The following is a 57671-nucleotide window of genomic DNA, read 5'->3' as shown; positions in this document are numbered from 1 at the left end:
GTGCTGCGTGTGCTGCGGGCCGCCGAGGAGCGGGCCGACGAACCGCTGTGGCCCACGGCCCCGCTGCGCTGACCGTCCGGTCCGCGTCCGCGGGCGTTCCGGCGGGTGTGGGCCGCGTCGCAGGTCCTTGACGGCCTCGGGGGCGGGCGACGTACGGTGAACCGATCGGTTTCTGACGGGTGGAGGCCCTTGATGCGCGTATCCGGCGCGGCACCGCAGGGTGTGTGCTCCGGCGTGCGGCTGTTCGCCCGGCGGCATGTCGACTACTGCCGCACCTGCTCCGCCGTCTGTCCTTCCGCAGGCCTCTGACACCGGCCGGGCCGCTCCAGCCCGGTCCCTCCTGCCGTGGAAGGAACGTCCCTTGTCCGCTCCCGCCCTGCACCTCGCCGTCGAGATCGACGGCGACGGCGCCCATCCCGCGGCCTGGCGCCGCGCCGCCCACTCGCCCGACCGGCTGCTCACCCCGCGCAGGCTGGCCGGGGTCGCCGCCGTGGCCGAGAACGCCGGGTTCACCCTGATCACCCTGGACGACGGCGTGCTGCCGCCCGGGGCCGCGCCGGATGCCGTCGGCCGTATCGGCGCGGTGGAGCGGGCGGCGTTCGCCGCGGCGTCCACGAGCACCATCGGGATCGCGCCCGTCGTCCCGGTCACCTACGCCGAACCCTTCCATGTCTCCAGCCAGTTGGCGTCCCTGGACCACATCTCCGCCGGACGCGCCGGGTGGGTGGTGGCCGAGGAGGACCGTCCCGAGGCGGCCCGGGTCTGGGGACGCCCCCCGGTCGACGACGCGGACGCGCGGGCCCGGGAGTCCGGGGACGGTGTGCAGGTGGCCCGCGCCCTGTGGGACTCGTGGGAGGACGACGCGGTCATCAGGTCGGTCGCCACCAGCCGCTACCTCGACCGCGACCGGCTCCACTACATCGACTTCACCGGGGAGACGTACGCCGTCAAGGGCCCGGCGATCGTGCCGCGTCCGCCGCAGGGGCACCTCGTCGTCCTGGGCCGGCCGGACCGGGTGGCCGCCGCGGGGCTGGACGTCGCCCTGGTCGGGGGCCGCGATCCGGCGGCGGTCGCCGCGGCGGCGGCCGGCGCCGGGACGCCCCGTGTCCTCGCCGAGGTCGAGGTGGCGCTGGACACCCCGGAGTCGACCGGCGCCGAGCGCGTCGCCGACCTGGAGCGGCACGCGCCGTGGACCGACCGCGGGCGGCTGCGGCACATCGGCTCCGCGGACGGACTGGTCGCGCTGCTCACCGAGTTGAGCCGGCACGTCGACGGGGTCCGGCTGCATCCGCTGGTCCTGGACGAGGACCTGCCCGTCCTCTCCCGGCTCGTCCTGCCCGCCCTGTCCGGGCGCCGGCTCACCGCCCGCCCGCTGCCCGGTACGTCACTGCGCTCGACCCTGGGTCTGGAGCGCCCCGCCAACCGTTTCGCGGCCGCGGCCGTCCCGGAGGAAGCCCGATGACCCGCACCGACCCCCTCGACGTCCCCCGGCCGGACGCCCGGCTGCACCTCGGCGTGTTCTTCCAGGGCGTCAACCACTGGACCGTCTGGTCCGCCCCCGACAGCGGCTCGCAGATCGACCCCGCCTCCTTCCGGCGGGTCGCCCAGACCGCCGAACGGGGCCTGTTCGACGCGTTCTTCCTCGGTGAGGGGCTCCGGCTGCGCGAGGTCGACGGCAGGATCCACGACCTCGACGTGGCCGGACGGCCCGACGCCATCACCCAGCTCGCCGCGCTCGCCGCCGTCACCCGCCGGATCGGCCTGGTCTCCACCTCCAACTCCACCTTCAACGAGCCCGCCGATCTCGCCCGCCGGCTCTCCGGCCTCGACCTGCTCTCCGAGGGCCGCGCCGGGTGGAACGTGGTGACCACCGACAACGCCTGGACCGGCGCCAACTTCCGGCGCGGCGGCTACCTGGACCACGCCGACCGCTACCGGCGCGCGGAGGAGTTCCTCACCGTGGCCCGCGCGCTGTGGGACGGCTGGGCGGACGGTGCCGTCGCCACCGCCGCGGACGCGCCCGCCTGGTCGGTGCCCGGGGCCGTGCGCCGGGTGAGCCATCGGGGGCCGCAGTTCGACGTCGATCTCGCCCCCACCCTGCCGCGCAGCGCCCAGGGCCACCCGGTGATCTTCCAGGCCGGTGACTCCGGCGAGGGGCGCGACTTCGCCGCCCGCAACGCCGACGTCATCTTCTCCGCGCACGGCAACGACTTCGACGACGCGCTGGCCTTCGCCGAGGACATCCGGCGCCGGCTGCGGGCGGCCGGACGGCCCGAGGACGACCTGCGGATCCTGCCCGGCACCGAGATCATCATCGGCGCCACCGAGGAGGAGGCCCAGGAGAAGAAGCGCTGGATCCGGCTTCAGCAGGTCACCCCGGCCACGGCGCTGGGCATCGCCGGACTGCTGTGGGGCATCGACCTGTCGGACCGCGACGCCGACGGACCGCTGCCCGCGGAGGACCCGGTCGTCGCCGAGAACGACGGCTCCTTCGGGGCCCGGCGGGTCGGCGACCCGCGCACGGTGGTGGCCGAGTGGCGGGCGAAGGCGGAGGCGCACGGCTGGTCGCTGCGCGAGGCCGTGATCGCGCTCGGGCCGCAGCGCGGGCACGTCGGCACCCCCTCCGGGCTGGCCGACAAGTTCGCCCGCTTCGTGCGGCACGGCGCGATCGACGGCTTCAACGTCACGCCCTACCTGATCCCCGACGGCCTGGACGACATCGTCGACCTGCTCGTCCCCGAACTTCAGGAACGCGGTGTCTACCGCACCGCGTACAGCGGCACCACGCTGCGCGAGCACCTCGGCCTGCGCGCGCCGCTCACCCACCGCCCGGCGGCCGGCGCCCGGTTGTCGGCTCAGTCGGCGGCGGGGGCCGAGAGCGCCAGCACGGTCTTGCCCCGGGTCCGCCCGGCCTCGTGACGCCGGTGGACCTCGACGACGTCCGACGCCGGGACGACGGCGGGCGGGACGTGGGCCAGGGCTCCGGAGGCGAGCGCGGACAGCGCCCTGGCCAGGTGCCCGCCGATCGTGGCGGGTGACCGGCTGTTGTACCCGGCGACGGTCCTGCTGTTCTTCCACAGGTCCCGGACGTCCGCCGTCCAGTCGGCGTGCCGTCCGAGGTCCCCGTAGGCGACCACCCGGCCGAGGGGCGCCAGCGCCTCCAGGCCGGCGGCCCGTACCGGGCCGCGACCACCGTGCCGGAGACCTCCAGACCGGGCACGTGGTAGCCGCCGGGGCCGCCCGGTTCGTCGAACTCGCCCCGGCGGTGCTGTACTTCGGCGAAGTTGACGCCGGCGTACGCGACCTCGATCAGCACCTGCCCGGGGCCCGGCCGCGGGGTGGGCACCCGGATCTCCTCCAGGACCTCCGGTCCGCCGTTCGACCTGAATCCGTATGCGCGCACGTGGGGTCCTTGTCCGTTCGTTCGCCGGCACACCGGCCGGGCACCTCGGTCGTCCTGCCGCTCGGGCGCTCCTCTCGCGCAACAGCCCCCGGGTGCCCGGTCATTCCGTCCGGCGCCGCCCGCGGCGCGGTCCGCTCCGGTCAGCGCCCGGCCCGGCGGTGTGCGGACGCCTCGCGGTCGCGATGGCGGTCGAGCACGTCGTCCGCGGGGCAGCGGCCGCGCCGGACGTAGCGGTCGGCGTGGGCGGCGACGGCGTCGACGACCCGGGTGCCGGCCCCCAGCCGGGGCAGGGCGTCCAGTGCCGCGTCGAAGCAGGTCACCGCAGCGTGTCGCAGCTCGGGGTCGGCGAGCCCGTGGCGCGCCGCGTCGCGCCACAGCGGATTGTGCGGCGCCGGGGCCCCGGCGGCCCGCTCGGCCAGGGGGCGCACCGCCCGGTGCGCGAGGGTGGCGGCGCCCGGGTCGTCGAAGAGGGCCGTGACCACCGCGAGCGGCACGATCCATCCGTCGTCGCCGGGCTGCGCGTCGATCATGCGCAGTTCCAGGTGGCCGCGCGGCCTGACGGGCGGGAACAGGGTGCCGATGTGGTAGTCGAGGTCGGCGCGGGTCGGCGGGCGCGTGCCGCGCGAGCGGGTCCACTGGCGGAAGGTCGTCCCGTCCGGCACCTCCCAGGGGCCGCCTTCCCGACGTATGCACATGACCGGTGCGTCGAGGACCCGCCGGACCCAGGCGCGGCGCGGATCGCGGAACGGAGGCGGGCCGCCGGAGCGCCCCGGGTCCAGCTCCGTCCACATCAGCTGCCGCGTCGACCGCCAGCCCGTGGGCCGGCCCTCGGCCATGGGCGAGTTGGCGAACGCCGCCACCAGGACCGCGCCCAGGTGGTGGGCCAGCCACCAGCGGCCGGCGAATCCCATGACGCCGGGTTCCTCCCGTCCGGCGTCGAGGCACACCTGGACGGAGGCCGAGGTGCTCATCAGGGCCCGCCCCGCCGGACCCGTGCGGTCGAGGCAGGCCTCCATGGCGTCGTAGCGGGGTTCCCGCAGGAACCGGCGGGGCGGGTTCCAGGGGTCCACGCCCAGGCCGGCCAGGGTCAGGCCCCGCGTGCGCAGCGCGGTGCGCACGGTGTCGAGGTCGGCGGCGACCTCGAAGACGCACCGGCTCAGCGACGGGGCCGGCCGGGAGCTCAGCTCCACCTGCCCGCCGGGCTCCGCGCTCAGCCCCGACAGCAGCGGCAGGGTGCGCAGTTCGGCGTGGGCGGCCGCCAGTTCGGCCCGGTCCACGGGGTCGTGGGGCGCACCCTCCCGGTGGACCAGCCACTCCACCTCGACGCCGACGCTGCGCGGCGGTCCCGTCTTGAAACAGATCCCCTCGACCAGTGCCTCTGCCTGATGTTCGGTGACGGCAGCACCGTCAACGCCGCACTCCGGTGGAACCGACATCCGGGAGCCTCCTGAACGCCTCGGGGACGCCGGGGTCGCGACGTCCGCCTCGTGTTACCGCCGAGCCTGCTGCAAGCGTCCGCCGTCCCGCCCTGTCATGACAAGAGCGCGTATGCCGGACGCCAGGGCGTTCGGCAGGCTGCGGACGGCGGAACGGCCGGTACCCGAGGCGCCGTCAGCCCCCCGGTGACTCGCCACCGGTGTCCCGGCGCACCTTCTGCCGGATACGGGTGTCCCGGTCGTGTTCGTGGTGCTCCAGCATGCCCAGCCGGGCCGTCTCGGGGTCGCCCGCGCGGATGGCCTCGGTGATCGCCCGGTGTTCGGCGAGGGTCGCCTCGAAGGTGTCGTCGACCGAGCGGGTCTGCCACGGCGCGCTGGTCTTCACCTGGGCGTCGACGGTGTGCAGCAGGGCGGAGACGGTGGTGTTGTGGGCGGCGGCGCGTACCGTGTCGTGCCACGCGTTGAGGCTGCGGCGGACCTCCCCGGGGGCGTCGAGGGTCCCGCCCTGTTCGAGCAGGGCGTCGAGACGGGCCAGGTCGACCGGGCTGCGCCGCAGGGCGGCCGAGGAGGCGAGCAGGGCGTCCAGCACGGCGCGCAGTTCGAACAGTTCTAGCATCTCCTCGTCGGAGCGCTGCCGTACGGCGAAACCGCGCCGGGTGCCCACCAGGAGTCCGTCGCGCTCCAGCAGCGCCAGGGCCTCGCGGACCGGGGTGCGCGACACCGCGAACTCCTCGCTCAGCGCCAGCGGGACCAGGGCGGCGTCGTGCGGGTAGCGGCCGGAGGTGAGGCGGTGCCGCAGCTCGTCGTAGATCGTGTCCCTTGTGCTCTTCATCCGTTTCCTCGTCGCGGGGCCGCCCGCGAAACGGTTCGCGGGCTGCCCCGGATCATGCCCGATGCCCGGGCCGCGGTCAGCCCCGGCCCTCGGCGACGGGTTCCTCCTCCGGCCCCACGACCAGCGGCAGCGCCGGGTCGGCGCGCCACTCCGACAGCGAGCCGTCGTAGAGGAGCACGTCGTCGATGCCGGTCTCGTGCAGCGCCAGGGCGAGCCCCGCCGCGTTGACCGCGCCTCCGCAGTAGAGGACGGTGCCGTCGCCCGCGCGTATGCCGTGGGCCCCGGCCAGACGTGCGGTCCGCTCGGCCGAGAGGGTGTTGTCGGGGCCCAGGAGGTCGGCGTACGGCAGGCTGGTGGTGCGCGGTATGTGCCCGGAGCGGGGGCGTTCGGGCGTGCCGAGGTACTCGGTGCGGCGCAGGGCGCACACCGCGGGAGTGGGGTCGCTCCCGTCGGCGATGCGCTTCATGCGGTCCAGGTCCACGAAGCCGTCCCGGGCCGGGCGCGCGACGACGTTCCCGGGTGCGGGGGCCGGTTCGCGGCCGTCGGTGACGGGCAGTCCGGCCGCCTCCCAGGCGGTGAGACCGCCGTTGAGGACACGGACGTCGGGGAGGCCCGCGGTGCGCAGCACCCACCACAGACGGGCGGCCCAGGCGCCGGTGAGCCGGTCGTAGACGACGACGGTGGAGTCCTCGCGGATGCCGAGTTCGCGGGCGTGGGCCTCGGTCCGGGACGGGGCGGGGCGGGTGAACGGGAAGGGGGCGGCGGGGTCGGAGAAGGCCGCGACCAGGTCGGCGAAGTGGGCGCCGGGGATGCGGCGTTCGGTATGCAGGCCGAGTCCGCTGACGAAGGCGGTGCCGCCGTCGGGGCCGGTGCGCCGGTCCACGGTGGCGTCGAGGAGGACCACCTCGCCGAGCCGGCCGCGCAGCCAGTCGGCGTCGACGAGGGCGCTCGTGGCGGCGGTCACGGCCGCTCCCCCGCGGTCGCCGTGGACGCGGCGCGGTTGCGCCACTCGCCGCGTTCGGGCCGGGCGAGGCCCAGGTTCTCGCGCAGGGTGGCGCCCGCGTAGCCGTCGCGCACCAGACCGCGGCGGCGCAGTTCGGGTACCACGTGGGCGGCGAACTCCTCGAAGGCGGTGGGGACATGGGTGGCCTGGATCATGAAGCCGTCGGCCGCGCCGCTGTCCAGCCACAGTTCCATGGTGTCGGCGATGTCGGACGCGGAGCCGATCATGTTGCCCTCGGTGCGGGCGCCGTACCAGCGGCCGATCTCGCGCACGCTGAGCTTCTCCCGCTCGGCGAACTCGACGACCTCCCGGTAGTGGCCCTCGACGCCGACCTCGTCGAGGGAGGGCAGCGGGCCGTCGAGGTCGTACCGGCCGAGGTCCACGTTGACGTGGTAGGCGAGCCGGGACAATCCGGCCTCGGGGTCGACGAGTTCGGTGAACGCCTGGTGCTTGGCGAGGGCGTCGCGCAGGTCGGTGCCCACCACCGTGGTCGCGGCCGGCAGGATCTTGAGCTGTTCCGGGTCCCGGCCCCGGGCGGCGGCCCGGGCCTTGACGTCGGCGTAGAAGGCGACGGCGGACTCCAGCGACTCGTGGCTGCAGAACACGACGTCCGCCCAGCGGGCGGCGAAGTCCCGGCCCGCCGGGGAGGCGCCGGCCTGGATGATCACCGGATAGCCCTGGGGCGGCCGCGGCACGCTCAACGGGCCGCGCACGGCGAAGTGTTCGCCGCGGTGGTCCAGCGAGCGCACGGTCTCGGGGCGGCCGAACACCCCGCTCGCCTTGTCGGCGACGACGGTGTCGTCGGCCCAGCTGTCCCAGAGCCGGGCGGTGACCTCCAGGAACTCCTCGGCGCGGGCGTAGCGCGTGTGCCGGTCGGGCAGCCGGTCCTGGCCGAAGTTCTGTGCCTCGGCGTCCTGGAAGCTGGTGACCACGTTCCAGCCGGCGCGGCCGTCGAGGAGGTGGTCGAGCGTGGCCATCTCACGGGCGACGTGGAAGGGTTCCTGGTAGCCGGTCGAGACGGTGGCGGCGACGCCGAGGTGCCGGGTGGCGGCGGCCATCAGGGTGACGACGGGGACCGGGTCCAGGCGCGGGGTGCCGGTGCCCCAGGTGACCGCCGGGTCGAAGGACTCACCGAGGCTCCTGGGCACCGCGAGGGAGTCCGGCACGAAGGCGAGGTCGAATCCGGCGTCCTCCAGAACCCGGGCGATGTGCGTGTAGTGGGCGGCGGTGAGGAAGCCGTCGCCGGCTTCGGGGTGGCGCCAGCCGACGGTGCCCTGCGGTCCCGCGTTGAGGAAGGCGGCCAGGTGCATGCGCGGGGCGGCGGTCCCCGGGGTGGTGCTCAAGGGGTGCTCCAGGTGTCGTGCGGTGGGGGTGTGCCGGTGGTCGCCGTCACGCGCCCAGCAGGGACAGTTCGTCCAGGAACGCGATCGCGAAGGACCCGGTGCCGGTGGTGCGGGCGCCCGCGCGTTCGGCCGCGGTGGCGAAGGCGACATGGGCGACGGCGGCCGCGGTGAGCGGGTCGGGGACGACGGCCAGGACCCCGGCGATCAGGGCACCGAGGCTGCATCCGGCGCCGGTGACCTGGGTGAGCCGGACGTCGCCGCCGGGGACGGCGACCGTGCGGGTGCCGTCGGTCAGGTAGTCCGTGGGGCCGCTGACCGCGACCACGGCACCGGTCCGACGGGCGAGTTCCTCGACGGCGCCTATCGCGTCCGTGGAGGAGAGGGTGGTCTCGACGCCCTTGCCGGTGCTGTCGCCGCCGCCGAGCGCGACGAGTTCGCTGGCGTTGCCGCGGATCACCGTGGGCCGGTGCTCCAGCAGGGCGGTCACGAACGCGTCGTAGCGGGTGGCGCCCGCGCCGGCCGCGACCGGGTCCAGTACCCAGGGGGTGCCGGCCGTGTGCGCGGTGCGTGCCGCGTCGACGAGGGGCTCGGCGGGGTTGCTGATCAGCGCGGCGGTGTTGATCCACACCCCGCCGGCGCCGGCCGGGAAGACGGTGGGGAAGTCGGCCGCGGCGCCGATCGCCGGTCCGGCGCCGACGGCCAGGAGCACGTTCGCGCTCAGGTTGGCGGCGACGTAGTTGGTCAGTCCGTAGACGAACGGCGAGGCGGACCGGACGGCGGCGATGCCGTCGGCGATCGCGGGGCTCTCCCAGGTGAGTTCTTCCATGGCGCGCTGTCTCCGTGGCTCTTGGATTGGGTCGGCGGAGGCCGACTGCATGCAACTGTATGCAGCGGAGGGAGCGACTCGGCCACCCGCGGGCCGTCATTTCACGGAGCCGCAATGTTCGCGGTCGCGGGCAGTGGGGCGGGCGTTCCGCGGGCCCGTGCGTCACGTGTGGGCGGCGGGCCCGGCGGCTGGCGGCTGGCGGCTGGCGGCTGGCGGCTGGCGGCTGGCGGCTGGCGGCTGGCGGCTGGCGGCTGGCGGCTGGCGGCTGGCGGCACGACAACACCGCGGGCGCGCCTCGGGGCCGGCTCGCGGACCGGATCGCGGACCGGGCGGTCCGGTGGGCCCGGCTGTCAGGGTGTGCCGGTCAGTCCTGGGAGGCTGTGGAGGGTCCCCCGGTGGACGGTTCGCCCGACGGCATGCGGTCGAGGGACGGCGCCCGGACCGTCGCCGTACCGGGCGCGGGGAGCCCGGAACGGCACGGTGCGGACGGGGCCGGGGACGGCGCGGAGCGTGTCGTGCGCGCCAGCCATGCCGCGACGCCGAGCGCGGCCAGCACCGCGACCGCGGCGCCCGCGGCCAGGCCCCAGCGCACCCCCGCGTGCTGGGAGACCCAGCCGATGACGGGTGCGCCGACCGGGCTGCCGCCCATGGAGATCACCGTGTAGACGGCCATCACCCGGCCCCGCATGGCGTCGCTCACCTCCGACTGGACGAAGGCGCTCACCGCCGTGTTCAACGTCATCAGCGTGAAGCCGACGGGCAGCAGCAGCGCGAGGAAGGCGGGGTAGGTGGGCATGACCGCCGCAAGGGCCTGGAAGCCGCCGAAGAGCAGCGCCCCGGCGACGACCGTGCGTACCCGGGGCGAGACACCGCGCGTCGCGGCGACCGTACCGGCGACGGTGCCGACGGCCAGTGCCGTGTTCATCAGCCCGAGTCCCCGGGACCCGACGTCGAAGACGCGCCCGGCGAACAGGGTCAGGGTGGTGGGGAAGTTGACCGCGAAGGTGGCGGCCAGGCCGAAGACGGTGAGCACGCCGACGAGTTCGGGCCGGGCCGCCACATAGCGCAGCCCCTCCGCGCCCGCGCCCGTCCACGGCGGCCGGGTGGCAGGGCGCGGCTCCCGCGTCCCTGGCCGGATCGACAGCAGACCCGCGAGGACGACGGTGAAGGAGACCGCGTTGAGGGCGAAGACCCAGCCGGTTCCGATCGCCCCGATCAGCACACCGGCGACCGCCGGACCGATCAGGCGGGCGGCGTTGAGGGACAGGATGTTGAGGCCCGCGGCCTTCGGGATCAGGGGCCGGCCGACCAGCTCGGTGACGAAGGACAGCCGTGCCGGGTTCTCCACCGTGAACACGCAGCCCAGCGCGAAGGACAGCACGTACAGCAGCCAGAGCGCGGCATGGCCGGAGAACACGATGACCGTCAGGAGCAGTGCCTGCGCCGCGTACAGCGCCTGGGTCCACAGCAGCAGGGTCCGGCGGTCGTGGCGGTCGGCGACGACACCGCCCCACAGGCCGAACAGCAGCACGGGGGCGAACTGGAGCCCGGCGACCCAGCCGAGCGCGGTCCCGCTGTGCGTGAGTGTCAGGACGAACCAGTCCAGGGCGACACCCTGCATGGCGCTGCCGATGTTGGACACCAGGCCTGTGCTCCAGTAGACGCGGTAGTCACGGACCCGCAGCGAGGCGAACACCCCGCTCGGAGCAGTGCTGTTGACGGCCATGCCTCTCATTTCGACGGGGTGCGGGAGGGACGGCTCACGGGGCGCGCGGCAGGGCGCGCCGACACGGAGAGCAGGCCTGCGCGGAGGGCGGGGCCGACGCCGGTGGCGGGCCGTGAAGGGGGCGGGCCGGTGCGCGGGCACGGCGGGATCCGGGCCGGGAGAGCGCCGAGGGGAGCGAGTGGTCAGCGACAGGTCTCGTCGAACTGATCGGCGCGGCGACCCGCCCAGAACGGGTCGAGCGGCACGCCGCGTGCCTGACCTGGGGTCTCCATGGCCGGATCAAAGCACACGGCACCAGGCGCGTCCACCATGTGTCCCGGCACGTGAGACGGCTCCGGCTTCCCGGACAGGGGCCTGCGGTCACGGCATTGACGTACGACAAATCCGATCCGTACGATCGCCGACGGCATTGAGCGTCAGCGTCAAGCCCTGGCTCGCTGACCGGCAACCCTCCCACGCGGTGGGGTGCTCCAGGTGAAAGCCCGGCGGGATCACCGACGACTCCCGCAAGCGCGTGGCCCCGTGACCGGGGCCGGAGACAGGGAGGACCGGCATGCGGCACAGCGACGACCCGGCCTCCTCCCCCGCCGACGCCACGGCGTACTCCCGGCTGTCGCGCCGGCGCCACATCGATCTCAAGCGCTCGACCAGCTGCCTCTGTCAGGTCTGACCGGCCCGCCCGCCGCCGCCTGACCTCCGTCACCGGCCGCGGCACCTTTCGCGCCGCCGTCCCCCTCGTCACCGGTCCCCGGTGACGTCCGCCTGACCCCGTCTGCACAGCGCCCTCCCCGGCCGGTGTCATCCCGGCCGGGGCCGCACGCCCCTGCACCGCACGGCCGTGCCCCGCGCCCCGAAGCCCGGCATCCGCTGCCGGGTGCCACGAGTAGGAGAAACCCCTCCGTGACAGCACTCCCGGTTCTCAGAACCCCCCGTTGGGCGCCCCTGGCCGCGCTCCTGACCACCAGTGTCCTGCTGACCGCGTGCGGGTCCGGCGGCGACGGCTCCGGCGGCACGGACGGCCGGGCGAAGTCCGGCGGCACCCTGACCTTCGCGGTGAGCTCCGACTCCGGCTGCGTGGATCCGCAGCAGGTCGGCAGCAACGACACGATCTACTCGGTACGGCAGACCGTGGACTCGCTGACCGACCAGGACCCGAAGACCGGCAAGATCGTGCCGTGGCTCGCCAAGAGCTGGACGGTCAGCGCCGACGCGACGGCGTTCACCTTCCGGCTGCGGTCGGGCGTCACCTTCAGCGACGGCTCGAAGCTGACGGCGCAGGTGGTCAAGGACAACTTCGACGCGGTGCCGGACCTCGGCGCCCTCGGGACCCTCGCCCAGGGCTATCTCAGCGGGGTGAAGAGCACCACCGTGGTCGACCCGCTCACCGTCAAGGTCACTTTCAAGGAGCCCAACGCCCAGTTCCTGCAAGCCACTTCGACGCACTCGCTGGGCATCGAGTCGTCGGCGAGCGTGAAGCGGTCCCCGCAGCAGAAGTGCAGCGACGGCGTGGTCGGGTCCGGGCCGTTCGTGCTGAAGGGCTATGTGCAGAACCAGTCGATCACCCTGACCAGGCGGACCGGGTACGACTGGGGCTCCTCGCGCTGGTCCAAGAAGGGCGAGGCCTATCTGGACAAGCTGGTGTTCAAGGTCGTGCCGGAGGCGGGAGTGCGGGCCGGCAGCCTGCAGTCCGGGCAGGTGGACGCGATCAGCAGCGTCGGCAGGGCCAACGAGGCGGCGCTCAAGGGCGGCCAGGTGGCCCTCCGGAGCCGGGCCAACCCCGGTGTGGTGTTCGGGCTCGGCCTCAACAACGCCTCCACCCTGCTGAAGGACACGAAGGTGCGGCAGGCGATCCGGGTCGCGGTCGACCGCAAGCAGATCGCCGACACCGTCTTCCCGACCGGCACCCGGCCCGCGACCAGCGTCCTGGCGCACACCACGCCGGACTACACGGACCTCTCCACCGATCTGTCCACCGACACGGCCAAGGCCAAGTCGCTTCTGGACGAGGCCGGTTGGAAGACAGGTGGCGACGGCATCCGTGCGAAGAACGGTAAGAAGCTGAGCCTGACCATCACCTGGTTCCCCAACTCGGCCACCAACCAGCCCGCGCTGGAGCTGGTCCAGCAGCAGCTGAAGGCCGTCGGTGTCGGCGTGGTGCTCAAGCAGCTCCCGGTCACCCAGTTCGCCACGACGCTCCAGTCCGGTGACTTCGACGTGGTGTGGGGCAACGTGACCCGCGCCGACCCGGACATCCTGCGCAGCTCGTTCTCCAGCCGGCTGAGCAACTTCTACCACCTGCCCGCCAGTTCGCTGGACACGGCGCTGACCGAGCAGGCCGCGACCGCCGACACCGGCAAGCGTGCCCGGCTGGTGGCCGAGGCGCAGCGGCTCCTGGTGAGCAACGCGTACTACGTGCCCGTGGTGGAGCTTCAGACCCAGCTGGGCGTGTCCGGCAAGGTGCACGACCTCGACTTCGACTCGGGCAGCCGCATCCAGCTGCACGACACCTGGATCGGCTAGCGCGTGCGCCGCTATGTGATCAAACGGCTGGCGCAGGCGGTCGGGGTGCTGTGGGCTGCGTACACGGTGTCGTTCCTGGTGCTCGACCTCCTGCCCGGTGACCCGGTCTCCGCGATGGCGGGGGCCGGGATGGACTCGGGGCAGGTCGATCCGGCCCAGCTCGCCAGACTGCGCCACGAGTACGGCTTCGACAAGTCCGTACCGGCGCAGTACGCCGACTACCTGGGCCGGGCGCTGCGCGGGGACTTCGGCGACGCGGTCTCCACGGGCCGCCCGGTGACCTCCACGCTCGCCGACGCACTGCCGCAGACCCTCCAGCTGACCGGGGCCGCGCTGCTGCTGGCGGTGGTCCTCGGCGGCGGCCTCGCGGTGGCGGCGACGTACACCTCGTGGCGGTGGCTGCGGCAGTTGCTGCTGTCGCTGCCGCCGCTGGGGGTGTCGGTGCCGACGTTCTGGGTGGGGCTGCTGCTCGTCGAGGCGTTCTCGTTCCGGCTGCGCTGGTTCCCGGCGTTCGGCAACGACGGGCTGCGCGGCCTGGTGCTGCCGGCCCTGACACTGGCGGTGCCGACCGGCGCGCAGATCGCGCAGGTGCTGGCCAAGAGCCTGCTCACCGCGCTGGACCAGGCGTATGTGGAGACCGCGCGTGCCAAGGGCGCGGGGCGGTGGCGGGTGCATCTGCGGCACGCGCTGCGCAACGCGTCGCTGCCCGCGCTGACGGTCGTCGGCCTGCTGGTGGGGCAGCTGATCGCCGGTTCGGTGGTGGTCGAGACGGTGTTCTCCCGTGACGGCCTGGGCCGGGTGACCGCGGCGGCGGTCACGGTCCAGGACATCCCGCTGGTCCAGGGGGTGGTGGTGTTCGGGGCGCTGATCTTCGTGGCGACGAATCTGCTCGTCGACCTCGTCTACCCGCTGCTGGACCCGCGGATCGTGGTGGCCACGGACCGAAGGGCGAGCTTCGCATGAGTCAGAGTCTCGTCGACGGAACCGACGGCACCGACGGCACCGACGGCACGCACGGCCTAGCCGACGGGAACGGTGTGAACGGCGCGAACAGCATGAACAGCACGAACGGCGCGAACGGTGTCGAGGACGCGGCCGGGGCCGCCTTGGGCCTCGCCCGGCCGGTGGCGGCGGGATCCCCCGGCGCGTCCGGCGGCCCCCGCGGGCGCCGCCGGCTGGTGGGGTTCCTGGTGCGCCGCCCCGGTCTGGTGCTGTCGGCCGTCGTGGTCGTGCTGGTGGTACTGGCCTCCTTCCGGCCGGAGCTGTTCACCTCGCAGGACCCGCTGAAGGGGGTGCCGTCCCAGAACTTCCGCGGCCCGGGCGCCGGTCACTGGTTCGGCACGGACGAGCTGGGCCGCGATGTCTTCTCCCGCGTGGTGCACGGCGCGCAGCTCTCCCTCAAGGCCACCCTGATCGCGGTGCTGGTGGCGTTCGTGGTCGGCGGTCTGCTCGGTGTGGTCGCCGGTTTCGTGGGGCGCTGGGTGGACGACGTGCTGATGCGCCTCGTGGACGTCCTCCTCGCGATCCCCGCGCTGTTCCTGTCGCTGGCCCTGGTCACCGCGCTCGGCTACGGGACGGTGAAGGTGGCCGTCGCGGTCGGCATCGCCGGCGTCGCCTCGTTCGCCCGGGTGGCCCGCGCCGAGGTCCTGCGGGTGCGGCAGGCGGTCTTCGTCGAGGCCTCCCGGTCCTGCGGGGCCCGCTGGTACTCGGTGCTCGGCCGGCACGTCCTGCCCAACGCCGCCGGTCCGGTGATCGTGCTGGCCACGCTGGACTTCGGCGCCTCGATCCTGGCCGTGTCCGCGCTGAGCTTCCTCGGCTACGGCGCGCCGCCGCCGGCCCCGGAGTGGGGGACGTTGATCTCCGACGGCCGCAACTACCTGGCCAACGCCTGGTGGCTGACCGCGCTGCCCGGGCTGGCGATCGCCGCGACGGTGCTGGCCACCAACCGCGTCGCGCGGGCGCTGGACGGCGAATGGGCGCGGCAGCGATGACCGACACCGACGAGGCACAGAACAACGGCGACGGCGCACGGGAGAACGGTGAGGACGTGAACGCACCCCTGCTGGAGATCCGCGGCCTGTCCGTGTCGTACCGCACCCGCGGCGGAGCGGTGCGGGCCGTGCGGGGCGTCGACCTGGACGTGTGGCCCGGGCAGGTGACCGCCGTGGTCGGCGAGTCCGGCTCCGGGAAGAGCACCACCGCGCACGCCGTCACCCGGCTGCTGGCGGCGAACGGGACCATCGACGCGGGCACGGTCCGCTTCGGCCGGCACGACCTGGCCACCCTCTCGGAGGCGGAGCTGCGCACCGTGCGTGGCGCGCGGATCGGGCTGGTCCCGCAGGATCCGACGGTCTCGCTCAACCCGGTCAAGCGGATCGGGGAGCAGGTCGCCGAGGTGCTGCGGATCCACGGCCTGGCGACCCGCCGGGCGGCGGCGGCCGAGGCGGTCGCCGTGCTGGAACGGGCCGGGCTGCCCGAGGCGGCCGTCCGGGCCCGGCAGTACCCGCACGAGCTGTCCGGCGGTATGCGGCAGCGGGCCCTGATCGCCGTCGCGATCGCCGCCAAACCCAGGCTGATCATCGCCGACGAGCCGACCAGCGCGCTGGACGTCACCGTGCAGCGGGTCATCCTCGACCATCTCCAGCACCTCACCGAGGAGTCGGGCACCGCGATCCTGCTGGTCACCCACGACCTCGGGGTGGCGGCGGACCGGGCGCAGCGGCTGGTGGTCATGGAGCGCGGCCGAGTGGTCGAGGCGGGTGAGACCCGTGCGGTCCTGGCCGATCCGCGGCACGAGTACACCCGGCGGCTGCTGGCCAGCGCCCCGAGCCCGACCACGGCCGGGCCGCGCACCCCGGTCCCCGCCACGGCGGCCGCGGCCGACACGGCGCCTCCCCTGGTGGAGGCGCGCCACCTGGTCAAGGAGTTCAGGCTGCCGCGGGCCGGCGGCGGGGCCCGGACCCTGCGCGCGGTCGACGACGTCAGCCTCACCCTGCGGCGCGGGCGGACCCTCGCCCTGGTCGGGGAGTCGGGTTCGGGCAAGTCCACCACGGCCCGCCTCGTGCTGCGCCTGGCCGAGGCGACCTCGGGACAGGTGCTGTTCGACGGCACGGACGTGACCGGCGCCAAGGGCGCCGACGTCCGGCGGCTGCGGCGGCGCGCCCAGCTGGTCTACCAGAACCCGTACGCCTCGCTGGACCCGCGCTTCTCCATCGGCGAGGTGATCACCGAGCCGCTGCGGGCGTTCGGGGTCGGCGACCGCGGCTCCCGGCTCGACCGCGCCCGCGAACTGCTCGACCGGGTCGCGCTGCCCGCCTCGACCCTGGAGCGCCGCCCGGCGGAACTGTCCGGCGGACAGCGCCAGCGGGTGGCCATCGCGCGCGCCCTGGCCCTCTCCCCCGACCTGGTGGTGTGCGACGAGCCGGTCTCCGCTCTCGACGTGTCCGTCCAGGCCCAGGTCCTGGACCTGCTGACCGAGTTGCAGGCGGACACGGGGGTGGCCTACCTGTTCATCTCACACGACCTGGCCGTCGTACGCCAGATCGCGCACGAGGTCGCCGTGATGCGGGCCGGGCGGGTCGTGGAGACGGGACCGCCCGGCGAGCTGTTCTCCCGGCCGGGCCACCCGTACACCCGCGAGCTGCTCGCGGCGATCCCCGGCGGCCGTCATGCCACGGCATCGACCGGACCACTTCAGACCAAGGAGCACACATGACGGTCCAGGACACCTCCGCGGGAACGGCCGCGTTCACCCGCGACTGGCAGGAGTGGCACGCCGGGCAGGAGGAGGTGCTCGCCGCCCCGCACGGATTCCTCGCGGTCACCGGCCTGCACTGGCTCGCCGGGGAGCCGCAGCGCTTCCCGGACGCGCCGGGCGCCTGGTCGACCGGCCCGGAGGGGGTCGTGGTGACCCTCGACGAGAGCGACGAGGGCGCGGAACTGCTCGTGGACGGAGCCCCGGTCCGCGGCGAGCACCGCTTCGGGGTGCTCCCGGAGCGCGGCGGAGTCGACGTGGCCTGGGGCGACGCCGTGATCGAGGTGGCCAGGCGCGGCGGCCAGGACATCGTCCGCCCCCGGCACCCGGACGCCCCGCTGCGCACCGCGTTCACCGGCACGCCCGCCTACGCCCCGCATTCCCGGTGGGCGGTGACCGGCCGTTACACGGCCTTCGCCGAGCCGCGGCCGACGACCGTGGGAGCGGCGGTCGAGGGACTTGAGCACGTGTACGACGCGCCGGGCCGGATCGACTTCGAGCTGGACGGACAGGCGCTGTCGCTGACCGCTTTCCCCGGACGCGTCCCGGGCTCGCTGCTGGTGCTGTTCACGGACGAGACCTCGGGGGTCACCACCTACGCGGCCAACCGCTCCCTCGCCCTCGGCGCGCCCGCCGCGGACGGCACCGTCGCCCTGGACTTCAACCGGGCCGCGAACCTGCCGTGCGCCTACACCGACCTGGCCACCTGCCCGCTGCCGCCGGCCGAGAACCGGCTGCCCGTGGCGATCGAGGCCGGGCAGCGGATCCCGCGCGAGCGGGGCGGTTCCTGAGCGCCGGCCGCCCCCGCGACGACCACGACCAGAGAGACGACCACCGCATGAGCACCCCCGTGATCAGCACGTTGTCCTTCCTCACCCCGGGCAACTTCGCCGACGACGACCCGTACACCGGGCTGGAGGAGACCCTCCGGTTGTTCGAGTACGGCGAGCGGCTCGGCTACGACGGCGCCTGGATCCGGCAGCGCCATCTCGAACACGGCGTCGGCTCGGCCGCCGTGTTCCTCGCCGCGGCCGGCCAGCGCACCGAGCGGATCGAGCTCGGCACCGCGGTCATCCCGATCGGGTACGAGAGCCCCTTCCGGCTCGCCGAGGACCTGGCGCTGGCCGACGTGCTGTCCCGGGGGCGGCTCCAGGTCGGCTTCAGCACCGGGATGCCGCACGCCGACCTGCTCGGCGACCTGGTGTACGACGGCGACTGGCGCGGCTTCGACCTGTCGTACGGCAGGATCGCGCGGCTCGTGGAGAACCTGCGCGGCGACTACCTCGGCGGCCCCGACACCGTCATCCACTCGCCGGGCAACGTCCAGCGCCCCCGGCTCCAGCCGCACGACCCCGGGCTGGCACGGCGGATCTGGTACGGCGGCGGGAGCCTGCGCTCGGTCCGCTGGGCCGCCGGACAGGGCCTCGGTCTGCTGTCCGGCAACATCGTCACCGGCGAGGGCACCGACGACTTCACCACGGCCCAGCTGAACCTGCTCTCCGAGTACCGGCGGACCCTGCCCGAGGGCCGGACGACGCGCGTGGCCGTGGGCCGGGTGGTCGTGCCCCTGGACAGCGCCGACGCGAGCACCCGCGCCCGGTACCGGGCCTACGCGGCCAGCCGCCACGAGCGCACCCTCGCACCGCAGGGCGAGCGGCGCGTCCTGTTCGCGCCGGACCTGGTGGGGACCTCCGAGGAGATCCTGGAGCGGCTCGCCGCCGACCCGGTGCTCGCCGGGGTGGACGAACTGCGCCTGGAGCTGCCGTACGAGTTCCACCGCGAGGAGTACGAGCAGATCCTGCACGACGTGCGCCACCTCGTCGCGCCCGAGCTGGGCCGGCGGCCGGTCGCGCCGGGGGTTCGGGAGGCGGCCCGTTGAGCTCCCTCCCGGAACCCGCGGTGCGCCTGGAGGTGCACTCCCGCGGGCGGTGGACCGTTGCAGGTGCCGCCGGTCGCGGACCGCTCCCGCCGCTGCGCGGTCCTGGTCCCGGCCGTCGACCCGGACGGCAACGAGACGGCGGGCGTCCGCGCGCCCATGGTGGCCGTCCCGCTCGCCACCCACACCGGATGGAACAGCCGCGCTCCCGGTCAGGGCCACGGCGCGCTGCACGAGTTCAGCGGCTCCACCCTGCCCTTCGCCGCGACGGAGGACGAGCGTGCGATCACCGGCGACCCGCGCCCGAGCGTCCGCGAACGCCATCCGGACGCGGCCGCCTGCACCGCCGCGGTCAGGGCCGCCGCCGAGGACCGCGTGGCGCGCCGGCTCCTGCTCGCCGAGGACGTGGAGCGGGCGGTGGCGACGGCGGCCGGCTGGTCGTCCCCCAGGCACCGGTTCGAGCTGCCGTGATCGAAACTCGGAACATGTCCACACTGTGGAACGGCGGACACCGGTCCGGGCGCGCCCGGACGGCGGTGCGCGAGGGGTTCGCGGCGCGTGTACCGGGACAGGGGCGCGATCGGCCAACACCCTTGCCACTCAAGGCATTTCGCCGTGAATCCGCAGTTCACGAGCCCTTCGCCGGGCAGGCGGCACCTCGCCGGGACCCGCACGGGGAGGCCACGCGCACCTCTCCGTGCGGCCTTCCCGGCGCGCCGACGGGGTGTCCCGCCGACCGATCGGCGGACGCGATCGACCTTGATCGCGAATCGGCATTGGACGCAGCGTGGTCCTTTCCTGCATTCTCGGTGACATGTTCGGGCCTGTGACTGCGAGGAAGTTCGGTCGGTGTCCGGCCGACGGTTTCCGCCGTGGGTGCAGCGATCATCTGACGCCCCGTCTGACGCAGTGCCGTGTCGTGGACTTCGGCAGGGTCAAGTCGACCGGCTGTCGTTGACACCACCTCTCCGTCCCGCCGTAACTCTCCGGTGAGTCCCGGCGCACAGGCCGGATCGCGGGCGTCCGCCCGCTCCTTCTGACACGTCCTCCGCCACTCCCCACCTCGGCACCCGGCAGGGCCCACCGCGGCCTGTCGGCTTCCGCGTGCCGGGGGCCGTGCCGTCCGCCCCGCTCCGCTCACCCCACGTGGCCGGACCGTCACCCGACCGCAAGGACACGCGCATGCCCCTGGCCGCTGCCCTGTCCCCTTCCGTACCGGAGAACGCCTCATGAGCTTCGCCACCGAGAGCCGCCCCTTAACCGTCCGTCTCGACCGTCTCGACGAGGTGAGCGCCTCGCTCGCGGCGACGGCCGCCGAGCACGACCGCACCGGCGCCTTCCCGCACGGACCGATCCGACTGATCCATGAGGCAGGGCTGTTGACCGCCGGAGTGGACCCCCGGTACGGCGGGCCCGGAGCGAGCTTCACCGATGTCACCAGAATCCTGCTGGCCCTCGGCCGCGGTGACCCGTCGACGGCGCTGATCTCCGGGATGACCATCGTCCCGCACCTGCTCCAGTCCAGCAGCCCCTGGCCGCAGGAGCTGTACGCACGCGTGCTGGCCGAGTCGGCCGTACGGCCCACCCTGCTCAACCACGCCCGCGCGGAACCCGAGTTGGGCTCGTCGACCCGGGGCCCGCTGCCGGCGACCACGGCCCGGCGCACCGCGGACGGCTGGTCGATCACCGGACGCAAGCGGTACGTCACCGGCGCGGAGGGCCTGAGCTACTTCCTGGTGTGGGCGGCGACGGACGAACCGGAGCCGCGCGTCGGCAACTTCATCGTCCCGGCCGGCACCCCGGGCATCGAGATCGTGCCCACCTGGCGCCAGCTGGGCATGCGGGCGACCGGCAGCCACGAGGTGGCGTTCACGGACGTCGGGATCCCTGCGGAGTACGTGCACGAACTGACCGCGCCGGGCGCCCCGCCGGCTCCGGGCACACTGCCCGGCAGCGTGATGCTGCTGCTGTCGTCCTCGATCTACCTGGGCGTGGCGCGCGCCGCGCAGAGCTTCGTGCACACCTTCGCCCATCGGCGGGTGCCCTCGCAGCTGGGCCGCCCGCTGGCCACCACCGGCCGGTTCAAGCGGGCGACGGGCGAGATCGAGACCCTGCTCACCACCGCCGAACAGCTGATCTTCGCCACGGCCGAACGGGTCGACCGGGGCGACCCGGTGCGCGGTGTCGACGCGCTGGCCGCGAAGGTCGTGGTCGTACGGCATGTCACCGCCGCCGTCCAGGAAGGTCTGCGGCTGCTCGGCAACTCGGGCCTGGCCCAGGAGAACCCGCTGGAACGGCACTTCCGTGACATCCAGTCGGTGGGCGTCCACGCACCCGGTGAGGACGCCGTCCTGCCGCTCGTCGGCGCCACGGCCCTCGCGGCGGAGGTGCCCGATGCCTGAACTCACCCCGACGACACCCCCCTTCCCTAGACCCACTCACACCTGGGGTTCCCGCATGCGCACATCCCTGTCCCGGCCCGGCCGCCTCCTCGCGTCGGCGGTGGCCGGCCTGCTGCTGCTCACCGCCTGCTCGACCGGCGGCACCGGCACCGGCGGGACCGCCGCCGGCAAGCCGGTCAAGGGCGGCACGCTCACCACCGCCGTCGACACCGAGCCGGTCTCCTGGGACATCCACGCCAGCACCCAGGACATCACCGCCGAGATCCAGCGCCAGGTGTTCGACTCGCTGGTCTCCCAGGACTCCGCCGGGAAGTTCCACCCCTGGCTGGCCACCGAGTGGGAGGTGTCCGACGACTACCGGAGCTACACCTTCCATCTGCGCAAGGACGTGACGTTCAGCGACGGCACCCGGTTCGACGCGTCCGCGGTGAAGGCCAACTTCGACCACATCGTGGCCAAGTCGACCAAGTCGCTGTACGCGATCAGCCTCCTCGGCCCCTACACGGGCACCCAGGTGGTGGACACCTACACGGCGAAGGTCACCTTCTCCAAGGCGTTCGCGCCGTTCCTCCAGGCCGCGAGCACGACCTACCTGGGCTTCTACTCCCCCAAGGCGCTCAAGGCGAACGCCGGGAAGCTCGCCGCGGGCGGCACCGCGGACGTGGGCACCGGCCCGTTCGTCTTCAGCGGTTACACCAAGGGCCAGTCCGCGGTGCTGACCCGCAACCCGAAGTACGACTGGGCCCCGTCGACGGCGGCGCACACCGGGGCCGCCCATCTGGACAAGCTCGTCTTCCGGTTCCTGACCACGGCCTCGGTCCGGGCCGGCGCGCTGACCAGCGGCCAGGTCCAGGTGGCGAAGGCCATACCCACGCAGAACGTCGGCACGATCAGGGCCACGAACGGGATCTCGCTGATCTCCCGCCGCAACCCCGGCGGCAACTACAACCTCTGGCTCAACGGTTCACTGGCCCCGCTCGACGACCAGCGGGTCCGCAAGGCGGTCCAGCGCGGGATCGACATCGGGCAGGACGTCAAGACGGTCACCTTCGGGCAGTACCCGCGGGCCTGGAGCCCGATCAGCCCCACCACCCCCGACTACGACAAGTCCCTGGAGGGCAGCTGGCCCTACGACCCGGAGCTGTCCGCGAAGCTGCTGGACCAGGCCGGCTGGACCGGGCGGGACGCACAGGGCTACCGCACGAAGAAGGGCAAGCGGCTCTCCATCACCTGGCCGCAGCTGTCGATCCAGGCCACCCGTGAGGGCCGTGACGTGCTCGGCCAGGCCATCCAGGCCGACCTGAAGAAGATCGGCGTCGAGGTCAAGCGCCCCAACCTCGACCTGGGCACCTACAACACCCTGGTCTACGGCGGCAAGGCGAACGCCATCGACCTGAGCTGGCCCCGGTTCAGCCCGGACGTGCTGTGGCTCTTCCTCAACTCCGGCAGCTCGCCGGCGAAGGGCGGCATCAACGCCACGTTCATCACCGACGCCGACTTCGACAAGTGGACCGACGAGGGCCGGGCCACGCTGGACGAGAAGGTCCACGCCGACGTCTATCCGAAGGTGCAGCAGCGGGCCATCGACCAGGCCGTCGTCGTGCCGCTCTACACCCAGGTCTCCCTGGTCGGGAAGTCCGACACGGTGAAGGGGCTCACCTTCAGCCCGAGCAACTGGCTGACGTACTACGACGCCTGGCTGGTCGCGAAGTGACCGCGGCCTCGGCGACGGGCGGGACGGGGCGGCCGGGCCCGGCGGCGCTGGGGCGTGCGCTGCTGCGGCGGCTGGGCTCGGCGGTGGCGGTGCTGGCGGGCGCGGCCACGCTGGCCTTCGTGGCGCTCCAGCTGATCCCCGGCGACCCGGTCTCCGTCCTGCTGGGGCCCTCCAACGCCGGCTCCCCCGCCGTACGGGCCGAGATCCGCCGGGAGTACGGCTTCGACCGGCCGGTCGCCGACCAGTACCTGCACTACCTGGGCCGGCTGGTCCGCGGCGACCTCGGGGAGTCGTACCAGCTCCAGCGGCCCGTGTGGTCGCTGATCGGTGACCAGCTGGGGCCGACCGTGCAGTTGGCCCTGGCCGGGCTGGTCCTGGCCGTCGTCCTCGCGGTGCTCTCCGCGGTGGCGACGGCCGGGCGCCGGCCCGCGCTGCGCGCCCTGGCCTCGGTGTGGGAGCTGGTCGCCGCCTCCACCCCGTCGTACTGGGTGGGGATCGTGCTGCTGACGGTCTTCTCGTTCCGGTTCCGGCTGTTCCCGGTGGCCGGTGCCGACGGCTTCGCCGCGCTGGTCCTGCCGGCCGTCACGCTGGCCCTGCCGCTGGCCGGTGTGCTGGCCCAGGTGCTGCGCGAGGGCCTGGAGGCGGCGCTGGAGCAGCCGTTCGCGGTCACCGCCCGCTCCCGGGGCGTCGGCCTCACGGCAGTCCGGCTGCGGCACGCGCTGCGGCACTCGGCGATACCGCTGCTCACCCTGACCGGGTGGCTCACCGGTTCGCTGCTCGGCGGGGCGGTCCTGGTGGAGACGGTGTTCGGGCGGCCCGGGATCGGTTCGCTCGTGCTCCAGGCGGTGACCGCCAAGGACATGCCGGTGGTGATCGGTGTCGTCCTGCTGTCGGCGTTCGTCTTCGTCGTGATCTCCGCCGTCGTGGAGCTGCTCTACCCCGTCATCGACCCACGGCTCAGGAGTGCCTGACTGATGGCCAGTTCCCTGCTTCCCGAAACCGGCGCCGGTGGTGCCGTCGCCGCGCCCCCGCGGGTGCGGCGACGGTGGGCCGGGCCGCTGCCGTCCGTACCGCCGACGGTGGCGGTCGCGGGCGCCGTGCTGCTGCTGGTGGTGCTGGTCGCGGTGGCGCCCGGACTGTTCACCGGCATCTCGCCCACCGCCACCGACCCGCTGGAGGCGCTGCGCGGCCCCAGCGCCCGGCACTGGCTGGGCACCGACCAGCTGGGCCGCGACCTGTTCACCCGCATCCTCTACGGCGCCCGGCCCTCGCTCCTGCTGGGCTTCGGCGCCACCGTGGTCTCGGTCGTCGCGGGGGCCGCCTACGGGCTGGCGGCCGCGCTCGGCGGACGGGTCGCGGACCGGGTGCTGATGCGGCTCGCGGACATCCTGCTCGCGCTGCCGGCGCTGCTGCTGGCCCTGCTGGTGGTGACCGTGCTGGGCTCGGGCACCGTCAACGTGATGGCCGCCATCGGCATCGCCTTCGTCCCCGGCTACGCGCGGCTGGTGCGCGCCGAGGCCCTGGTGGTGCGCAGGTCCGGGTACATCGAGTCGGCGGTGGCGCTGGGGCTGCCGCGCCGGCGGATCGTGCTGCGGCACGTCCTGCCCAACGCCCTCGCCCCGCTGCTGACGCTGGCCACCGTCGGCTTCGGCACGGCGCTGATCTCCGCGTCCGGGCTGAGCTTCCTGGGGCTCGGCCCCGCCGCGCCCTCACCGGAATGGGGGGCGCTGCTCGCCGCCGGGCGGGACTTCCTCCAGACCGCCTGGTGGATCGGGGTGTTCCCGGGTGCCGCCGTCACCGTCACCGTCGTCGCCGTGAACGTGGTCGGCCGCCACGCCCAGCAGCGCTTCACCCGGAGGACCAGCCGATGACCCGCACCACCCCGGCCCCGCTGCTGAGCGTGGAGAACCTGGACGTCACCTTCCGGCGGGGCGGGCCGGTCCGCGCCGTGCGGGACGTGTCGTTCACCCTCGGCCGGGGCGAATGCCTCGCCGTGGTCGGCGAGTCCGGGTCCGGCAAGAGCGTCACGGCCCGCACCCTGCTCGGTCTGGCCGGGGCGCACGCCACGGTGGCGGCCCGGCGGCTCGACTTCGACGGCGTCGACCTGACGGCCCTGTCCGAACGCGGGTGGCGTGCCCTGCGCGGCCGCCGCATCGGGCTGGTCCTCCAGGACGCCCTGGTCTCCCTGGACCCGCTGCGCACAGTGGGCGCCGAGGTCCGCGAGACGCTGGACGCGCACGGCCTGGCCCGGGGCGCCGAGGCGCGCGAGCGGACCCTGGCCCTGCTGTCCGACGCCGGGATACCGGACCCGGCCCGGCGGGCCGCCGAGTATCCGCACCAGCTCTCGGGCGGTCTGCGGCAGCGCGCGCTGATCGCCTCCGCGCTGTCCGGCGCGCCGGAACTGCTGGTGGCCGACGAGCCGACGACCGCGCTGGACGTGACCGTGCAGGCGCAGATCCTCGACCTGCTGGGACGCCTGGTCGCCGAGGGGACGGCGCTGCTGCTGATCAGCCACGACCTGGCCGTGGTGGGCCGGCTCGCCGACCGGATCGCGGTGATGTACGGCGGTCTGGTCGTCGAGCAGGGCCCGGCCCGGGACGTGCTCAGGGACCCCCGGCACCCCTACACCAGGGCCCTGCTGACGGCGGTGCCCACGTTCGCGTCCAAAGGGAGCCCGCTGTCCCTGCCGGGCCCCGGACGGCAGGAGGCGGCGGGGCCGGGCGGCTGCCCGTACGCGGCCCGGTGCGCGGCGGCCGACACCCGCTGCCGTACCGCGCTGCCGGACCCCGTGGCCGGTGCGCACGGGCGGCTGACCCTGTGCTGGCACCCGGACGCACCGCTGCCGGCCCCGGCCGTGCGGCGGCCGGGGCCCGCGCCCGCCGACCGTGTCCGCGAAGCGCCGTCCGGGCAGCCGTTGCTGGAGGTCCGGGAGGTCTCCAAGCGGTTCCGGGCACCGGGCGGCGGCTCCTACCCGGCGGTGGACGGGGTGTCCTTCCGGATCGCCGCCGGTGAGACCCTCGGCCTGGTCGGCGAGTCCGGGTCGGGCAAGACGACCACCGCCCGCATCGTGCTGGGGCTGGCGGAGCCGGACGAGGGGGACGTGCGGTTCGAGGGCGCGGCCTGGAGCGGTCTGCCCGAGCGGGAGCGCCGGGCCCGGCGGCCGCGTCTCCAGGTCGTCCACCAGGACCCGCTCGGCTCCTTCGACCCTCGGCACAGCGTACGGCGGGTCGTCGGCGAGGCGGCGGCCAGGGCCGGCGTCCCGCGCGGCCGGGCCCGCCTCGCACGGGTCGCCGAACTCCTCGACCAGGTCGGCCTGTCGGCCCGGCTGCTGGAGCGGCGGCCCGCCGAGCTGTCCGGCGGGCAGCGCCAGCGGGTCGCGATCGCCCGGGCCCTGGCCACCCGGCCCCGGCTGATCGTCTGCGACGAGCCGGTCTCCGCGCTGGACGTGTCGGTCCAGGCCCAGGTGCTCGACCTGCTGGCCGGACTCCAGCGGGAACTGGGCGTGGCCCTGCTGTTCATCTCGCACGACCTCGGTGTCGTGCACCATGTCAGCGACCGGGTGATCGTGATGAAGGACGGACGGCTCGTCGAGAGCGGGGACGTGGGGCAGATCTTCGACCGGCCGGCCCATCCGTACACGCGGGAACTGCTGGCCGCGCTGCCCCGGCCCGACCTCGACCCGGAAGGACAGGGATCACTGGCATGACGACCGACCTCGACACCGAACGGTGGATCCGGTGTTTCCGGCCGGCGCCCGCGGCGCCCGTCCGTCTGGTGTGCTTCCCGCACGCGGGCGGGTCGGCGGGCTTCTACCTCGGGCTCTCGCAACGGCTGCACCCGCGTGTGGAGGTGCTGGCCGTGCAGTACCCGGGGCGTCAGGAACGCAGGGCGGAGCCGCAGATCACGGACATCGAGAGCGTGGCCGAGGCCATCGCCGGCGTGCTGGCACCCGGGTGGGGCGCGCCGACCGCCTTCTTCGGCCACAGCATGGGCGCCCTGATCGCGTACGAGACGGCCCGCCGGCTGGAGCGTACGACCGGCGCCGGACCGGTCGCCCTGTTCGCCTCCGGCCGGCGCGCCCCGTCCACCGTGCGCCCCGCCGAGCGGCTCCATCTCGCCGACGACCGGGACCTGGTGGCGGAGATCGTCCGGCAGGGCGGCACCCCGGCCGGGCTGTTCGACGATCCCGAGCTGACGGCGATGGTCCTGCCCGCGGTGCGCGGCGACTACCGGGCCGTGGAACGCCACCGGCACCGGCCCGGTCCCCCGATCACGGCCCCGGTCACCGTCCTGACCGGCCGCGACGACCCCAAGGTGACGGCGGCGGAGGCGCGCGCCTGGGAAGGACACACCACGGGCCGCACCGAGGTGCTGACCTTCGACGGCGGGCATTTCTTCCTCCTCGAACACCAGGAGCGGATCGCCGAGTCGGTGCTGACCCGGCTGCTCCCGGACCCGTCGGCCGCCCCCGGGCCGGCCTGACGCCCGGGCCGCCGCCCCGACCTCCATGGATGTCACCGACGGCGTTGACGTCCCCGGCACGACAACGCCACCGCGACGTGGGAGATACGGAGCCTGTTGTGGTCCTAGTGGAACGCGAGAGCCAGGTGAGGCGACTGCGGGAGATGCTGGCCGACTGTCTCGCGGGCAGAGGCGGTGTGGCCACGGTCAGCGGGCCGATCGCCAGCGGCAAGACCGAGCTCCTGCACGTCCTCGGTGAACACGCGGACGCGGCGGGCGCCGTGGTGCTGCACGCGACGGCCCGCTGCTCGGAACAGCAGGTCGCGCTGGGGGTGGTGGGCCAGCTCTTCCGCCACCAGCACTTCTCCCCCGCCGACCGGGAGCGGGCGCTGCTGCTGCGCGCGGAGGCCTCCTCGATCGCGCCGTGCGACGCGGACCTCCAGTCCCAGGGCCCCGCGCCCGCGCAGGTCTGCCAGGTCCAGTGGCAGTTGCTGCGCGCCCTGTCCCTGCGCCGTCCGGTGGTGGTGATCGTCGACGATCTGCACTTCGCGGACTCGGCGTCCCTGGACACGCTCACCTATGTCGGGCGTCTGCTGCGCACCGACCGGCTGCTGCTCGTGGTGGCCGAACGGGACACCGTGTCCGGGTCCACGACCACCGAGCTGTCCTGGCGCACGACGCTGGTCCGGCAACGGCACTTCACCCGGCTCCGGGTGCCGCCGCTGTCCCCCGCGGGCACCCGGGACCTGCTGGCGCAGCTGATCGGACCGGGCTCCGCGGCCGGCCCCGCGGCCGCCTCGTGGCACCGGCTCAGCGGCGGCAACCCCCTGCTGCTGCGGGCGCTCGCGGAGGACCATCACGAGCAGGCCGCCCGCCGGCCGGCCGGAGCCCGGCCCGGCCCGGGTGAGCCGGCCGCGGGCGAGGAGTACGGCCGGGCGGTGGACGCGTGCGTCCGCCGCGCCGGGGAACGCTTCCGCGACACGGCCCGCGCGCTCGCCGTGCTGGACGCCTCGGGCTCGCACCACCGGCTGGCCCAGCTGCTCGGCCGGCCGCGCACCGCCGTCGAGGAGACGCTGGCCGCGATGGAGGTGTTCGGCGTCCTCGACGGCGGCCGCTTCCGTCATCCGGCCGCCCGCGCCGCCGTCCTGGCCGGCATGCCGGCCGCCGGACGGGCCGAACTGCACCGCGACGCGGCCCGGCTGCTGCACACGGCCGGGGAGTCCGCCGCGGCGATCGCCGTCCATCTGGCGGCGGCCCGGCACGGCCGGGAGCCGTGGGCGTTCGCCGTGGCGCTGGAGGCGGCACAGGACGCGCTGCGCCGCGACGACACCGCCTTCGCCGAGTCCTGCCTGGACGTGGCCGAGGAGTCCTGCGCGGACGACGACCAGCGGGTGACGGTGACCATGCTGCGCAGCCTCGTCGACTTCCGGACCGATCCGGACACCGCCTGCCGGCGGCTGCGTCCGCTGGTCGCCGCACTGCGCGAGGGCCGGCTGTCGGGCTGCCAGGTCGTGGCGCTGCTGGGACGGCTGCTCTGGCACGGCGGCAGCGACGAGATCGCCTTCGCGCTGCGCAGCCTGGAGCGGTCCGCGGAGTCGCTCGACTCCCGTTTCACCGCGGACTACCAGGCGGCCCGGCAGTGGCTGCACGCCTCCCGGCCCCCGCTGCTGCCGCGCCCCGCCGCCCGGCCCCGCCCGCGGCGGCCGGCCGCCCGGAACGCCGAGGCCCCCCGCCGCATGGCCGGCTCGCTGCACCGGCTGCTGCGTTCGGGCCCCGACGCCGAGACCGTACGCGGCGCCGAGCTGACCCTCCAGACCACGCTGCTGGACGACGCCAGCTTCGAGACGATCCACCAGGCGCTGTCCGTGCTGGTCTACGCCGACCGCTGCGATCTCGCGGTGACCTGGTGCGATCTGCTGCTGCGCGAGGCCACCCGGCGCGACGTGCCCACCTGGCAGGCGCTGTTCGCCGCGCTGCGGGCCGAGATCGCCGTCCGCCAGGGTGACGCCCGGCTCGCGGAGCAGCAGTCCCGGCAGGCCATGGGGCTGCTGTCGCTGCGCGGCTGGGGTGTGCTGATCGGCTCCCCGCTGGCGAGCCTTCAGCTCTCGGCCGCCGCGACGGGCACGATCACGGACACCGGCGGCCCGCCGCTGTCGGCCCTGCCCGAGCAGCTGTTCCAGAGCCGGTTCGGGGTCCAGTACCTGCACGCCCGCGGTCGTTGGCGGCTCTCGGTGAACCTGCTGCACGGCGCGCTCGACGACCTGACCCGGTGCGGGCGGCTGATGCGGGAGTGGGACATCGACCTGCCCTCGTTCGTGCCGTGGCGCGGCGACGCCGTGACGACGCTGCTGCGCCTCGGCCGGACCGAGGAGGCCCGGCGGCTGGCCGTGGAACAGCTCGCCCTGGTGCCGGCCACCCAGGCCAGGACCCGGGGCATGGCGCTGCACACGGCCGCCGCCGTGGCCGACGCCCGGCGCCGCGCGACCGTGCTGCGGGAGGCCGCGGACCTGCTGGAGGCCGCCGGTGACCGGCTCGAACTGGCCCGTGTCCTCGCCGATCTGAGCGAGGTCCACACCCGGGCCGGCCAGAGCGGCCGGGCCCGGATCGTGGCCCGGCAGGCCCTGGACATCGCCGAGGAGCACGGCTTCGTCCCGCTGTCCCGGCGGCTGACGGCCCGGGAGTCGCCGCCCGCGGAGCCCGAGCGCGGCGGCGGCCGGGCCGGGGTGCTCAGCAGTTCGGAGGCGCAGGTGGCGTCGCTGGCGGTGGCCGGGCTGTCCAACCGGGAGATCGCCGAGCGGCTGTTCATCACCGTCAGCACCGTGGAACAGCACCTGACGCACACCTACCGCAAGCTGCGGGTCAAGGGCCGGGCCGACCTGCCGCTCGGGCTGCTGGGGCCCGACCGGCAGGAGGCAGCGGGCGCGGCACCCGGCTCACCACGCGTCGGGGGCCGCCCCTAGCGGATTCGGGTCGCGCGGCGTCCCCCGAGGGGCGCCGCGCAGCCGCGTGAGCGGCCACGGCACACCCGCGGACGGCCGACGGCAGGTCACGGTGCCTGCGGCGCAGGGACCGGCAGCCCGAGGAGTCCGCGCAGCGTGTCCGCCTCGTAGGCGGTGCGGAAGACGCCCCGCGACTGGAGTTCGGGGACCAGCTCGCGGGTGATCGCGGTCAGGTCGTGGGGCAGCGCCCCCGGCCGCAGCCGGAAGCCGGACAGGCCCGCGCCCTGCCACTCCAGGAGCAGGTCGGCGAGTTCGGCGGGGGTGCCCACGGCGATGTGCGCGTCGGACGTGTAGGGGTCGCCGTGGGCCGCGTCCAGGCGGGCCTTGCGCTCGGCGGCCCGGCCCGGGGTGCCGTCGAGGAAGACCACGACGTCCGCGAAGACGTGCACCTTCTGGTCCGCGCGTCCGGCGGCGGCCTGCGCGGCCCTGATCTCCTCGACGGTGGCCCGCGCCTCCTCGGTGCTGTGCGGGGTCACCGAGACGACGTCTGCGGAGCGGGCCCCGTAGCGGTAGGGCAGGCTGATGTGGGCGAGGGTGAAGACCAGCGGGTGGCCCTGCGGGGCGCGCGGGGCCAGTGCGGGCGAGTCGACGGTGAGCCAGTCGCCGGCCGCGCCGCCGAGCGGCTCGATGTCGGTGAAGCTGCCGGACGGGTCGGGGTCGGCCGGGGCGAACCGGTCGGGCGCCAGGTCGCGCAGCGCCTTCTCGTCGTCGACGCCGTCCCACAGGGCGCGCACCACCCGCACCAGGTCGGCGGCGCGCTCGAAGAGTTCGGCCATCGGCCCCTGCACCTCGGGGGTGAAGATGTCGGCGATGACGATGGGCCGTGCGGGCGTCACCTGGGTGCGCCAGCCGGCCCGGCCGCCGGTGAGCCGGTCCAGGGTGGCTATGGCCCGCGCGATGTGGGCCGGCTGGGCGTGGTCGATCACCCCGGTGGGCACCAGGCCGATGTGTTCGGTGCCGCCGGCCAGGGCCGCGGCGACCAGCAGCGCGTCCAGCCGGTGCGCGACATGCCCGGTGGGCCGCTTCGGCGGGTCCTCCAGGGTCACGAAGTCCAGCAGCCCGCGTTCGGCCTCCCTGACCAGGGCGGTCCAGTGGGCCAGGCCGTAGAGGTCCCCGTCCGGGGCGTCGGGCCCGGCGCCCGCCGCCGGGTGCCAGCCCACGGTGTCGAGGGCGACGGCGAGGTGCAGCGGCTCAGGTGGGGTCATCGTGTCCTTCTCTTCTCTCAGGTGTGCTGTGTCGGTGCAGACCGGAATGGTTCAGGGGGTGGGCCGGCCGAGAGCGGCGAGCCACTTCTCGACGGCGGCGGCGGTGGTCGCCGAGTGCTCCTCCAGGACGGAGAAGTGGTCGCCGGGCACGTCGGCCGTGGTGTGCGGCAGCCGCCAGAACGCGCGGGTGTCGAGCGAGGGGTCGGCCGGGGTCCCGGGCAGCGGGTCCTCGGCCCTCAGCAGGAGGGTCGGGGCGGTCACCGGGCGGGGCTGCCAGGGACCGAAGGTCCGCAGGTAACTCCCCATCGTGGTGAGGCCGTTGTCGCTCAGCCCGAGGTCGAACGCGTCGAAGCGGTCGACCATGCCGTTGATCATGGCGGGCATCCACCACTCCATGCCCGGCAGGGAGGCGGTGTCCATCGGGTAGGTGTCGACCATGGCGAGTCCGGCGGGGGGCGTGCCGCGCCGTTCCAGTTCGGCGGTCACCGCGTGCGCGACGCAGCCGCCCAGCGAGCGGCCCAGCAGAGCGAACGGCCGCTCCCCGACCAGTCGTTGGACCGCGTCCGCCTGCATCGCGACGAAGGTGTCCGCCGAGTCCGGCAGCGCGCCGTCCTCGCCGTAGCCGGGCGCGGGGACCGCGAGCACGTCCCGTACCCCGTGCAGGGCCCGGGCGAACCGGGCGTACTCGTGCGGCCCGGACAGCGCGGTGAGCGCCGGGAAGCAGACCAGCGCGACCGGGTCGGGTCCGCCGGCCAGGACGACCGGCGGGACGGCGTTGCGGGCGCTGTCCGCCGTGCCGAAGGTGCCGCGCAGCCGGGAGGCGGCCACGATCAGCTCGGTGGCCGCGGTGATCTCCTGGGCGGCGCACAGCCGCAGGTAGAGGCCGGTGAGCGGGGACTCGGGCCCCTTGCCCGGCCCGTCCGGTCCCGGCCGGGCCCGCAGGAGTGCGCCGAGGTGTCCGGCCAGGGCGGCCGGGGTCGGGAAGCGGATGGTGAGGGCGCCGCCGAGCGGCAGCCCGGTCGTACCGGCCAGCCGGGCGCCCAGCTCCACGGCGGAGAGCGAGTCCAGTCCGGCTTCGACGAACGGCCGGTCCGCCGGCACCGCCTCGTCGGTCGCGTACCCGAGGACACCCGCCGCGTGGGCCCTGACGAGGCCGAGCAGTTCGGCGTCCAGCGCGGGCCCGGACAGCGCCGCGTGCCGCTCGGCCCAGCCCGGTCCCGCCTCCGCCGCCACGGGGCCGGGCAGCAGCGGGGCGTCGGTCGTGCTGCGGGTCACGGTGGCGTCGAGCCAGTGGCGGCGCCGCTGGAAGGCGTAGGTGGGCAGCTCCACCGGGTGCGGGTCGAGGCCCTCGAAGACGGCCCGCCAGTCCACCCGTACGCCGTCCGTGTGCAGCCGTCCCAGCGACGTCAGCAGGGTCGCCGCCTCGGGGCGGCCGGCGCGCAGCACGGGCGCGAGGACGGCGGGCCGGGCGGTGCCCGGGTCCTCGCCGGCCAGGATGTCGCCGGCCATCGCGGTGAGCACGCCGTCGGGCCCCACCTCCACGAAGCGGGTCACGCCGAGCGCGCGCAACTCCCTTACGACGTCGAGGAACCGGACGGTACCGCGGGCGTGGTCGGCCCACTGGTCGGCGGACCAGGTCTCCCCGTCCGGCAGCAGGGCGCCGGTCAGGTCGGAGACGACCGGCAGCGCGGGGACGCGGTGGTGGGCCGCCTTGGCCGTACGGCGGAACTCCTCCAGCATGCCGTCCATGCGGTGCGAGTGGAAGGCGTGGCCGACCCGCAGCCGGGCCGTCCTGCGCCCCTGCTCGCGGAAGCGGGCCGCGAGGGCCAGCACCGGCTCCCGGTCGCCGGAGACGACCACCGAGCGGGGGCCGTTGACCGCGGCGACGGAGACCGTCTGAGCCGCCTCGCCGTCGAGTGCCGCGGCGACCTCCTCCTCGGTCGCCTCCACGGCGGCCATCGCGCCCCCGTCCGGCAGCGCCTGCATCAGCCGGCCCCGGGCCATGACCAGTCCGGCCGCGTCGGGCAGCGAGAGCACTCCGGCGGCGTGCGCGGCGGCCAGGCTGCCGATCGAGTGCCCGGCGACGGCGTCGGGCCGCACCCCCCAGGACTCCAGCAGCCGCAGCAGCGCGACCTCCACGGCGAACAGGGCGGGCTGCGCGTGCTCCGTACGGCCGAGCAGCTCGCCGTGCGCCTCGGACAGCACGATCTCGCGGACGGCGGTGGACGTCCCTGGCGTGCGGTGCCGGTCGAGTTCGGCGGTCACCTCGTCGAACGCCCGGGCGTAGGCGGGGAACCGCTCGTACAGCTCCCGGCCCATGGCGGGACGCTGGCTGCCCTGACCGGTGAACAGGAACGCCGTGCGCCCCTCCGTGCGCGGCACGGCGGGCGGGGTGCTGCCCCCGGCCAGCGCGCGCAGGCCGTCGAGCGCCTCGTCGCGGTCCGCGGCGACGACGACCGCGCGACGGTCGTGGGCGGTCCGCGTGGTGGCCAGCGACCAGGCCACGTCGACCGGTTCGAGCTCCGGACGCCGCCCGAGCAGGGCCACGAGCCGAGCGGCCTGTTCCCGCACCGCGTCCGCCGACCGCGCGGAGACCAGCCAGGGCAGTGCGCCCGGCGAGTTCCCGGGCGCCCCCGGTGTCCCGGGCGCCCCGGGACGGCCGCCGACACCGTCCCTTCCCGGCGGCCGCCCGCCGACGGCACGGCCACCGGCCCCGTCGGCCCCCGGAGCCGAACCGCTAACGGCGCGCTCGCCTACGGGAATCCCCCCGCGAACGACGCTCTCCCCTTCCGGGGCCCGCCCGCGAACGGCTCTCTCCTCTTCAGGGGCCCGCCCGCGAACGATGCCCTCCCCTTCCGGAGTCCCCCCGCGAACGGCACCCTCCCCTTCCAGAATCCGCCCGCGAACGGCCTCCGCGACGACGGCCTCCGCGACGACGGCCTCGGCGGCGACGGTCTCCGTGGCCGGCTCGCGCGCCGGGCGGCCGTCGGTGTCCTCCGTCCCCGGCGCCCGCTCGTGCTCGACGGGACCCTGCGGCTCGTCGGGAGCCTGTTCGAGGATCACGTGGGCGTTGGTGCCGCTGACGCCGAACGCGGAGACGCCGGCGCGGCGGGGGCGGTCGTGGCCGGGCCAGGGGCGGGAGTCGGCGAGCAGCCGGACACCGCCGTCCTCCCACTCGACGTGCGGGGTGGGCTCGTCCGCGTGCAGGGACCTGGGCAGCACGCCGTGGCGGATCGACTGCACGGCCTTGATCACGCCGGCCACGCCCGCCGCGGCCGCCGTGTGCCCGATGTTGGACTTGAGCGAGCCGAGCCACAGCGGCCGGTCCGCGGGCCGGTCCTGGCCGTACGCGGCCTGGAGGGCCTGGACCTCGATGGGGTCGCCGAGGGTGGTGCCGGTGCCGTGGCCCTCGACCAGGTCGACGTCGTGCGGGGACAGGCCCGCGTCCGCGAGCGCCCGCCGGATCACCCGCTGCTGCGCCGGGCCGTTGGGGGCGGTCAGGCCGTTGGAGGCGCCGTCCTGGTTCACCGCCGTGCCCCGCACCACCGCCAGCACCGGGTGCCCGAGCCGCTGGGCGTCCGACAGCCGCTCGACCAGCAGCAGCCCGACGCCCTCCGCCCAGCCCGTGCCGTCGGCGGAGGCGGCGAAGGCGCGGCAGCGGCCGTCCGGGGACAGTCCGCGCTGCCGTGAGAAGGCGACGAAGCCGGCCGGGCTGGACATCACCGTCGCGCCGCCCGCGAGCGCGAGGTCGCACTCCCCGGACCGCAGCGCCCGCACCGCCAGGTGCAGGGCGACCAGGGACGACGAGCACGCCGTGTCCACGGTCACCGCCGGGCCCTCGAACCCGTACGTGTAGGACAGCCGGCCGGACGCCACGCTGCCGAGGTTGCCGATGCCCAGGTAGCCCTCCAGTTCGGCGGGCACCTGGTCGAGACGGCTGTGGTAGTCCTGTCCGGCCAGGCCGACGAAGACGCCCGTGGCGCTGGAGCGCAGGGTGTCGGGGGCGATCCCGGCCCGCTCGAACGCCTCCCAGGACGCCTCCAGCAGGAGCCGGTGCTGCGGGTCCATGGCCAGCGCCTCGCGCGGCGAGACGCCGAAGAACTCCGCGTCGAAGTCGGCCGCGTCGTACACGAACCCGCCGTGCCGGGCGTAGCTGGTGCCCGGCCGGTCGGGGTCCGGGTCGTAGAGGGCTTCCAGGTCCCAGCCGCGGTCGTCCGGCCAGGGGGCGACCGCGTCACCGCCGGCCGAGACCAGGTCCCACAGGTCGTCGGGCGAGGCCACCCCGCCCGGCAGCCGGCAGCTCATGCCGACGACGGCGACCGGCTCGCGCAGGGCCGACTCGACCTCGCGCAGGCGGCGTTGGGCCTCCCGGCTCTCACCGACCGCCCGCTTGAGGTAGCGGCGCAGCTTCTCCTCATCGGCCACGGCAGGCCACCTTTCGACTCTCCCGTCCGTCGCGCATCACGCCTCGCTGTCCATCAGCTCGAAGAGTTCGTCGTCCGTCGCCGACTCCAGGTCGAGTTCGCCGTCGTCCTCCTGCCGCGGCCGGGTGTCGACGCCCCAGCGGGCGGCCAACGCACGGATCCGGGCGACGAGTTCGAGCCCGTCCGGGTCGGTGGGCGAAGCCCCGGGCGCGAGCCGTTCCAGGAGGGCGAGCGCGTCCCGCGCCGGTCCCTGCTCCGCCGCGTCCGCGGCCGGCAGCAGGGTGGCGAGGTGGGCGGCGAGCGCGGCGGGCGTCGGGTGGTCGAAGACCAGGGTCGCCGGCAGCCTGCGGCCGAGGGCCGCGGCCAGCCGGTTGCGCAGGTCCACGGCGGTCAGCGACTCCAGCCCGAGTTCCTTGAACGCCCTTTCCGCGCCCACCTCTTCGGGACCTTCGTGGCCGAGCACGCCGGCGGTCTGCCGGCGCACCAGGTCGAGCAGCGCGTCGAGCCGCTCGGCGGCGGCGAGGGCGGTGAGCCGGGCCGCCGGGTCGGTCCCGGCCCCGGTGCCCGTCCCGTCCTCGGCGAGCTCGTCGCCGAGTGCGGCCGGGGCGGTGAGCCGGGCGGCCGGGACCGGACCCGCGTCGAGCCAGAAGCGCCGGCGCTGGAAGGGGTAGGTGGGCAGTTCCACCCGCCGTGGCCGGGGCCCGGCGAACGCGGGTGCCCAGTCGACCGGTACGCCGTGGGCGTGCAGGACGGCGGCCGAGGCGAGGAAGCGGTCGAGGCCGCCGTGGTCGCGGCGCAGGGTCTCGGTCACGACCGCGTCCGGGGCCGCTTCGGCGTCGAACGTGTCCTGGATGCTCGCGGCCAGTACGGGGTGCGGGCTGACCTCGACGAAGACGGTGTGCCCCGCCGTCACCAGGTCACGGACGACGGGCGCGAACCGCACGGTCTGCCGGATGTTGCGGTACCAGTAGCCCCCGTCCAGCTCCAGGGGGTCGGCGAGCGCCGCCGTGACCGTGGAGTGGAGCGGTACGCGGCCGGCGCGCGGGGTGACGAAGGCGAGCTGTTCGAGGAGTTCCGTCCTCGCCTCGTCGATCACCGGGGAGTGGCCCGCGACGGTGGCCGCCCTGATGCGCCGGGCGCGTTCGCCGTGTTCCTCGCAGACCGCGAGGAGTTCCTCCAGGGCGCTCTCGTCGCCGGCGACCACGGTGGCGGCCGGCCCGTTGACCGTCGCGACGCCGAGCCGGTCCGGCCAGGCCGCGATGCGCCGTTCGGCCTCGTCGAGCGGCAGGGCCAGCGAGACCATGCCGCCCTTGCCGACGAGACCGGCCAGGATCCGGCTGCGGACCACGGCGATCCGGGCCGCGTCCTCCAGCGAGAGGATCCCGGCCACGCAGGCGGCGGCGACCTCTCCCTGGCTGTGCCCGACCACCGCGTCCGGCCGTACCCCGTACGACTCCCACTGCGCCGCGAGGGCCACGAGCACCGCCCACAGCGCGGGCTGGGCCACGTCGACCCGGTCGAGGGTGGGCGCGCCCGGCGCCTCGCGCAGGACGTCGAGCAGGTCCCAGTCGACGAGCGGTGCCAGTGCGCGGGCGCAGTCGTGGATCCGCCCGGCGAACGCGGGCGAGGAGTCCAGGAGCCCCTGGGCCATCCCGGCCCACTGGGATCCGTGCCCGGGGAAGACGAAGACCGTCCTGGCGCTCTCGGCGGCGACGCCCGTCACCAGGTTCCCGGCCGGTTCGCCGTCGGCCAGGGCGGCGAGGCCCCGGACGGCGGCGTCCCGGTCGGCGGCGACCACGACGGCGCGGTGCTCGAAGTGGGACCGCTCGGTGCGCAGGGCGTGCGCGACGGCGGCGCCGTCCTCGGGTCCGGCCTCCTCCGCGAGGGCGAGCAGCCGTCCGGCCTGGGCGGCGAGCGCGGCCGGTGTCCGCCCGGACAGCAGCCAGGGCAGGGGCGTGACCTGCCCGACCGGGGCCGAAGCGGACACGGACGGCGCCCCCGCCCCCGCCCCCGCCCCCGCCCCCGTCCCCGTCCCCGTCCCCGTCCCCGGCTCAGACTCCGACGCCGGCTCCGGCTCCGGCTCTTCGGCGGGCTGTTCGAGGATGACGTGTGCGTTGGTGCCGCTCACCCCGAAGGACGAGACACCGGCCCGGCGCGCCCCCGCGGCCGTCTCCCAGGGCTGCCGCTCCGTCAGGAGCCTTACGCCGCCGTCGGCCCAGTCCACGTCCGGGGACGGCTCGTCGATGTTGAGGGTCTTCGGCAGGACGCCGTGGCGCATGGCCTGGACCATCTTGATGACGCCCGCCACCCCCGCGGCGGCCTGTGTGTGCCCGATGTTCGACTTGAGGGAGCCCAGCCACAGCGGCCGGTCCGCGGAGCGCCCCCTGCCGTAGGCGGCGACTAGCGCGTCGGCCTCGATGGGGTCGCCGAGGGTGGTGCCGGTGCCGTGCCCCTCCACCGCGTCGACGTCGTGCGGGGCGAGCCCCGCGGCGGCCAGCGCCTGGCGGATGACGCGCTGCTGTGCCGGGCCGTTCGGGGCGGTGAGGCCGTTGGAGGCGCCGTCCTGGTTCACCGCCGTGCCCCGCACCACCGCCAGCACCGGGTGTCCGAGCCGCCGGGCGTCCGACAGCCGCTCGACGACCAGCAGCCCCACGCCCTCCGCCCAGCTGGTGCCGTCGGCCCCGGCGGCGTACGCCTTGACCCGGCCGTCGGGGGCGAAGGCGCGGTGCCGGGAGGTGGCGACCATGCCCGACGGCGAGGCCATCACCGCGACACCGCCGGCGAGCGCGAGGTCGCACTCCCCGGCCTCCAGGGCCCGTACGGCCAGGTGGAGGGCGACCAGGGACGACGAGCACGCCGTGTCCACGGTCACCGCCGGGCCCTCGAACCCGTACGTGTACGAGACCCGGCCGGACGCCACGCTGGCCGCGCTGCCGTTGTGGAGGTAGCCCTCCAGCTCCGGCGGGAGTTCGTGCAGTCGGCCGGCGTAGTCGTTGTACATGACCCCGACGAAGACGCCGGTGTTGCTGCCGCGCAGGGCGTCGGGGGCGATGCCGGCCCGCTCGAAGGCCTCCCAGGAGGTTTCGAGCAGCAGGCGCTGCTGGGGGTCGGTGGCGAGCGCCTCGCGCGGGGAGATGCCGAAGAAGCCCGCGTCGAAGTCGGCCGCGTCGTGCAGGAAGCCGCCGTGCTGGGTGTAGGTGCGGCCGGGCTGGTCGGGGTCGGCGTCGAAGAGGGCCTCGTTGTCCCAGCCCCGGTCGGTGGGCCAGGGGGTGATGGCGTCGCCGCCGGTGGAGACCAGGTCCCACAGGTCCTCGGGCGAGGCCACCCCGCCCGGCAGCCGGCAGCCCATGCCGACGATCACGACCGGGTCGTCGGCCGTGCGTACCGGGCCTGCCGCGGGGACCGGGACGGCGGTGCCGGCCGGTTCGCCGACGAGTTCGGCGAGCAGGAAGCGGGCCAGGGCCCGGGGGGTGGGGTGGTCGAAGACGAGCGCGGGTGACAGCCGCAGTCCGCCGGCCGTGCCGAGCCGGTTGCGCAGTTCGACCGCCGTCAGCGAGTCGAGGCCAAGGTCCTTGAACGCGCGGTCGGCGGCGACGGCGGTGCGGTCGTCGCGGCCGAGGACCGTGGCCGCCTCCGCGCGGACCAGGTCGATCAGGAACTCCTCGCGCGCCGCCGGGTCGAGGGCGAGCAGCCGGGCGGCGAGGGTGGTGCCGGAGTCCTCGGGTGCCGTGCGGGCGGCGGGCCGCCGGGTGCGCACCAGCTCCCGCAGGGCGGCGGGCAGCTGGGCCGGGTCGGCGCCGTGGCGCAGGGCGAGCGGGACCAGCAGCGGGTGGTCCGTGGCACCGGCCGCGTCGAACAGGGCGAGTCCCTCGGGCGTGGTGATCGGGCGGGCCCCGTGCCGGGCGTTGCGTCGGTGGTCGGCGTCGGCCAGGTGGCCGGTCAGGTCGCTGTTCTCCGCCCACAGTCCCCAGGCGAGGGAGGTGGCGGGCAGGCCGAGCGCGCGGCGGTGTGCCGTCAGCGCGTCCAGGAAGGTGTTGGCGGCGGCGTAGTTGGCCTGGCCCGGGACGCCGAGGACGCCCGCGGCCGAGGAGAAGACGACGAACTCGGTGAGGTCCGCGTCGCGGGTGAGTTCGTGCAGGTTCCAGGCGGCGTCGGCCTTGGGCCGCAGGACGGTGTCCAGCCGGTCGGCGGTCAGTGCGGCCAGCACACCGTCGTCCAGGGTGCCGGCCGCGTGCACGACACCGGTCAGCGGGTGGTCCGCCGCGATGCCGTCGAGGAGGGCGCGCAGGGCGTCGCGGTCGGCCGCGTCGACGGCGGCCACGGCGACGGTGGCGCCGAGGCCGGTGAGTTCGGCGGCGAACTCCCGTGCGCCGGGCGTGCCGAGACCGCGCCGACCGGTCAGCAGCAGGTGCCGTACGCCCAGCTCGGTGACGAGACGGCGGGCCACCAGCCGGCCGAGCAGGCCGAGCCCTCCGGTGACCAGGACGGTGCCGTCGGCGGGTGCGAACCGCCAGGTCCGGCCGGCCGAGGCGGCGGCGGGCAGGAGGCGCGGTACGAGGGCCCGGCCGGCCCGCAGGACGAGCTGCGGTTCCCCGGCGGTGTCGGCCGCCGCCACGGCGGCGGTGAGCGGGCCGCCGTCCGGGGCGGGGCCGTCCGTGTCCACCAGCAGCAGACGGCCCGGGTGTTCGGACTGCGCCGAGCGCAGCAGGCCCCAGACCCCGGCGGTGGTCAGGTCCGGTGCCTCGCCGTCGGCGGACACCGCGCCGGTGGTCAGCACGGCCAGTCGGACGCCGTCGAGTTCGGGGCGGGCGAGCCAGTCCTGGACGAGGGCGAGGACCCTGTCCAGCGTGGCCCGCGCGCGGGTGGGCACGGAGGCGTCGGGCACGGCGCCCGGTACACCTCGCACACTTGGTGCGTCTGGTGCGTCTGGTGCGTCTGGTGCGTCTGGTGCATCTTGTGCTCTTCGTGTGCTTGGTGTGCTTGGCGTGCTTGGTGTGCTTGGTGCGCCCGGCGGTACGGCGTACCAGACGGTGTCCGGCACCTCGCGGCCGGCGCGGACCGCGTCCGCGAGGGCGGCGGGGCCGCCGAGGTCCTCCAGCAGCGGAAGCGGCCCGGCGGCCGGTGCGCCGCCCGCGCGCTCCGGCAGGGCGAGCGGTCGCCAGCCGAGGCGGTACAGCGGTGCGGTGGTCTCCACGCCGGCGGCGAGTCGTCCCGCCGAGACCGGCCGGTACACCAGCGAGTCGACCGACACGACCGGCGCGCCGCCGGGGTCGAAGGCGTCCAGGGACAGTCCGCCGTCGGCGGTGGGGGTGAGCCGGACCCGCAGGGTCATCGCGCCCGAGGCGTGCAGCCGTACCCCGTTCCAGGCGAACGGCAGCAGGGCCTGTCCCGGCTTCCAGTTCGGCGAGGGGTCGAGGCCGGTGGCGTGGAAGGCCGCGTCGAACAGCGCCGGGTGCACCCCGAACCCGGCCGCCGCGGCCCGCTCCTCGCGGTCGAGGGCGACCTCGGCGAAGAGTTCGCCGTCGCGCCGCCAGGCGGCCCGCAGGCCCTGGAAACGGGGCCCGTACTCCACTCCGGACGCGGCGAGCCGGTCGTAGACGCCGTCCGGGGAGAGGCTCGTCGCACCGGGCGGCGGCCAGTCGCCGAGCGGGCGCGGGGGCGCGGCCGAGCGGGTGAGGACACCGGTGGCGTGGCGGGTCCAGTCGGTGCCGTCGGGTGCGTCCTGCGGCCGGGAGTGGACGGTCAGCGCGCGTCGGCCGCCCTCGCCGGGCCCGGCGACCGATACCTGGATCCGGACGGCGCCGGCGGCGGGCAGGGTCAGCGGGGTCTCGATGACCAGTTCGTCGACCGTGTCGGCACCGGTCTCGTCGGCCGCCCGGAACGCCAGTTCCAGCAGGGCGGTGCCCGGGACGAGGACCCGGTCGAGGACGGTGTGGTCGGCGAGCCAGGGCTGGGTCTGCGGGGACAGCCGGCCGGTGAGCAGCAGACCGTCGCCCTCGGCGGGCCGCAGACTCGCGCCGAGCAGCGGGTGGCCCGCGGGACGCAGCCCCAGTCCGGCCGCGTCCTTCGCCGTACCGGCGGCCGGCGTGAGCCAGAAGCGCTGTCGCTGGAACGGGTACGTCGGCAGATCCGCCACGGCGGTCCGCCGCCCGCCCAGCACCGGGCTCCAGTCCGTCTCGACGCCGTGCACGTGGGCCTCGGCGACGGAGGTGAGGAAGCGGACCGGTCCGCCCTCGTCGCGGCGCAGCGACCCGGTGACCGTGACGTGCCCGGCGCCCGCGGCCTCCGCGGTCTCCTGCACGGCGGAGGTCAGCACGGGGTGCGGGCTGCTCTCGACGAAGACGTCGTGTCCCTCGGCGACCAGTTTGCGCACGGCGGGTTCGAAGAGCACGGTCTGCCGGAGGTTGGTGTACCAGTAGGCCGCGTCCATCCTGGTGGCGCCGAGCCAGTCGCCGGTCACCGTGGACAGGAGGGGGACGCGCGCGGGGTGCGGGACGACGGGGGCGAGGACGGTCAGCAGTTCCTCGCGGATGCGCTCGACCTGCGGCGAGTGGGAGGCGTAGTCGACCGCGACACGACGGGCGCGGACGCCCTCCCGTTCGCACACCGCGAGCAGGTCGTCCAGGGCCGCGGGCTCGCCCGCGACGACGACGCTGGAGGGGCCGTTGACCGTGGCCACCGAGATCCGGTCGGCCCACGGGGCGATCGCCTCGGTCGCCGCCTCCAGGGGCAGCGCCACGGACACCATGCCGCCGCCGCCCGAGAGCGCGCCGAGCGCCCTGCTGCGCAGCGCCACCACCCGCGCGGCGTCGTCGAGCGAGAGGACACCGGCCACGTGCGCGGCGGCGATCTCGCCCTGGCTGTGCCCGACGACGGCGTCCGGCCGTATCCCGTACGACTCCCAGAGCCGCGCGAGGGACACCATCACCGCCCACAGCGCGGGCTGCACGACGTCCACCCTGTCGTGTCCGGGGGCGTCCCCGGTGCCGCGCAGCACGTCCTCCAGGGACCAGTCCGTGTGCGGGGCCAGGGCAGCGGCGCAGGCGGCGATGCTGTCGGCGAACACCCCCGAGGTGTCGAGGAGTTCGCGGGCCATGCCGATCCACTGCGAGCCCTGTCCGGGGAAGACGAACACGGTGCGGGGGTCGGTCCCGGCGCTCCCGCGCACCAGGCCGGGGGCGGGTTCGGCGGCGGCGAGGGCGTCGAGGCCGGTGAGCAGCGTGCCGGCATCGGCGCCCACGACCACCGCGCGCTCCCCGAACGAGGCCCGGCCGTGCAGCAGTTCGGTGGCGACCGCCGTGAGGTCGGGGCGGTCGGCGGCGCGCAGGTACGCGGCGAGACCGGCGGCCCGTGCGGTGAGCGCGGCCGGGGTACGGGCGGACAGGAGCAGCGGGAGGACGGGGGTCCGGTGCGGGCCGGGGACGGCGTGGTCCGAGTCCGAGCCGGGGGCGGCGGGCTCCGGGAGCGGACCGGGGGCGGCGGCGTCCCGGTGCGAGCCGGAGGCGGCGAGGTCCCGGTGCGGACCAGGCACGGCGCTGTCCCGGTGCGAGCCCGAGGCGGCGACGTCCCCGTGCGGACCGGAGGCGGCGACGTCCCGATGCGAGCCCAAGGCGGCGACGTCCCCGTGCGGACCGGGGGCGGCGACGTCCCGATGCGAGCCCGAGGCGGCGACGTCCCCGTGCGAGCCCGAGGCGGCCACGTCCGGGGCGGGGCCCGTGGTGCCGTCGGTGGGTGCGGGCTCGGGTGGGGCCTGTTCCAGGATGACGTGGGTGTTGGTGCCGCTCATGCCGAAGGCGGACACCCCGGCCCGGCGCGGCTGTCCGGTCTCCGGCCAGGGGCGGTGCTCGGTCAGCAGGGAGACGGCGCCGGACGCCCAGTCGACGTGCGGGGAGGGTTCGTCCACGTGCAGGGTCCTGGGCAGCAGGCCGTGCCGCATGGCCAGCACCATCTTGATGATGCCGGCGACCCCGGCGGCGGCCTGGGTGTGCGCGATGTTCGACTTCACGGAGCCGAGCCACAGCGGGCGGTCGTGCCCCCGGTCCTGGCCGTACGTGGCGAGCAGCGCCTGCGCCTCGATGGGGTCGCCCAGGGTGGTGCCCGTGCCGTGCGCCTCGACGGCGTCCACCTGTCCGGCCGTCAGCCCGGCGTCGGCCAGGGCCTGCCGGATGACCCGCTGCTGGGCGCTGCCGTTGGGGGCGGTCAGGCCGTGCGAGGCACCGTCCTGGTTGGCCGCGGTCCCCCGGATCACGGCCAGTACCCGGTGTCCGCGGCGCCGCGCGTCGGACAGCCGCTCGACCAGCAGCAGCCCCACGCCCTCGGACCAGCCGGTGCCGTCCGCGCCGCGGGCGAAGGCCTTGCAGCGGCCGTCCGCCGACAGTCCGTGCTGCCGGGAGAACTCGACGAACGTGGACGGGGTGGTCATCACGGTGACCCCGCCCGCCAGGGCGAGGTCGCACTCGCCCGAGCGCAGCGACCGGACCGCCAGGTGCACGGCCACCGAGGACGCGGAGCAGGCCGTGTCGACGGTGACGGCGGGCCCCTCGAACCCGAGGGTGTACGAGATCCGGCCGGAGGCGACGCTCGCCGCGTTGCCGACGAGGATGTAGCCCTCCAGGTCCTCGGGGACGGTGCCGGGCGGGGGCGTGTAGTCGTTGCCGTTGGATCCGACGAAGACGCCGGTGCCGCTGCCGCGCAGGGTGTCGGGCCGGATGCCGGCGCGTTCCAGGGTCTCCCAGGCGGTCTCCAGGAGGAGCCGCTGCTGGGGGTCGACGGCCAGCGCCTCGCGGGGCGAGATGCCGAAGAAGTCGGGGTCGAAGGCGCCGGGGTCGGCGAGGAAGGCGCCGTGCCGGGTGGCGGAGGTGCCGGGCCGGTCCGGGTCCGGGTCGAACAGCGTGGTCAGGTCCCAGCCCCGGTCGTCCGGGAAGTCGCCGACGACGTCGCCGCCGTCCCGCAGCAGCCGCCACAGGTCCTCCGGGGAGTCGATGCCACCGGGGAAGCGGCAGGCCATCCCCACGATGGCGATGGGCTCCCGGTCGCCCTCCTCGGCCTCGCGCAGTTTCCTGCGGGTCTCGTGGAGTTCGGCGGTGACCCGTTCCAGGAGGTGCCTGATGCGGCTGTCGTTCATGGATCCACCCTTCGTGCGCGTGCCCGGTCCCCGGGTCAGGAGATGCCGAGTTCCTTGCCGATGAAGTCGATGAGTTCGTCGTCGGTGGCGCTGGACAGCGTCGCCGAGACGTCGCCGTCGGAGCCCGTGCGACCCGTGGCCGGGTCCGGGACGCCGGCCGCCAGACCGAGGAGCCTGGCCGTGGCGTCCGCCCGCTCGGGGGTGTCCTGCGGGAGCGCCGCCAACAGGGTTTCCAGGCGGTCGAGTTGGACCGCGATGTCCGCTCCCGGCCCGGCCGCCGCGCCCGGGGTGCCCACGGGGTCCGCCGGGGCGAGCCGCTCGTGGAGGAGGTCGGCCAGCGCCTGCGGCGTGGGATGGTCGAACACCGCGGTGGTGGGCAGGTTGAGTCCGGTGCGCAGGTTGAGCCGGTTGCGCAGTTCGACGGTGGTGAGGGAGTCGAAGCCCTGTTCCTTGAAACCCCGGTGGACGTCCACCGCGTCGGCCGAGCCGCCGCCCCGCACCTCGGCGACCTGGGTCCGGACGAAGCGGAGCAGCAGGCGGCGCCGGTCGTGTTCGTTCGCCGCGTCCGCCAACTCCGCGAGCAGACCTGCCGGTTCGGGGGTGGCCGCGGTGGCGGCACGGTCGGCCGCCGGCTCGCCGGTGAGGACTTCGAGCAGGGGGTGGGGCCGCAGCGCCGCCAGGGCGGCCCAGTCTGCCCGGCACACCAGCAGCTGCGTCTCGTCCTGGTCCAGCGCCTTCCCCAGGGCCTCGACGGCGAGGTCGGGGGCCATGGGCAGCAGTCCGTGCCGTTCGATCCGGCGCGCGGCCCCGTCCCCGGCGATGCCGTCGCCCGCCCACAGTCCCCAGGCGATGGAGGTGGCCGGCAAGCCTGCGGCCCGCCGCCGGCCGGCCAGGGCGTCCAGATAGGCGTTGCCGGGCGCGTAGTTGCCCTGGCCCGGTGAGCCGACGAGGGCGGTCGCCGAGGAGAACAGGACGAACGCGCCGAGGTCGAGGTCCCGGGTCAGCTCGTCCAGGTGGCGTGCGCCGAGCGCCTTCACCCGCAGGACGCGCTCGATCTGCCCCGGTGTGAGGGCGTCGAGCAGGGCGTCGTCGAGGACGGCCGCGGTGTGCACGACCGCCGTCAGGGGGAACTCCCCGGGCACCGAGGCGATCACCCGGGCGAGCGCCGCACGGTCCCCCACATCGCACGCCGCGAAGGTCACCCGGGCACCCAGCGTGGTGAGTTCGTCCCGCAGTTCCTCCGCACCGGGGGCGTCGCCGCCGCGTCGGCCGAGCAGCAGCAGATGGCCGGCGCCCGCACGGGCCAGCCACCGGGCGGTGTGCCGGGCCAGCGCCCCGGTCCCACCGGTGATCAGGACCGTGCCCCGGGGCGTCCATCCGGGCGTCCCCGCATCGCCGCGGACGGGCCCCGGAGCGGCCGGCACCAGGCGCCGGGCGAGCAAACCCTCCGCCCGTACGGCCAGTTCGGCCTCCGGGTGACGGCCGGTGACCGCCGTGACCACCTGGGCGGCGGCTCCGGCGTCGGGCCGCTCCGGCAGGTCGACCACACCGCCCCAGCCCGGCGCTTCGGTGGCCGCCACCACCGCGAGTCCCCAGACGAGGGCCGCGGCGGGGTCGGCGGGCCGGTCGGCGACCCCGGTGGCCACCGCCCCACGGGTGAGGGCCCACAGCGGCGCGCCCACGCCGCTGCCACTGCCGGTGCCGGTGCCGGTGCCGGTGCCAAGGTCGGTGCCGCTCCAGGCCTGGATCAGCGCCGTGGTGGCGGCGAGGGCACGCGGGAGGGCCGGGAGTCCGGGTTCCGGGTCGTCGTGGTCCAGCGACAGGAGGGACAGCGCGCCGGTGACGGGCTCGCCGGGGACGCGGTCCGCGGCGGCGGTGAGCAGGGCGGCGAGGGACTCACGGTCACGGCGGCCGTCCGGTACGAGAACGGGATCGACGTGTACGCCGACGGCGACGAGGGCCTTCTCCAGCAACGGCCCCCAGGCGTCGTACGACCGCGCCCCGCCGGTCCGCCCATCGGATCCGTCGCCCACCTCGTGGGCCCGGTCGTCGATCCGGTCACCGGTCCGGTCACCGGTCGGGGCGTTGATCCGGCCGTCGGTCGGATCGTCGATCCGGTCGTGGGTAGGGCCGTCGGTCCGGTCGGGCAGCAGGAGGAGCCAGCGGCCCCGGGCGGAACCGGTGCCAGCGCCGGTGCCTGTGCCCGTGCCGGTGCCGGTGCCGGTGCCGGTGCCGGGCGCCGTGTCGGCCACCGGCTGCCAGGCCACCCGGTGGCGCCAACTGTCGATCTCGGCGGCCCGGTTGCGCTCCGCGCGCCAGGTCGCCAGCGCGGGCAGCAGGGCGTCCAGGGCCTCGCGCTGTCCGGGGTCGGTGAGGCCGAGCGTGCCGGCGACGGGGTCGGCCTCGCCGCGCTCCACCAGTTCCCAGAAGCCGTCGTCACCGGTCCGGGTCCGACCGGCCCGCCGGGGTTCGGCGGCCGATGCCCAGTGGCGGCTGCGCTGGAAGGCGTACGTCGGCAGGTCCACCCGGGCCGGGCCCGACAGTCCGATGACGGCACTCCAGTCGACATGCGCACCGCGCGTGTGCACCGCGCCGAGGGCGGTCAGCAGCGTCTCGGGCTCGGACCGTCCCCGGCGCAGCGTCGCCGCGAGGACGGGCGCGGGCGTGTCCTCGTCCCGGCCGCCGTCGGCCAGCCCCTCCTGCGCCAGGGCGGTGAGGACGGCGTCGGGGCCCAGCTCCAGATACGCGGTGACCCCGTCGGCCTCCAGTCGGCGTACGGCGTCGAGGAAGCGCACCGTGCCGCGGGCGTGCGCCGCCCAGTAGCCGGGCGGGATCGGCCGTTCAGCGGTGAAGAGGGTGCCGTCGAGGGCGCTCGACAGAGGTATTCCCAGGGGGTGGTGGGCCAGCCCCTGGGCGACCCGGTCCAGCTCGGCGGTCATCGGGTCCATGAGCGGGGAGTGGAAGGCGTGGCTGGTGCGGAGCCTGGCGGTCCGGCGGCCCCGCGTACGGAACCGCGCCGCCACCGCGAGCACGGCGGGTTCCTCGCCCGACAGCACCACCGCCGAGGGGCCGTTGACGGCCGCGATGTCCACCGCCCCCGCCAGGTCGGCGAGTTCACCGCGCACCTCGTCCTCGGTGGCCTCGACGGCCACCATGGCGCCGCCCTCGGGCAGTGCCTGCATCAGCCGTCCCCGCGCGACGACCAGCGCGGCCGCGTCCGAGAGGCTCAGCGCACCCGCGACATGCGCGGCGGCCAGCTCCCCCACCGAGTGTCCGGCCACGACGTCCGGGCGGACGCCCCAGGACTCCAGCAGCCGGAACAGCGCGACCTCCAGGGCGAACAGCGCCGGCTGGGTGAGGAAGGTGCGGTTCAGGTCGAGGCCCGGGGCGGGGTCGGGCGCGGATGTCCCGTCCGTGCCCGCGTCCGTACCCGTGTCCGCGCCCGCGCCCGCGCCCGCGCCCGCGAACACGATCTCCCGGAGCGGGGTGCCGAGGTGCTCGTCGAGTGCGGCGCAGACCGTGTCGAAGGCGGCGGCGAACACCGGGTGGGCCGCGTACAACTCGCTTCCCATGCCGAGTCGTTGGCTGCCCTGTCCGGTGAAGAGGAACGCCAGTTTCCCGGGGGCGGCGGACCGGCCTCGGACGGCTCCGTCCGCGGTCTCGCCCAGGGACAGGGCGGCTACGGAGGCCCGCAGCGCGGCCGGGCTCCGGCCCACGGCTACGGCACGGTGGTCGAACAGCGGCCTGCGGGTGAGGGCGTGCGCCACCTCGGCCGCGTCGGGACCTGCGGGACCGTCGGGCGTGGCGGCGTCGAGCGCCGAGGCCAGCCGGGCCGCCTGGTCCCGCAGCGCCTGTGCGGTACGCGCCGACAGGATCCACGGGACGGGGAGGTCCGTCGCGGGAACCGGCCGTCCGGGTTCAACGGTCCCAGCGGGATCGGCGGGCCCGGAGGCCCCGACGAACGTGGGGGGCGCGGGGGACGTGGGGTGTGTGGGGGACGCGAGGGGCGCCTCTTCCAGGATCAGGTGGGCGTTGGTGCCGCTGATGCCGAACGCGGAGACGGCGGCGCGGCGCGGGCCTTCGGCGATGACCGGCCAGGGCGTGTCGCGGACGAGGAGTTCGACGGCGCCCCTGCTCCAGTCGACGTGCGGGGTGGGCCGGTCCACGTGGAGGGTCGCGGGCAGCAGGCCGTGGCGCAGGGCCTCGGTCACCTTGATGACCGAGGAGACCCCGGCCGCGGCCTGGGTGTGGCCGATGTGGGACTTCAGGGAGCCGATCCGCAGCGGCTGTCCGGCGGGGCGGCCCCGGCCGTAGGTGTTGATCAGCGCCTGTGCCTCGATGGGGTCGCCGAGGGTGGTGCCCGTGCCGTGCGCCTCAACGGCGTCGACGTCACCAGGTCCGAGTCGTGCGTCCGCGAGCGCCTGCCGGATGACGCGTTCCTGGGCGGGACCGTTGGGCGCGGTGAGGCCGTTGCTGGCGCCGTCCGAGTTGACGGCGCTGCCCCGGATCAGGGCGAGCACCCGGCGGCCTGCCCGTCGGGCGTCCGAGAGCCGCTCAAGCAGCACCAGGCCGACCCCTTCCGCCCAGGCGGTTCCGTCGGCCGCCGCGGCGAACGGCTTGCACCGCCCGTCGGGGGCGAGCCCGCGCTGCGTGCTGAACTCGGTGAACATGCCGGGTGTCGCCATCACGGTCGCGCCGCCCGCCAGCGCGAGGGCGCACTCGCCGGAGCGCACCGCCCGGGCCGCGAGGTGGAGCGCCACGAGCGACGAGGAGCAGGCGGTGTCCACCGTGAGCGTCGGCCCTTCGAGGCCGAGGGCGTAGGCGATACGGCCCGAGGCCACGCTGACGCTCGCGCCGGTGAGCCGGTAGCCGGCCCCGTCGCCGTCGGCCTCGTGCAGCCGGGGACCGTACTCCTGCTGGGTGGCGCCGACGAAGACGCCGGTACGGCTGCCCCGCAGCGCCGTCGGATCGATGTCCGCGCGCTCCAGCAGTTCCCAGGACGTCTCCAGGAGCAGTCGCTGCTGCGGGTCCGTCGCCTCGGCCTCGCGGGGTGAGAGCCCGAAGAAGTCGGCGTCGAACCGGTCGGCGTCGTGCAGGAACCCGCCGTGCCGCGCGTACGAGTGACCGGGGCGGCCCGGTTCGGGGTCGTAGAGGTTCTCGTCCCAGCCACGGTTGACCGGGAAGCCGCTGATGGCGTCCGTTCCCGAGGCCAGCAGTTCCCAGAGCCGCTCGGGGGTGTCGGCGCCGCCGGGCCAGCGGCCGGCCGTGGCGACGATGGCGACCGGGTCGTCCGCCTCCTCGGCCTCCTCGGCCACCGCGTTCGCCGCGTTCGCCGCGTTCGCCGCGTTCGCCGGGGCGGGCACGGCCGGGACGGCGGGGGCCGTGGTGCCGGGTGCGGCGGTCTCCGTCTCCAGGTGACGGGCGAGGGCGAGCGGGGTCGGGTGGTCGTACGTCAGTGTCGGGGGCAGCCACACCCCGGTCGTCCGGGACAGCCGGTCGGCGAACTCCACCGCGCCGAGCGAGTCCAGGCCCAGCTCCTTGAACGTCCGCTCCGGGTCGAGTTCCTGACCCGGCGTGATACCGAGCACGTCGGCGGCGACGGCGCGGACGAGAGCGAGCGGGTCGGTACGGACGGCATCAGCGGTGTCAGCGCTTTCCGCGGTATCAGCGCTTTCGGACCCGGAGTGCGCGGAAGGGGCGCCGTCGGCGAGGGCGTCCACACGCGCGGGCTCCACGGCACCGGCCCCGACGGCACTCAGGTCGACGGCACCTGCCGCGACGGCGCCCCGGCCTGCGGCACCGGCCCCGACGCCGCCCAGGCCGGTCGCACCGGGCCCTGCCGTCGTGGCCGTCTCCGAGGTGGCGAAGCGGAACTGGCGCCGCTGGAAGGCGTACGTCGGCAGCGGAGTCCGCTCGCCCCGCCGTTCCGGGAAGGAGCCCGACCAGTCGATGTCGGCTCCCGCCACGTCGAGTTCGGCGAGACCGGTGAGCAGGGAGAGCCCCTCGGGCACGCCCGGACGCAGCAGCGGGACCGCCGAGACGGGTCGGCCGGCGCTCGACCGGGTCAGGGCGCTGAGCACGTTGCCGGGACCCAGCTCGGCGTAGGCGGTGACGCCCCGCGCGGCCAACTGCCGTACCGCGTCGTGGAATCGCACCGGGCGCCTGATGTGCTCGGCCCAGTAGTCGGGCGAGGTCAGCTCGTCCGCACCGGCGGGCAGGCCGGTGGCGTCGGAGATCACGCCGAGGGTCGGCGGGCGGAGGGCGAGTGTCGCGGCGACGCGCCGGAACCCGGCCACGGCGCTGTCCATGTGCGGCGAGTGGAAGGCGTGGCTGACCTTGAGCCGTCGGGTCCGGCGGCCACGCCGCGCGAATCGCTCGGCCGCCTCCACCGCGGCGTCCACATCGCCGGAGACGACCACCGAGCGGGGGCCGTTGACGGCGGCGAGGGCCAGTCGGCCCGCGTAGTCGGCGAGTACCGCCTCCGCTTCCTCGGCGGTGGCCTCCACGGCGATCATCGCTCCGCCCACGCGGGCGTCGGCCATGAGCCGGCCTCTGGCCGCGACGAGGGTGACGGCGTCCGCGAGGGACAGCACTCCGGCGACATGCGCTGCGGTGAGCCCGCCGATGGAGTGTCCGAGGACGAAGTCCGGTGCGGGGGCGTGGGGTTCGAGGGTCCGGTAGAGCGCCGTGCCCAGCGCGAAGAGCGCGGCCTGGGTGTACTGGGTGCGGTCGAGGAGCGCGGCGTCCTGGGAACCTGCCGGGGCGAAGATGATCCGGCGCAGGGGTCGGTCGAGGTGGGCGTCGAACAGCGCGCACACCTCGTCCAGCGCTTCCCTGAACGTGCTTGATGTGCCGTGGAGTTCGAGACCGGTGGCGGCTCGCTGGCTGCCCTGTCCGGGGAAGAGGAGGGCGACGGGAGCGGTGGTTCGTACCGGCGCGGTGCCGAGGACGGCGCCCTGAACGGGAGCGCCGGCCGCGAGGGCGTCGAGCGCGCACAGCAGGGTCTCGCGGTCGGGTCCGAGCGCCACCGCACGGTGGGCGAACCGGGTCCGGGTGGTGGCGAGGGCCCGGCCGAGGGCGGTGACGTCGAGGTCCGGGCGGGCCCGGACGTGCTCGGCGAGCCGCCCCGCCTGCGCGCGCAGCGCGGCGGGGGTGGCACCGGAGACGGGCCAGGGGACGACGGCGTCGGCCTCGTGCGCGCCGGCGGTGTGCGAGGTTCCGGGGCCGTCGGCGGGGTCGGCCTCCGGACGCGGGACGGCTGGCGGCTCGGCCAGCAGCACATGGCAGTTCGTGCCGCCCATGCCGAAGGAACTCACGCCCGCGACGAGCCGCCGGTCGGGCCGCGGCCAGGGGCCGAGGTCGCGCTGTACCCGTAGCCGGAGCTCGTCCAGGGGGATGCGCGGGTTGGGCGTCCGGTGGTTCAGGGTCGCGGGCAGTTGCCGGTGGCGCAGGCTCAGCACCGTCTTGAGGACACCGGCGACCCCCGCGGCCCCCTCCAGGTGTCCGACGTTGGCCTTCACGGAGCCGACCAGCAGGGGCTCGTCGGCGGGGCGGCCCGTACCGTACGCGGCGCCGAGCGCCTGGGCCTCCACCGGGTCGCCCACCGGGGTTCCGGTGCCGTGCAGTTCGACGTACTGCACCTCGCGCGGGTCGATCCCGGCCTGCCGGGCCGCGCGGAGCAGGACGTCCCGCTGGGCTTCTGCGCTGGGCACGGTCAGGCCCGCGCCGCCGCCGTCGTTGTTGACCGCGCTGCCGAGGATCACGCTGTGCACGGGGTCGCCGTCGGCCAGCGCCGCCGCGAGCGGCTTGAGGAGCAGCAGCCCGGCGCCCTCCCCGCGGACGTAGCCGTTGGCCCGGGCGTCGAACGGGTACGAGCGGCCGTCGGGTGAGAGTCCGCCGAAGCGGGCCGCGGCCGCGGTGCTGTCGGGCGCCAGGTTGAGGTTGACGCCGCCCGCGAGGGCGAGCGCGCAGTCGCCGTCGCGCACCGCGCGGTAGGCGAGGTGGAGGGCGACCAGGGCCGAGGACTGGGCGGAGTCGACGGTGAGGCTGGGTCCGCGCAGGCCGAGGGTGTAGGAGACGCGGTTGGCGAGGAGTCCCCGGTTGAGGCCGGTGAGGGTGTGGCGGGTGAGCGGGGCGGCGTCCGGGCGGTGGCGCAGGGTCGCGTAGTCGTACGCCATGGCGCCGACGTAGACGCCGACGGGGGTTCCGGCGAGCGCGGCCGGGACGATCCCGGCCTCCTCCATTGCCTCCCAGGCCAGTTCGAGGACGAGCCGCTGCTGCGGGTCCGTCTCGGCGGCTTCGTGCGGGGAGATCCCGAAGAAGTCCGCGTCGAACCGGTCGACGCCGTCGACGTATCCGCCGACGGCGTGAGCGGGGCCGTCCTCGCCGTTCCCGGGTCCGCCGGCAGCGTGGGCGGGGCCGCCCTCGTCGTCAGCGAGGCTGTCGGCATCGTGGGCGGGGCCGCCGCCGTCGTGGGCGGGGTCGGCCGGAGTCCGGGGCGGGCGGCGGTCGGCGGGTGCCGGGCCGATCGCGCTCTCGCCCCTGCGCAGGAGTTCCCAGAGGGCGTCCGGGCCGGACGCGCCGGGCAGCCTGCACGCCAGTCCGATCACGGCGACGGGAGCGACCGCGTCAGGACCGGTCCGGGCCGCGTGGGTGTCAGCCTGCCTCGTCATTGTTTTCGCCGCACCTCTCTCGAATTCCGGAAGCCAGGAAGAATGCGGCGGGAATTTCCGTACGCCCTCCTGGACACCGTCCCTCACATCTTTCCCCGGTACGGCTTTCCAGACCGACCCCTACCCTCCCCCTAGAACCTCTTCAACCGGCCACCACCTGGGGCTTAAGCGATCCTCAAGCGTGCCGGACGCCGTTTTCCCGCGGCCCCCTAGGCACTGGATTTAGGGGTTCCCCATCGAAATTGACCCACTCTAGCTTTTTCCATAAACGTTCGACAGTGCCTTGATTCGCATGACCCGAGGGGAATGACAGATGGATGCGTTGACCGATGCGGTTCTCCGCGGAGCCCCCGCGGACGAGCTGGAGCGCGCTCCCGTGCCGGCTGATTTCGTCGCCGCGCACATCCGGCGTGAGGACGTCGGCATCTTCGACGGCGAGGCGGACCCCGACGTACGGCGCTCGCTGCGGGTGGGCCGGGTTCCGATGCCCGAACTCGCCCCGGACGAGGTGCTGGTGGCCGTGATGGCCAGTTCCATCAACTACAACACGGTCTGGTCGGCGACCTTCAGGCCGGTGTCGACGTTCGACGCGCTCAGGCGTTTCGCCCGGAGCGGCGGCTACACCGCCCGGCACGACCAGCCGTACCAGGTCATCGGTTCGGACGCGGCCGGTGTGGTGGTGCGGGTGGGCGCGGGCGTCCGGCGCTGGAAGGTCGGCGACCACGTGGCGGTGAACGCGGCCGTCGTGGACGAGCAGGATCCCGTCACCCACCACGACGGCATGCTCGGCGCCGACCAGAAGGCCTGGGGGTACGAGACCAACTTCGGCGGCCTCGCGCACTACACCGTCGTACGCGCCAGTCAACTGCTGCCCAAGCCGGCGCACTTGACGTGGGAGGAGACGGCCTGTGTGCCGCTGTGCGGTGGCACCGCGTACCGGATGCTGGTCAGCGACCGGGGTGCCCGCATCAAGCAGGGCGACATCGTCCTCATCTGGGGTGCCACCGGCGGACTGGGCGCCTTCGCGGTGCAGTTGGTGAAGAACGGCGGAGGCATCCCGGTCGGGGTGGTCAACTCCGAGGCGAAGGCGAAGCTGTTGGCGCGGCTCGGCTGCGACGTGGTGATCAACCGCGAGGAGATCGGCATCGGCGGCGAACTGGCGGCCGGCGCCGACACGGTGGAGCTCGCCAAACGGCTGGGCCGGGCCGTGCGGGCGCAGTTGGGCGAGGATCCGCACATCGTGTTCGACCACGTGGGCCGGGCCACGTTCGGGATCTCGGTCATCGTGGCCCGCCGCGGCGGCACCGTCGTCACGTGCGGGTCGAGCACCGGCTACCAGCACACCTTCGACAACCGCTATTTCTGGATGAACCTCAAGCGCATCGTCGGCAGCCACGGCATGAACCTCAACGAGGCCGCGGAGATGATGCGGCTGCTGAAGCTCGGCAGCGTGGCGCCCGTCCTGTCCGAGGTCTACCCCCTCGCCGAGGTCGGCGAGGCGGCACGCCTGGTGCAGACGAACAACCACACCGGCAAGGTCGGCGTGCTCGGGCTCGCCCCCGCCCCCGGACTCGGGGTGACGGACCCGCAGACGCGGGCCGCGCTCGGCGAGGAGTGGCTCAGCCCGCTGCGCTCCACCGTCCAGCCGGCCCACGTGGCATGAGCGGGCCGTACCGCCGCACCGCACCACAGCGAGAAGAGGACCGCCGCCCATGACCGCCACCGCCCTCGATCCCCTGGCGACCGCGCTGCCCTCCCTGCCCGAGGCGCTGCGGCTGCGCAGCGAGACCCAGCCCGACGCTGTCGCCTACGTCTTCCTCCACAACGGGGAGACCCCGGCGCAGACCCTGACGTACCGGCAGCTCGACGAGGCCGCGCGCGCCCGGGCCGCCGCGCTCGACGCGGCCGGGCTGCGCGGCGGCGCCGCCGTCCTGCTCCACCCGTCCGGCCCGGACTTCGTCACCACCCTGCTGGCCTGCATGTACGCGGGGGTGGCGGCCGCTCCCGTGCAGGTGCCGACGCGGCTGCGCGGGCTGATCCGGCTGCGCCGTATCGCCGACGACGCGGGGACGGTCACCGTGCTCACCACGGCGGCCGTCCGGCACGACCTGGAGGAACGTTTCGGGAACACCCCCGAACTGGCGGGGCTCACCCTGCTGGACAGTGAGTCGCAGCCGCCGCCCGCGGCGGCCGCCCAGTGGACCGGCCCGGCGGCCGGCCCCGACGACATCGCCCTGCTCCAGTACACCTCGGGCTCCACCGGCGACCCGAAGGGCGTGCGGGTCAGCCACGCCAACTTCCGTGCCAACGCGGCCGAGACGGATCTGCTGTGGCCCTGCCGGCCGGACAGCGCCGTGGTCAACTGGCTGCCGCTCTTCCACGACATGGGGATGCTGTTCGGGGTCGTGCTGCCGCTGTGGGCGGGCATCCCGTCCTACATCATGGCGCCCGAGGCGTTCATCCGGCGGCCCGCCCGCTGGCTGGAGGCGATCTCCCGGTTCCGCGGCAGCCACACCGCCGCGCCGAGCTTCGCCTACGAGCTGTGCGTACGGGACGCGGCCGAGAACGGCGTGTCCGAGGGGCTGGACCTGTCCAGCCTGCGGGTGGCCGCGAACGGGGCCGAACCCGTGCGGTGGAACACCGTGCGCGCGTTCACCCGGACGTTCGCCGGGGCCGGATTCCGGCCCGAGGCGATGTGCCCCGGCTACGGGCTGGCGGAGAACACCCTCAAGGTCACCGGCAGCCGTGAGGACCAGGAGCCCACGCTGCTCCGGATCGACGCCGAGGCCCTGCGCGAGGGGCGCGTCGAACCGCTCCCGGCGGCGGACCCTGTCGTGGACGCTGTCGCGGACGGTCCCTCGGGTGCTCCCGCGGACGCGGTGCCCGACGTGCGGGTCGTGCACGCGGTCGGGTGCGGTACGACGGTGGGCGCCACCTCGGTGCGCGTCGCGGACCCCGGGACGCTGTCCGCGCTGCCGGACGGCCGGGTCGGTGAGATATGGGTGAACGGACCGTGTGTCGCGGGCGGTTACCACGGGCGTCCGGAGGAGAGCGGGAACACCTTCGCCGCCCGGCTGTCCGGGCAGGAGGCGACCGGCGCGTGGCTGCGCACCGGCGACCTCGGTTTCGTCCACGCCGGCGAGCTGTTCGTGACCGGCCGGCTCAAGGACGTGATCATCCGCAAGGGCCGCAACTTCTACCCGCAGGACATCGAGGTGTCGGCGGAGCGTGCCGACCCGGCGCTGCGGCCCAACTGCGCGGCGGCGTTCTCCGTGGACGACGGCGTCGCCGAGCGGCTGGTCGTGGTCGTCGAGGCCGACGGGCGGGCGCTGCGGGACGGGGGCGCGGAGGGCCTGCGCGAGCGGGTGCGGGAGGCGGTGCTGGACGGGCAGCGGCTGGCGCCCGACGAGATCGTGCTGGTCAGAAGAGGTGCGCTGCCGAAGACGTCCAGTGGGAAGGTACAGCGGCGGGAGACCCGCCGGCGCTATCTGGACGGCGAGTTCGGCACACCGGCCGCGCCGGGTTCGGGGGATCCTCGATGACCGGGACCGGGGTGACGGCGCGGGAGGCGTCGGCCGAAGGTGCGGGGGTCCGGGGTCTGAACGGTCCCACGGCCGTTCCGGGTTCGAGGATCCTCGGTGTGGGGGCCCATCGGCCCGCGCGGGTGGTGTCCAACGCCGAGGTCGCGGCGGCGATCGATTCCAGCGACGAGTGGATCCGGCGCAGGTCGGGCATCACCGCCCGGCACTTCGCCGCGCCGGACGAGTCCGTCGTCGAGATGGCCACGGCCGCCTCGCTCAAGGCGCTGGCCCAGGCGGGTGTGGCGCCCGACGCGGTCGACACCGTGCTGCTCGCCTCCATGTCCCAGCTGGAGCAGTCGCCGCCGGCCGCTCCCCGGGTCGCCCACCGCATCGGTGCCCGTGCGGCCGGGGCGCTGGACGTGGGGGCGGC

General features: G+C 75.1%; 32 protein-coding genes, 1 pseudogene and 1 riboswitch (2 of these 34 cut by a window edge). Of the genes and pseudogenes, 21 read left to right on the top strand and 12 right to left on the bottom strand.

What is annotated here, in order from left to right; translation table 11 throughout:
• The 3 genes from ACZ619_RS13705 to ACZ619_RS13695 all read left to right on the top strand — a co-directional run.
• Positions 1–72: the 3' portion of a dipeptidase gene (locus ACZ619_RS13705; protein ID WP_469598159.1), read on the top strand. It extends 1149 nt beyond the left edge of the window; 72 of the gene's 1221 nt are visible here — the last part of the coding sequence; its start codon lies off the left edge, out of view; it ends in the stop codon at positions 70–72.
• A 289-nt stretch (positions 73–361) separates the two neighbouring features.
• Entirely contained in the window at positions 362–1462 is a 1101-nt protein-coding gene (locus tag ACZ619_RS13700; RefSeq protein ID WP_469598156.1) for an LLM class flavin-dependent oxidoreductase, read from the top strand.
• Positions 1459–2919: an NtaA/DmoA family FMN-dependent monooxygenase gene (locus ACZ619_RS13695; RefSeq protein WP_469598154.1), complete on the top strand. Its 1461-nt coding sequence runs from the start codon at positions 1459–1461 to the stop codon at positions 2917–2919. The genes ACZ619_RS13700 and ACZ619_RS13695 overlap by 4 nt, the downstream gene beginning before the upstream one ends.
• Here the strand turns inward: ACZ619_RS13695 and ACZ619_RS13690 are convergent.
• The 8 genes and pseudogenes from ACZ619_RS13690 to ACZ619_RS13655 form a co-directional block, all read right to left on the bottom strand.
• Positions 2856–3137: a zinc-binding dehydrogenase gene (locus tag ACZ619_RS13690; RefSeq protein ID WP_469598151.1), complete on the bottom strand. Its 282-nt coding sequence runs from the start codon at positions 3135–3137 to the stop codon at positions 2856–2858. The two genes, ACZ619_RS13695 and ACZ619_RS13690, sit on opposite strands and share 64 nt — an antisense overlap.
• A 101-nt stretch (positions 3138–3238) precedes the next feature.
• Positions 3239–3316: pseudogene (locus tag ACZ619_RS13685) on the bottom strand (hypothetical protein); the annotation flags it as partial.
• 227 nt (positions 3317–3543) lie between these two features.
• Positions 3544–4839, bottom strand: a complete 1296-nt coding sequence (gene egtA, locus ACZ619_RS13680) for an ergothioneine biosynthesis glutamate--cysteine ligase EgtA (protein WP_469598149.1) — start codon at positions 4837–4839, stop codon at positions 3544–3546.
• Between the two features lie 175 nt (positions 4840–5014).
• Entirely contained in the window at positions 5015–5671 is a 657-nt protein-coding gene (locus tag ACZ619_RS13675) for a GntR family transcriptional regulator (RefSeq protein WP_469598147.1), read from the bottom strand.
• A 76-nt stretch (positions 5672–5747) separates the two neighbouring features.
• Complete coding sequence (locus ACZ619_RS13670; protein ID WP_469598145.1) at positions 5748–6635, bottom strand: sulfurtransferase; 888 nt, start codon at positions 6633–6635, stop codon at positions 5748–5750.
• Positions 6632–8017 carry an LLM class flavin-dependent oxidoreductase gene (locus ACZ619_RS13665; RefSeq protein ID WP_469598141.1) on the bottom strand — a complete coding sequence of 462 codons (1386 nt, stop codon included), beginning with the start codon at positions 8015–8017 and terminating at the stop codon, positions 6632–6634. Before ACZ619_RS13665 ends, ACZ619_RS13670 begins: the two co-directional genes overlap by 4 nt.
• A gap of 46 nt (positions 8018–8063) precedes the next feature.
• Complete coding sequence (gene thiM / locus ACZ619_RS13660; protein ID WP_469598138.1) at positions 8064–8843, bottom strand: hydroxyethylthiazole kinase; 780 nt, start codon at positions 8841–8843, stop codon at positions 8064–8066.
• A gap of 364 nt (positions 8844–9207) precedes the next feature.
• A complete protein-coding gene (locus tag ACZ619_RS13655) occupies positions 9208–10569 on the bottom strand; it encodes an MFS transporter (protein ID WP_469598136.1) in 1362 nt (453 codons plus the stop codon).
• Between the two features lie 405 nt (positions 10570–10974).
• Positions 10975–11088: riboswitch (SAM riboswitch) on the top strand.
• Between the two features lie 34 nt (positions 11089–11122).
• On the opposite strand from ACZ619_RS13655, the gene ACZ619_RS13650 reads away from it, so the two are divergent.
• The 15 genes from ACZ619_RS13650 (at position 11123) to ACZ619_RS13580 (ending at position 30256) form a co-directional block, all read left to right on the top strand.
• On the top strand, positions 11123–11239 hold the full coding sequence (locus ACZ619_RS13650; protein WP_469598134.1) for a putative leader peptide: 117 nt from the start codon (positions 11123–11125) through the stop codon (positions 11237–11239).
• 230 nt (positions 11240–11469) lie between these two features.
• A complete protein-coding gene (locus ACZ619_RS13645) occupies positions 11470–13089 on the top strand; it encodes an ABC transporter substrate-binding protein (protein WP_469598132.1) in 1620 nt (539 codons plus the stop codon).
• 3 nt (positions 13090–13092) lie between these two features.
• Positions 13093–14052 (top strand): ABC transporter permease, encoded by a 960-nt coding sequence (locus tag ACZ619_RS13640; protein ID WP_469598130.1) that lies wholly within the window; start codon positions 13093–13095, stop codon positions 14050–14052.
• 92 nt (positions 14053–14144) lie between these two features.
• Positions 14145–15080 carry an ABC transporter permease gene (locus ACZ619_RS13635; RefSeq protein ID WP_469598227.1) on the top strand — a complete coding sequence of 312 codons (936 nt, stop codon included), beginning with the start codon at positions 14145–14147 and terminating at the stop codon, positions 15078–15080.
• Positions 15077–16804 (top strand): dipeptide ABC transporter ATP-binding protein, encoded by a 1728-nt coding sequence (locus ACZ619_RS13630; protein WP_469598127.1) that lies wholly within the window; start codon positions 15077–15079, stop codon positions 16802–16804. Before ACZ619_RS13635 ends, ACZ619_RS13630 begins: the two co-directional genes overlap by 4 nt.
• A complete protein-coding gene (locus ACZ619_RS13625) occupies positions 16801–17634 on the top strand; it encodes a DUF1684 domain-containing protein (RefSeq protein WP_469598124.1) in 834 nt (277 codons plus the stop codon). The genes ACZ619_RS13630 and ACZ619_RS13625 overlap by 4 nt, the downstream gene beginning before the upstream one ends.
• A 47-nt stretch (positions 17635–17681) precedes the next feature.
• On the top strand, positions 17682–18722 hold the full coding sequence (locus ACZ619_RS13620; RefSeq protein ID WP_469598122.1) for an LLM class flavin-dependent oxidoreductase: 1041 nt from the start codon (positions 17682–17684) through the stop codon (positions 18720–18722).
• A 63-nt stretch (positions 18723–18785) separates the two neighbouring features.
• A complete protein-coding gene (locus tag ACZ619_RS13615; RefSeq protein ID WP_469598224.1) occupies positions 18786–19190 on the top strand; it encodes an alpha/beta hydrolase domain-containing protein in 405 nt (134 codons plus the stop codon).
• Positions 19191–19948: 758 nt separating this feature from the next.
• Complete coding sequence (locus tag ACZ619_RS13610; protein ID WP_469598120.1) at positions 19949–21121, top strand: acyl-CoA dehydrogenase family protein; 1173 nt, start codon at positions 19949–19951, stop codon at positions 21119–21121.
• Between the two features lie 55 nt (positions 21122–21176).
• On the top strand, positions 21177–22835 hold the full coding sequence (locus tag ACZ619_RS13605; RefSeq protein ID WP_469598118.1) for an ABC transporter substrate-binding protein: 1659 nt from the start codon (positions 21177–21179) through the stop codon (positions 22833–22835).
• On the top strand, positions 22832–23806 hold the full coding sequence (locus ACZ619_RS13600; protein WP_469598116.1) for an ABC transporter permease: 975 nt from the start codon (positions 22832–22834) through the stop codon (positions 23804–23806). The genes ACZ619_RS13605 and ACZ619_RS13600 overlap by 4 nt, the downstream gene beginning before the upstream one ends.
• Positions 23807–23809: 3 nt before the next feature.
• Positions 23810–24706, top strand: coding sequence for an ABC transporter permease (locus ACZ619_RS13595; RefSeq protein WP_469598113.1), 897 nt, complete (start codon positions 23810–23812; stop codon positions 24704–24706).
• Positions 24703–26541: a dipeptide ABC transporter ATP-binding protein gene (locus ACZ619_RS13590; RefSeq protein ID WP_469598110.1), complete on the top strand. Its 1839-nt coding sequence runs from the start codon at positions 24703–24705 to the stop codon at positions 26539–26541. Before ACZ619_RS13595 ends, ACZ619_RS13590 begins: the two co-directional genes overlap by 4 nt.
• A complete protein-coding gene (locus ACZ619_RS13585; RefSeq protein ID WP_469598108.1) occupies positions 26538–27317 on the top strand; it encodes a thioesterase II family protein in 780 nt (259 codons plus the stop codon). Before ACZ619_RS13590 ends, ACZ619_RS13585 begins: the two co-directional genes overlap by 4 nt.
• Before the next feature lie 98 nt (positions 27318–27415).
• Positions 27416–30256, top strand: a complete 2841-nt coding sequence (locus ACZ619_RS13580) for an AAA family ATPase (protein ID WP_469598105.1) — start codon at positions 27416–27418, stop codon at positions 30254–30256.
• 86 nt (positions 30257–30342) lie between these two features.
• On the opposite strand, the gene ACZ619_RS13575 is transcribed toward ACZ619_RS13580, so the two are convergent.
• The 4 genes from ACZ619_RS13575 to ACZ619_RS13560 form a co-directional block, all read right to left on the bottom strand.
• A complete protein-coding gene (locus ACZ619_RS13575; protein ID WP_469598102.1) occupies positions 30343–31500 on the bottom strand; it encodes an LLM class flavin-dependent oxidoreductase in 1158 nt (385 codons plus the stop codon).
• Between the two features lie 51 nt (positions 31501–31551).
• The gene (locus tag ACZ619_RS13570) at positions 31552–35925 is read right to left on the bottom strand and encodes a type I polyketide synthase (protein WP_469598100.1); all 4374 of its coding nucleotides are present in this window, start codon (positions 35923–35925) and stop codon (positions 31552–31554) included.
• A 36-nt stretch (positions 35926–35961) separates the two neighbouring features.
• Positions 35962–44979 carry a type I polyketide synthase gene (locus tag ACZ619_RS13565; RefSeq protein WP_469598222.1) on the bottom strand — a complete coding sequence of 3006 codons (9018 nt, stop codon included), beginning with the start codon at positions 44977–44979 and terminating at the stop codon, positions 35962–35964.
• 104 nt (positions 44980–45083) lie between these two features.
• The gene (locus tag ACZ619_RS13560) at positions 45084–53720 is read right to left on the bottom strand and encodes a type I polyketide synthase (protein WP_469598097.1); all 8637 of its coding nucleotides are present in this window, start codon (positions 53718–53720) and stop codon (positions 45084–45086) included.
• Positions 53721–54033: 313 nt separating this feature from the next.
• Here ACZ619_RS13560 and ccrA point away from each other — a divergent pair, with 313 nt between their 5' ends.
• The 3 genes in view from ccrA to ACZ619_RS13545 are tightly spaced (at most 49 nt apart) and all read left to right on the top strand, a layout consistent with a single transcriptional unit that may run on beyond the window.
• Complete coding sequence (gene ccrA, locus ACZ619_RS13555) at positions 54034–55383, top strand: crotonyl-CoA carboxylase/reductase (RefSeq protein WP_469598095.1); 1350 nt, start codon at positions 54034–54036, stop codon at positions 55381–55383.
• A 49-nt stretch (positions 55384–55432) separates the two neighbouring features.
• Complete coding sequence (locus tag ACZ619_RS13550; RefSeq protein ID WP_469598093.1) at positions 55433–57262, top strand: fatty acyl-AMP ligase; 1830 nt, start codon at positions 55433–55435, stop codon at positions 57260–57262.
• 11 nt (positions 57263–57273) lie between these two features.
• On the top strand, positions 57274–57671 hold the 5' end (the start) of the coding sequence (locus ACZ619_RS13545; RefSeq protein ID WP_469598220.1) for a beta-ketoacyl-ACP synthase III. Its footprint extends 637 nt past the window's final position; 398 of the gene's 1035 nt are visible here — the first part of the coding sequence; it begins with the start codon at positions 57274–57276; its stop codon lies off the right edge, out of view.

It is taken from the genome of Streptomyces sp. NPDC104367, from assembly GCF_055583825.1.
The sequence above is the reverse complement of the archived record's forward strand: the minus strand, read 5'-3'. Positions and strand labels throughout refer to the sequence as shown.

What these genes read in the sequence shown, in the direction of transcription:
- ACZ619_RS13655 (WP_469598136.1), bottom strand. Translation starts at nt 10,569, where the DNA reads ATGGCCGTCAACAGCACTGCTCCGAGCGGGGTGTTCGCCTCGCTGCGG.
- ACZ619_RS13650 (WP_469598134.1), top strand. Translation starts at nt 11,123, where the DNA reads ATGCGGCACAGCGACGACCCGGCCTCCTCCCCCGCCGACGCCACGGCG.
- ACZ619_RS13585 (WP_469598108.1), top strand. Translation starts at nt 26,538, where the DNA reads ATGACGACCGACCTCGACACCGAACGGTGGATCCGGTGTTTCCGGCCG.
- ACZ619_RS13560 (WP_469598097.1), bottom strand. Translation starts at nt 53,720, where the DNA reads ATGACGAGGCAGGCTGACACCCACGCGGCCCGGACCGGTCCTGACGCG.
- ACZ619_RS13605 (WP_469598118.1), top strand. Translation starts at nt 21,177, where the DNA reads ATGCGCACATCCCTGTCCCGGCCCGGCCGCCTCCTCGCGTCGGCGGTG.
- ACZ619_RS13595 (WP_469598113.1), top strand. Translation starts at nt 23,810, where the DNA reads ATGGCCAGTTCCCTGCTTCCCGAAACCGGCGCCGGTGGTGCCGTCGCC.
- egtA (WP_469598149.1), bottom strand. Translation starts at nt 4,839, where the DNA reads ATGTCGGTTCCACCGGAGTGCGGCGTTGACGGTGCTGCCGTCACCGAA.
- ACZ619_RS13635 (WP_469598227.1), top strand. Translation starts at nt 14,145, where the DNA reads ATGAACAGCACGAACGGCGCGAACGGTGTCGAGGACGCGGCCGGGGCC.
- ACZ619_RS13550 (WP_469598093.1), top strand. Translation starts at nt 55,433, where the DNA reads ATGACCGCCACCGCCCTCGATCCCCTGGCGACCGCGCTGCCCTCCCTG.
- thiM (WP_469598138.1), bottom strand. Translation starts at nt 8,843, where the DNA reads ATGGAAGAACTCACCTGGGAGAGCCCCGCGATCGCCGACGGCATCGCC.
- ACZ619_RS13620 (WP_469598122.1), top strand. Translation starts at nt 17,682, where the DNA reads ATGAGCACCCCCGTGATCAGCACGTTGTCCTTCCTCACCCCGGGCAAC.
- ACZ619_RS13630 (WP_469598127.1), top strand. Translation starts at nt 15,077, where the DNA reads ATGACCGACACCGACGAGGCACAGAACAACGGCGACGGCGCACGGGAG.
- ccrA (WP_469598095.1), top strand. Translation starts at nt 54,034, where the DNA reads ATGGATGCGTTGACCGATGCGGTTCTCCGCGGAGCCCCCGCGGACGAG.
- ACZ619_RS13610 (WP_469598120.1), top strand. Translation starts at nt 19,949, where the DNA reads ATGAGCTTCGCCACCGAGAGCCGCCCCTTAACCGTCCGTCTCGACCGT.
- ACZ619_RS13625 (WP_469598124.1), top strand. Translation starts at nt 16,801, where the DNA reads ATGACGGTCCAGGACACCTCCGCGGGAACGGCCGCGTTCACCCGCGAC.
- ACZ619_RS13575 (WP_469598102.1), bottom strand. Translation starts at nt 31,500, where the DNA reads ATGACCCCACCTGAGCCGCTGCACCTCGCCGTCGCCCTCGACACCGTG.
- ACZ619_RS13590 (WP_469598110.1), top strand. Translation starts at nt 24,703, where the DNA reads ATGACCCGCACCACCCCGGCCCCGCTGCTGAGCGTGGAGAACCTGGAC.
- ACZ619_RS13675 (WP_469598147.1), bottom strand. Translation starts at nt 5,671, where the DNA reads ATGAAGAGCACAAGGGACACGATCTACGACGAGCTGCGGCACCGCCTC.
- ACZ619_RS13695 (WP_469598154.1), top strand. Translation starts at nt 1,459, where the DNA reads ATGACCCGCACCGACCCCCTCGACGTCCCCCGGCCGGACGCCCGGCTG.